The sequence below is a fragment of the Streptomyces sp. NPDC046557 genome (assembly GCF_040645975.1).
Taxonomy (GTDB): domain Bacteria; phylum Actinomycetota; class Actinomycetes; order Streptomycetales; family Streptomycetaceae; genus Streptomyces.
Map to the genome: position 1 here is coordinate 56,243 of NZ_JBEYZH010000019.1, position 50,222 is coordinate 106,464.

Consider the following 50,222-nt stretch of genomic DNA (forward strand, 5'->3'; position numbering starts at 1 on the left):
CCCCCCTGCGAGACCACGCCGACCCCGAGATCCGCGCCGCCGTCCTGCGCCAGCGCGCCCCCCTCGCCCTGTCCGGCGGCTGCTGGCTGGACACCGTCTCGCAGGCCGCCACCCAGCCCGCCGAAATCGTCGGCCGCCTCTTCCGCCACCACTGGCTGCTCCAGGGCGAGGGCACCGCCGAGGCCGGCCAACCCGCCCGCCGCCGCCGGGCACTGGCCGCGCAGGGCGTGTACCTCCCCGAGGTGGAGGCCGCCGGCTTCCTGGACGCCGCCGGGGCCCGCCCGCTCACCGCCCTGCACGCCGCCTTCCGCGTCGCCCTCTCCCGCCTGCCCGCCTCCTTCCTCCCCGAGGTGGTCGGCGTCCACTACGCCGCCCACGCCCTCGGCGTGGACGAACTCCTGCTCGGCGGTGAGCCGATGCTGGCCGAGAGCGACGTACGGCCCCTGTTGGCCGAGTACCTCGCCTTCACCGCGCAGTCCCCGACCGGGCCCGAGGACCGCCGCCGCGCCCTGGCGGCCGTACGCCTCCTCGTCCGCCTGGAGCGCGAACACACCGCCGCCCTCACCGAACTGGCCCACTGGCAGGAAGGGCTGTCCCTGGACGACAAGGTCGCCGCGATCGTCGCCCGGCACGCCCCGCACGCCGGCCGCCAGCACCGCGCCGTCCGCCTCGGCACCCGCAAGCTCACCGACTGGCTCGATGACGAACACCTCGACGCCGCCGCCTTCGTCGCGGAGTTCCGCACCGCCCGCCAAGTGCGCCCCGCCCGCGACGGCGGCCCCTGCCGCTTCCTGAAGTCCATCAAGTTCGGCGGCCCCATGTTCGGGATCTTCGACGAGCGCGAGGCGGCCGTCTTCTCCGCCTGGACCCGCTCCATCGCCGCCGGGGAGCCCGCCGGACCCCTGTCCGGCCCCGCCGCCGCCGGGGACGACGCCGCCCGGCACTGGAGCGCGCGCCTCACCGCCGGCCGCCCCGCGGGACTCGTGGTCCGCGAGGCCGACCCGGCCCCCGACGAACGCGCCTTCTTCCACCGGCTCGTCAACTTCGAGCGCCACCCGAACGTCCTGCCCCTCGCCCGGGCCCGCGCCGAAGTCGGCCTCGCCGACGCCGAGCTGCTCTTCACACACGGCGCCGGCGGCCTGCTGACCAACGCCGAGTTCTTCGACTACACGCCGGACGCCCTGCTGGAGCGCGTCGAGCGGATCTACCGGGACAAGCTCGTGGACCCGTACGAGCCGCTCACCGAGATCCCCGACCGCGACGAGGTCGTCTTCGAGCAGTCGACGTACGCGCTCGGCAGCCTCATCGACGGCACCTGGGCCCACCGCGTCGCCAACCTGGGCCGCCGCGGCCGGCGCGGCGACGACATGCTCTTCTCCATCTACGCCGACGAGATGGGCCGCGGCGACATGGCGAAGAACCACATCACGATCATCCACAAGGTCCTCGCGAGCATGGACATGGACCTGCCGCACATCCGCCAGGACGCCTTCCTCGACCAGGGCGACCTGCCCGACCACCTGTACGGCTTCTCCGTCCACCAGGTCTGTCTCTCGCTCTTCCCCGACACCCTCTACGACGAGATCCTCGGCTACAACCTCGGCATCGAGATGTTCGGCCTCGGCGCGATGCGACTGCACGAGATCCAGAAGCTGCGCTACCACGGCCTCGACATCTCCTACGAGGAAGCGCACCTGTCGATCGACAACTTCTCGGCGGGCCACGCCCGCCAGTCCGCCGAGATCGTCATCGCCCACCTCGACGAGGTCCGCCGGGCCTCCGGCGAGGAAGCCGTCCGGCGAGCCTGGCGCCGCGTCTGGCGCGGCTACGCCTCCTTCGCCTACTTCGTCGAACACGCCCTGGTCAAACGGATGCGTTCGGCGCAGGCCGGTCCCGTCACCGCCCCGGCCACCGCCGACGACCTGGTCATCTGAGGAGCCCCTCCGTGGAACCGACGACGAGTTTCGACCCCGAGGTCCTCGACCTCCCCTTCTACGACGACGGCCACCGCCGCCTCGCCGAGACCGCCGGCACCTGGTGCGACAGCAACCGCGTCCTGTGGGAGGAAGTCCGCGCCCAGGACCCCGACACCGCCGGACGCCGGCTGGTGCGCACCCTCGGCGACGCGGGCTGGCTGGCCGCGCTCGACCCCGCCACCGGCCCCGCCGAGGACCTGCGCGCCCTGTGCCTGCGCCGCGAGGCCCTCGCCTACGCCGAGGACCTGGCCGACTTCGCGTACTCCATCCAGGCGCTCGCCGCGACCCCCCTGCTGCGCTTCGGCAACGAGGCACAACAGCGCCGCCACCTGCCGGGCATGGCCGCCGGGACGACGATCGGCGCGTTCGCCGTCTCCGAGCGGGAGGCCGGTTCGGACGTGGCCTCCGTGGGCCTGGCGGCCGTACGGGACGTGGCGGACGGCTCGTACGTCCTGAACGGGCGCAAGGCGTGGATCGCCAACGGCACCATCGCCGACCTGTTCGTCGTCATCGCCCGCACCGGCCAGGGCCCCGGAGCCCTCGGACTCTCCGCCTTCCTCGTCCCCGCCGACACCCCCGGCCTGCGGGCCGAGCGGATCGACGCGATCGCCCCCCGCTCCTTCGCCCACCTGTCCTTCGAGGACTGCCGGCTGCCCGCCGACGCCCTCCTCGGCCGGCCCGGACGGGGCTTCGTGGTCGCCGTGGACCTGCTGGAGCGTTTCCGCACCACCGTCGGCGCGGCCGCCCTCGGCTTCGGACGCCGCGCCTTCGACACCGCCCTCGCGCACACCAGGGAGCGGGCGGCGTACGGCCAGACCCTGTTCGACCTCCAGCTCGTCAAGGCCGCCCTGGCCGACATGGAGGTGCAACTGGGCGCCTCCGCGCTGCTGGTGGCGCGCGCCGCATGGGAGACCGACCGGGGCAACCGCCGCTTCGCCCGGCACTCCAACATCGCCAAGGTGCACGCCACCGAAGCCGCCCAGGGCGTGGTGGACTCCGCCGTGCAACTGCTCGGCGCGGCGGGCGTCGTCCAAGGCGGCGTCACCGAGCGGCTGTACCGGCAGATCCGGTCGCTGCGCATCTACGAGGGCACCTCGGAGGTGTTGCGGATGGCGATCGCCGGCTCCCTCGACATGCGCCGCGCACAGCGAGCGGCAGCCTGACCCGTACGTGTTCACCCCGGCAAGGAGCAGGACGTGACCAGCACCGACACCACCACCACGCCGATCGAGGCGGTCCGCCTCCCGGACCCCTACCCCTTCTACGCGACCCTGGTGGCCGAGCGCCCCTTCGCCTACGACGAGGCGCTCGGGGCCTGGGTGGCGGCCGACGCGGCGGCCGTGCGCGCGGTGCTGGGCAGCGGCGCGCTGCGGGTGCGCCCGCCGGCCGAGCCGGTGCCGGCCGGGATCGCCGGGACCGCTGCGGGCGAGGTCTTCGGCGACCTGGTGCGCATGACCGACGGCACCACGCAGGGTCGGCTCAAGACGGTGGTGGCCGAGGCCCTGGCCCGCGCCGACACCGCCCACGCGGTCGAGCTGGCCCGGGAGTTCACCCGTCAGGCCCTCGCGGCGGGCGGTGACGTCCCCTACGAGGAGCTGATGTTCGCCGTCCCCGCCCGGGTCGTCGCCTCGCTCAGCGGACTGACGGACGGCGCCGACCGGGAGGCCGCCCGCGCCATCGGCGACTTCGTCCAGTGCATCCCCGCCACCGCCACGCCCGCGCAGCAGGAGGCCGCGGCCACGGCGGCGGCCCGGCTGCGCGAGCTGCTGGCACCCGGACTCACGGCGGAGGGCGGCGGGCTCCTCGCCGAGTTGGTCCGCGCCGCCGACCGGGCGTCGTGGCCGCACCGCGCGCCGCTGCTCTCCAACGCCGTCGGGTTCCTGTCCCAGACCTACGACGCCACCGCCGGCCTGATCGGCAACACCCTGGTCGCCCTCGCCCGGGGAGCGGCCCCGGTGCGCCCGGCGGATCCGACCGGGATCGAGGCGCTGGTCCGAGAGGTGGTCCGGTACGACGCGCCGATCCAGAACACCCGCCGCTTCGCCGCCGAACCCTTCGCCCACGCCGACTCCAGGGTGGCACCGGGGCAGCAGGTGCTGGTCGTCCTCGCCGCCGCCAACCGGGACCCCGCCGTCAACCCGGACCCGCACGCGCTGCACCCCGGCCGGGTGAATCCGGCGGTCTTCACCTTCGGCGCCTCGGCCCACCGCTGCCCGGGTGAGGCGCTCGCCGTGGCACTCGCCACCGCCGTCGTCACCGAACTCCTCGCGGCAGGCTTTTCCCCGTCCACCGTCCCGCAGGCCCCGGCCTACCGCCCCCTGGCGAACGCCCGCATCCCGCTGATCTGAGCCGCGCCCGCCCGCACCCGTCACCCCATACCCGCTCCACCCCGCACCCCCGTCACACCGAGATGGCCGGGGGCCTACCACCCCCATGCCTCCTGATAGGACAAACCATAAGATGTCGGACAGTATTCACCTCTGGATGCGGCACGAGGCGCGCCCCACCGAACGTCGCGCGCCCCTCACGCCCGCCGACGCCGCCCACCTCGTCGCCCAGGGCCTGCGCATCACCGTCGAAGCCGGCGACCAGCGCGTGTTCCCCCTCGCCGACTACACCGCCGCGGGCTGCGCGAGCGCCCCCACCGACTCCTGGCACGAACAGGCCCCCGACGACGCCTACGTCCTCGGCCTCAAGGAACTCCCCGACGCCCGCACCCCGCTGCGCCACCGGCACATCTACTTCGGCCACGCCTACAAGGGCCAGGCCGGCGCGGCCGACCTGCTTGCCCGCTTCACCGCCGGCGGCGGCGCCCTCCTCGACATGGAGTACCTCACCGACGACTCCGGCCGCCGCGTCGCCGCCTTCGGCTACTGGGCCGGCTACGTCGGCGCGGCCCTCGCCGTCCTGCACCGCCGCGGGCGACTGACCGCCCCGCTGCGCCCCACGGACCGCGCCGCCCTGGACGCCCTCCTCGCCGCCCCCGCGTCCCGGGACACCACGACCACCGCCCTCGTCATCGGCGCGCTCGGCCGCAGCGGCCGCGGCGCCTGCGACGCCCTGACCACGGCCGGTCTCACCCCCACCCGCTGGGACCTGCCCGAGACCCGCGCGCTCGACCGCGCGGCACTCCTCGACCACGACCTGATGGTCAACACCGTCCTCACCACCGACCCCGTACCGCCGTTCCTCACCAAGGCCGACCTCGACGACCCGGCCCGCCGCCTGTCCCTCGTCTCCGACGTCACCTGCGACGTCACCTCCGACTGCAACGTGCTGCCCGTCTACGACCGGACCACCACCTGGGACGAGCCCGTCCGCGCCCTGCGCACCGACGCCCCCCGCCTCGACCTCATCGCCATCGACAACCTGCCCTCCCTCCTGCCCGTCGAGGCCAGTACCGCCTTCTCCGCCGAACTCGCCCCGCACCTGGCCCGCCTGGCCGAGTGGGACGGCGTGTGGTCCCGCGCCCTGCACACCTTCGAGACGGCCGTCCAGGCCCAGGAGACCCGCCATGTCCGATGACGCGATAGCCGCCTCCGGCACCGTCCACTGGATAGGCACCGGCCTGTCCACCGGCCGCTCCGGCCTCTCCCTCGTCTGCGAAAGCGCCGCCCGCGTCGTCCTGTGGGACCGCACCGAGGAGCGCGCCGCCGCCCGACTGGCGGCGCTCGGCCTCACCGGCCGCGCCGAAGTCCGCGCCCTCACCCCCTCCGCCCCGGCCGCCCTCGCGGCCGAGGCGGGCCCCGGCGACGTCATCGTCTCCATGCTCCCGGCCGCCGAACACGCCCCGCTGCTGCGCCTGGCGATCGAACGCGGCGCCCACTTCGCCTGCACCAGCTACGTCTCCCCGGAGCTCGCCGAGCTCGCCGAACTCGCCGAACCGGCCGAACGTGCCGCCGAAGCGGTTGGAGCGGCCCGTACGGTCGTCCTCACCGAGGCCGGACTCGACCCCGGCATCGACCACCTGCTGGCCCACGACCTGGTCGCACGGGGCCGCCGGGCCCTCGGCGCGATACCCGCGACCGCCGCGTTCACGTCCTACTGCGGGGGTGTCCCGGCGGTCCCCAACGCCTTCCGCTACCGCTTCAGTTGGGCCCCGTACGGCGTGCTCGCCGCCCTCGGTTCCCCGGCCCGGTACATCGAGGCCGGCGCCGAGGTGACCGTCCCCCACCCCTGGGAGGCCACCCGTACCCGGACCCTCGCGGGAGAGGACTTCGAGGTCTACCCCAACCGCGACAGCGTCCCCTTCGTCGCCCAGTACGGCATCCCCGACCACTGGAAGCTCGACGCCTTCGTCCGCGGCACCCTGCGCAACGCGGGCTGGCGCACCGCCTGGAAGGACGTCTTCGAGACCGTCGCCGCCGAGGACCCCGGCGCCGTCCGCGCCCTGGCCGCAGAACTCGCCGCCCGCCACCCCACCACCGCCGACGACCGGGACCGCGTGGTCCTCTCCGTCGCCCTGGACCTGCGCACCGCCGACGGCGCCCACTGGCACGGCTCCCACCTCCTCGACGTCACCGGGACCGCGGCCGAATCCGCGATGGCCCGCTGCGTCTCCCTGCCCGTCGCCCACGGCGTGACCCGCATCCTGGCCGGCGCCCTGCCCGCAGGCCTGGGCCGCGCCGCCGAGACGCCCGCCGAGACCGACCACTGGCTCTCCTTCCTCGCCGCCCGGGGCCTCGGCGGCACGTACACCGAAACCCACGTCCCGGCCGCCGCGGCGACCTCCCCCACAACCCCGTCAGGAGCCACGGCATGAGCCCCGCCACCCCGCCCGAAGCCTTCGTCCTCACCGGAGCGTTCCGGGTCCTCTGCCGCAACCCCCGCTACCTGGAGGAACTCGCCGCGCGCGGCCTGAAGATCCTGCTCATCACCTCCGAGAGCCACCGCGACGCCGCCGAGACGGCCCGCAAGGACCCCGACCACCCGGCGTCCCTCATCGACGAGATCGCCTACGTCGACGGCTCCCTCGACCAGGAGGGCTCGTACACCCCCGGGTTCGTCGCCCGGGCGCGCGGCTGGCGCGGCCGCTACACCGTGCGCGGCGCCTACGCGGTCGGCGAGACCCTCGTCGAACAGACCGGGCTGCTGTGCGACGCGCTGGGCGTGCCGGGCCCCGGGCTGCGCGCCACCCGCGTCTGCCGCAGCAAGTACCTCCAGCGCTGGTACCTGGAGGAGTTCGGCCCGGCCTGCCTGGTGGTGCCGCCCGGCGGTCGCGAGGACGCCGACCTGGGCGCGCTGGACTACCCCGTCGTCGTCAAGCCGGCCACCCGGCACTCCAGTTCGGGAGTGGTGGCGGTCGACGACGCGCAGGCGCTGCGCGAGCTGCTGGTGTCGTACCCGGCCCACGAGACGGTGCTGATCGAGCGGAAGGTCACCGGCCAGGAGTTCTCGGTGGAGTCCCTGGTCCAGCACGGCCGGCCCGTCTTCACCTCGGTGACCCGCAAGGAGACCACCGAGTCCGGCGCGCAGACCTTCGTGGAACTCGCCCACTCCGTCCCCAACGCGCGTACGGAGGCCGACGCGGCCCTGCTGGACGCCAACCGCCGAATGCTCGACGCGCTGGGCTTCCGCGACGGCATCGCGCACGCCGAGTGGCGCACCGGCGACGACGGGCGCCCCTACCTGATGGAGGTCGCCGCCCGCACCCCCGGCGACGGCCTCGTCGCCCTCTACCACCTCGCCACCGGGCAGCCGCTGGAGCCCGAGATCATCCGGATCGCCCTCGGCGAACCGGCCTCCTACCCGGCCCCGACCCGCTTCGCCCGCCAGGTCTACCTGGAGCACGGCACGGGCGCCCTCGCCGACGTCACCCTCGACTGGCCGGGCGTACGGCCCCTGTGGGTCGGGGAGTCCGGCATGTGGCCCGAGCTCGCGCCCGGCGCGCCGGACGACCCGGCCACGCTGCGCGCCCTGTTCGTCCTCAAGGAGGCCGGCGCGCCGCTGGGCCCGCTCGCGAGCTCCGACGACCGGGCGGTGACGTTCCTGATCGACGCGCCGACCCCGCAGGGGCTGGACGAGCTGGAGCGGCGGGTGCGCGGCGCCGTCACCGTCACCACCGACCCGGAGGCCGGCGATGAGCACTGACATCAGAGCCGCCGGGACGGACGAGGAGGCGTTGGCGGCCGACGAGGCGACGGTGGCGGCCGAGGCGGCGGCGGCCCCGCGCACCCCGGCCGGCGCTGAACGGACCGCCGTGTGGGCCACGTTCAAGGAGGCCACCCCCGCCGTCAAAACCGTACTGGCCGGGGTGCTCGTCAACCGGCTCAGCGGCTTCCTCCAGCTCTTCCTCGTCCTCTTCCTCACTGATTCCGGCCACTCCCGGGGCCGCACAGTCATCGCGCTCGGCGTCTACGGGGCGGGCGCCGTCGTCGGCTCCCTCGTAGGCGGCACCCTCGCCGACCGGCTCGGCATCCGCCACGCCACCGTTTTGTCGATGAGCAGCACGGCCGTGTTGACCGCGGCCCTGCTCTACCTGCCCGACTTCACCCTGCTGCTCGGCGCGATCGCCCTGGTCAGCCTGGGCGCCCAACTGTTCCGGCCGGCCTCGGCCACCCTGCTGGCCGACCAGACCGACGGCGACCGGCAGATCATGATCTTCGCGATGTACCGCTTCGGCCTCAACGTCGGCGCGACCGCCGCCCCACTGCTCGGCTACGCGCTCTACAACGCGGGCGGACACTCTTACACCCTGCTCTTCTGGGGCGAGGCCGTCATCGCGCTCGCCTACGCCCTGGTCGCCCGGGCCACCCTCCCCGCCAAGGTCGCGCCGCGCCCCGCGGCGGCGAAGACCCCGGCCCCCGAATCCACCGGCCCGCACGGCGGCTACGCGGCCGTCCTGCGCGACCGCCGCTACCTCCTCTTCCTGACCGCCGCCTTCTGCCACGCCGCCGTCTACACCCAGTACCTCTCCACCCTCCCGCTGTACATGAAGGACGCCGGGATGGCGCTCTTCTGGTACACCTTCGCCGTCGCGCTCAACGGCCTCATCGTGATCGCCTTCGAACTGCTGGTCACCAAGGTCTCCCAGCACTGGCCGCTGAAGATCACCGTCGGTCTGGGCTTCGCCCTCGTCGGCGCCGGGGTCGCCTGCTACGGACTGCCCATCGGCCCGGCCGCCGTCGTCATCGGCACGCTCGTCTGGTCGCTCGGCGAGATCCTCGGCGGCCCCGCCGTCTTCGCCTACCCGGCGAGCGCCGGCCCCGAGCCGCTGCGCTCGCGCTACATCGGCAGTTTCCAGTTCATGTTCGGCCTGGGCTCCGCACTCGGGCCGATGGCCGGCGCCTGGCTCTTCCTCCGCTTCGGCTCCCTCGTGTGGCCGCTGGTCGGCGCCGTCTCCCTGCTCGCCACCCTGGCCGGCCTCGTCGCCGTACGCGACCGCCGCAGCCGTACCGCCTGAGCCGTACCACCGGGCCCGTACCGCCAGATCCGTACCGCCAAATCCTTTCCCCTCCCCACCCTTACCGATTTCGAATCGAACGAGAGGTTTCGACCATGGGGCACGAGAGCTTCCGGCCCGGTGCCGCGCACTTCCGCTGCGTAGGAGTGGGCGTGGGCCCGGCCAACCTCAGCCTGGCGTCACTGCTGCACCGCCGCACGGACCTCCCCAATCTCTTCCTCGACCGCAAGGAATCCTTCAGCTGGCACGACGGCCAGCAGATACCCGGCACCACCCTCCAGGTCTCCCAGTTCAAGGACCTGGTGAGCCTCGCCGACCCCGCCAGCCCCTTCTCCTTCCTGGCCTACCTCCACGAGAAGGGCCGCGTCTACCACTTCCTCAACGCCCGTTTCGACGACGTGCCCCGGCTGGAGTTCCGCAACTACCTGGCCTGGGCCAGCCGCCGCAACGAGAACATCGCCTTCGGCGAGGACGTCCGGGAAATCGACTTCGACGACCGGCGCGGCGCCTACACCGTCCGGACCGACCGCCGCACCGTCACCGCCGACAACATCGTGGTCGGTGTCGGCAGCCGCCCCTGGGTCCCGCCGCAGGGCGCCGGGCTGCTCGGCCCCACCCAGTTCCACGTCGCCGACTACCTGAACGCCGCCCACGACCTCGGCGGCAAGCGCGTCGTCGTCATCGGCGGCGGCCAGTCCGGCGCGGAGGCGTTCCTCGACCTGATCTCCCGGCCCGGCCGACAACTGCCCCGCCGGGTCTCCTGGATCTCCCGCCGGCAGAACTACTTCCCGATCGACGACTCGCCGTTCACCAACGACTACTACATGCCCAGCCACGCCGACTACTTCTACGGACTGTCCCGCGAGCGCCGCCAATCGCTGAACTCCCGCAACATCCTGACCAGCGACGGCATCTCGGAATCCACCCTGCGCGAGATCTACCAGCGCATCTACGTCCACCGCTTCGTGGAGGGCAACGAGGACCTCGTCGCCCTCCACCCGGGCCGCGAGGTGTTCGACGTGAGCCCCGCCCCCGTCGCCGGCTGGGAAGTCACCGCCCGCCACACCGGCGAATCCGAATCGGCCGAGAAGTTCGACGCCGACGTCGTCGTCTGGGCCACCGGCTACCGGCCCGCCGCCATGGACTTCCTCGCCCCCGTCGCCCACCGCCTGGAGCGCGAGGGCGACGAACTGCGCGTCGACGAGGACTACGCCGTCCGCTGGGACGGGCCCGAGGACCGCCGGATCTTCGTCCAGAACGGGGTGCGCGGCCAGCGGGGCCTCGCCGACCCCAACCTCAGCCTCAACGCCTGGCGCAGCCGGCGCATCGCCGACCGGCTGAGCGGCGTACGCGGCGACGAGCAACTGGCGTCCTTCATCGAGTGGTCCACCAAGTCCGCGCCGCAGGAACGGTGGAGCGCCTGATGAGCGCCTCCGCCCCCGCCTCCGCCCCCGCCTCCGCCCCCGCCTCCGCCTCCGCCCCCGCCGGGGCCACCGCTCCCGCCGGGGACCGCAGCGACGTCGCCGTCGTCGGCGCCGGGATACTCGGTGTCCTCATCGCCCGCGAGATCCTCGCCCGCGACCCGGCCGCCCGCGTCACCGTCCTCGAACGCGACATGATCGGCTCCGGCGCCACCCGCCGCTCCGCCGGTCTGCACTTCCCGCGCGGCGCCACCGAGACCGTGCGCACCCTGGCCGCCGAGAGCCAGGACTTCTACGCCGACCTCCGCACCGCCCGCCCCGACCTGCCCATCCACCCCCTCCCGATGACGGTCCTCGCCCCCGAGGCCGCCGAGGAGCGGCTGCGCGAGGTCTACCTCCCCGAGGCGAAAATGCGCCGGGCCGGGGAACTCCCGCCGGCTGTCACCCCGTTGCCCGAGCACGTCGGAGCCTGGGAGGGCGACGGCTGCCAGTACGCGGACGTCCACGCCCTCACCCAGTCGCTCGCCGCCGAACTGCGGCCCCGGGTCCTCTTCCGCGAGGCCGTCGCCGTCACCGCCCTCGACACCGGCCCGGACGGCGCCCACCTGACCCTGACCGGCGGCGCCACCCTGACCGCCGGGCGCGTGGTGCTCGCGCCCGGGCCGTGGCTCGCCGAACCCGCCTGGCGCGAGCTCGTCGCCCCGCTCGGCGCCCGCGTCAAGAAGATCGTCGCCCTGCACCTCGACATCGCCCCGGGGCCGGGGGACGGGGCGATCGTCTTCCAGGACGAGGACGCCTTCCTGCTGCCCTTCCACCACCGCGGCCACTGGCTGTTCAGCTACACCTGCCGCGAGTGGGACGTCGACCCCGCCGCCGTCGACCCGGCCCTCACCGCCGACCACCTCGCCGCGGCCCGGGCCCTGCTCACCCGCTACGCCCCCGAGTTCGCCGCCCACTGCCGGGCGGGCCGCGTCTTCTGCGACGCGTACGGGCCGGACGGCCGGCCGCTGGTCACCCCGCTCACCGAGGACGGCCGGATCGTCTTCGCGGGCGCCGCCGGCGGCTCCGGCTACCGCCTCGCCCCCGCCCTCGCGGCCCGCACCGCGGACCTCCTCTCCCTGCCCGCCTCACCCCGGAAGGCCACGACATGATCATCGCCAGCTATGACGCCGACGCGCTGGAAGAGGCGTTCGGCATCGACATGAGCGGCGTCGACGGCCTGGGCACCGGAGCCGGCTGGGGCCGCGTCGCGCCCGGCCGCTCCGCCGACCGCCACCAGCACGACGAGACCGAACTGTTCGTCATCGTCTCCGGGCGCGGCGACTTCGTCCTCGACGGCGGTGAGCACCACCCCGCCGAGCCGGGGACCGTCGTCCTCTTCGAACCGTTCGAGACGCACGTCCTGGCCAACACCGGCGACACGGACCTCGTCTTCTTCACCCAGTACTGGCGCGACGGCGACCGGGCCCTGGCCTCCGCCGCGAACCCCGCCCGCAAGAGCTTCGGCGAACGCCCCGTCTTCGTCTTCTCCACCCCGCCCACCCCCAACGGCGACCTGCACCTGGGCCACCTCTCCGGCCCCTACCTGGGCGCCGACGCCTTCACCCGCTTCCAGCGCATGACCGGCGCCGAGGCGTATCACCTCACGGGCAGCGACGACTACCAGAGCTACGTCGTCGGCGCCGCCCGCAAGGACGGCCGCACCCCCGCCGAGACCGCCGCGCACTACAGCGCCGAGATCGCCGAGACCCTGCGGCTGATGGACATCCCGCTCGACCAGTACACGGTCACCGACCAGGACCCCGACTACCGCGAGGGCCTGCGGGACTTCTTCAGCCGCGTCGTGGACTCCGGCCGGATCGCCGTCACCGCCCACGACGCCCTCTACGACGCCGAAAGCGGCCGGTACCTCTACGAAGTCGACGTCAAGGGCGGCTGCCCCGGCTGCGGCGCCACCACCTCCGGCAACATCTGCGAGGAGTGCGGCGAACCCAACACCGTCGCCGACCTCACCGACCCCGTCTCCGCCGACTCCGCCGCGTCGCCCCGCCGCGCCCCCGCCGCCCGCTGGACCCTCCCGCTGCACGCATTCGCCGACGAGGTGCGCGACCACCACCGGCTCGGCCGGGTCCCCGCCCGGCTGCGTGAACTCGCCGACCGGCTCTTCCGCCGCCCCGCCCTCGACATCCCCCTCACCCACCCCTCCACCTGGGGCGTCGAACCGCAGGAGAACATCACCGAGGGTCAGGTCATCTGGGTCTGGCCGGAGATGAGCTACGGCTTCCTGCACGGCATCCAGTCACTGGGCTCCCGCCTCGGCCGCGACTGGCGGGCCGCCGACCCCGGCCGGGACTGGAAGATCGTCCACTTCTTCGGCTACGACAACAGCTTCTACCACGCGGTCCTCTACCCCGTGCTGTACCGGCTGGCCTTCCCCGGCTGGAGCCCGGACATCGACTACCACGTCAACGAGTTCTACCTGCTGGAAGGCAGCAAGTTCTCCACCAGCCGCCGGCACGCCGTCTGGGGCAAGGAGATCCTCACCCCCGACACCGTCGACTCCGTCCGCTACTTCCTCGCCGCCACCCGCCCCGAAGGCCTGCGCACCGACTTCCGGCGCGCCGCCTACGAGGCCACCCTCGACGACACCCTCATCGGCACCTGGCAGCAGTGGCTCAACGACCTCGGCGCCCGCGTCAGCAAGCACCACGGCGGCCACGCCCCCGACGCGGGGAACTGGACCCCCGAACACTCCGCGTTCCTCGCCCGGCTCGGCACCCGCCTCACCGCCGTCACCGGGGCGCTGGGCAACGACGCCTTCTCCCTCCAGCAGGCCGCCGCCGAACTCGACGGCATCGTCCGCGACACCGTCCGCTTCGCCCGCGGCGAAGGCCTCCTCGCCGACACCGAGGCATGGGCGAACGAGAACCGCACCGCCATCGCCCTCGAACTGGCCGCCGCCCGCCTCCTCGCGCACGCCGCCGTCCCCGTCATGCCCCGCTTCGCCGACAAGCTGGCCGCCGCCCTCGGCCTCGAAGCCCCGCGCACGTGGCCCCGTACCGTCGAACTCCTCGCTCCCGGCGCCGCCGTCACCCTCGCCGACGCGGTGTTCTTCCGGCCCGCGACCACCGCCCCCGCCGACCGGGCGGAGAACGCCCTCACCCCGTGGTTGACCGGGATCGTCCGTACCGCCCTGCGCCTGGAGGGGGACGAACCGATCGCCGGACGCACCCTCACCCAGCTCGCCGCCGGCTCCCTCCAGGCCGTCACCGTCCAGTACCAGATCCTCGACGCCCTCGACGTGGACCTCTCCATGGACGAACTCCTGCACGGCGGCACCCTCGACGAACTGGCCGCCGTCATCGCCGAGCGCGCCGACGACGCGGCCGTCACCGCCCTCGTGGCCGCCGCCGACACCGAGGGAGGGACCCGATGAACCACCGCCGCATCCTGCGCGAGATGGCCGAACGCGGCCTGTCCGTCACCCTCGTCGACGGTGATCTGCGCCTCCAGGGCAACCGCGACCGGATGGACCCCGAGTTCATCGCCCGGGTCAAGGACGCCAAACCCGCGCTCGTCGCCCACCTGGCCGAGGAAGCCCGGCTCGGCCCCGGCTTCCCCCTCACCCCCCTCCAGCGCAGCTACTACATCGGCCGGAGCGGCGTCTTCGAGATCGGCGACGTGGCCAGCCACGTCTTCCACGAGATCGAGGGCGTCTGGGACCTCGACCGGCTGCAAACCGCCCTCGACACCGTCATCGGCGCCCACAGCGCACTGCGCTCCCGCTTCCTCGCCGACGACCGCCAGGTCACCGAGTACGGGCACCACCAACGGCTGCCCATCGGCCGCCTCGACCTGCGCGACCGCTCCCCGCGCCGGCAGCAGACCCTGCGCGCCGAACTGCGCGAGGCACGCTCCCACCAGGTGCTGCCCGCCGACCGGGCCCCGCTGCTCAGCGTCGACGTCATCGTCCTCGCCGACGACAAGATGGTGCTCCACGTCGGCCACGACGGTCTCGTCATGGACGGGATCAGCATGTTCCTGTTCTTCCGCGCCTGGTGGCGCGCCTACCAGAGCCCCGCACCCGAAGGCACGGACGCCCCCGAGGAGTTCGCCTACGACGACTACCTCGCCACGTTGGAAGCCGCCCGCGACAAGGCCCCCGCCCGGCGCTCCCGCGCGTACTGGGCGGACCGGCTGGACGACCTCGCCCCCCACCCCGACCTTCCGCTGCGCACCAGTCCCGCCGCCCTGACCCGCTCCCGCTTCACCCAGCGCCGGGTCCGCGTCGAGCGGGAGCGGTGGACGGCCGTCAAGGAGCGGGCCGCCGCCGCCGGACTGACGCCCTCCGCCCTGCTGCTCACCGCGTACGCGGAAGCCCTCGCCACCTGGGGCGCGGGGCAGCGTTTCACCCTCACCACCACCATCGCCCACCGGCCGCCCGTCCACCCCCGCGTCTTCGAGGCCATCGGCCAGTTCTCCGACACCCTCCTGGTCGAGGCGGAAGTCGACCGGTCCCTGCCCTTCGTCGAGCGGGCCCGCGCCCTACAGGCCCGGCTGCACGCCGACATCGACCACCGCCACTTCTCCGGCATCGAGGTCATGCAGGAACTTGCCCGCCGGCGCGGCGGGGTGGCCGGAGCCCGCATGCCGTTCACCTTCAACAGCGCCATCGGACACGTCAGCAGCGAGGTCGACGGCTCGACCCTGGAGCTGTTCGGACCCGAGGTGTACTCGGTCAGCCAGACCCCCCAGGTGTGGTTGAACGCCTTCGCCATGGAGCAGCACGGAGCCGCCGTCATCCAACTCGACGGCCTCGACGAACTCTTCCCCGAAGGGCTGCTCGACGACCTCGCGCACGGCTACGGGACGCTGCTGGACGCCCTCGCCGAAGAGGCGGCCTGGCAGCGCCACAGCTTCGACCTGCTGCCGCCCGCCCAGCGCGCCCGCCGCCGCGCCGCCAACGACACGGCCGTCGCCCTGCCCGACGAGATGCTCGGCGACGCCATCGCCGCGGTCGCCGCCCGCACCCCCGACGCCCCCGCGATCCTCACCACGGACCGCGAGATCGGCTACGGCGAACTGCTGCGCCGGGCCGCCGCCGCCGCGACCTGGCTGCGCGGACACGGCGTGGGCCGCGGCGAACTCGTCGCCCTCGTCATGCGGCGCGGCCCCGAACAGATCATCGGCATCCTCGCCACCGTGCTCGCCGGCGCCGCCTACCTGCCCGTCGACGCCACCCTGCCCACCGCCCGACAGCGGTACATGCTCCGCGACGGCCGGGTGCGGTGCGTCCTGACCGACGGCGGCCCCGTCGAGGCGTGCCCGCCCGGGGAGTTCGCCGTCCTCGACCTCGCCGCCCTGCCGGACGAGCCCGACCGGCCCGCCGAGGTCCCCGCCCGGCTGCCCGGCTCCCACCCCGACGACCTCGCGTACGTCCTCTACACCTCCGGCACCACCGGCGCCCCCAAGGGCGTCATGGTGACCCACCGCAACGTCGCCAACGTCGTCGCCGACTGCCACACCCGCTTCCGGATCGGCCCGCGGGACCGCTTCTTCGCCATCAGCGCCTTCAACTTCGACCTCTCCGTCTGGGACGTCTTCGGCGCCCTGTCGGCCGGCGCGGCCCTCGTCATGCCCGACCGGGACAAGGCCGTCGACCCCGCCCACTGGCTCGACCTGTGCCGGCGGCACCGGATCAGCGTGTGGAACTCCGTCCCCGCCATCGTCGGCCTCATGCACGACCAGGCCGCCGCCGACGGCGACGTACCGCCCGCCCTGCGCCTGGTCATGATGAGCGGCGACCGGCTCCCGCCCGCCCTGCCCGCCGCGCTGCGCACCCTCAAACCCGGCCTGGAGGTGGTCTCCCTCGGCGGCCCCACCGAAACCACCATCTGGAACATCCTGCACCCCGTCCGGGAGGACGAGGACGGCACCGAGTCCATCCCGTACGGCCGCCCCAACGCCAACAACCGCGCCTACGTCCTGGACCGCGACGGCCTGGACGCACCCGACTGGGTCACCGGCGAGATCGTGGCCGCCGGCACCGGCCTGGCCCGCGGCTACTGGGGCGACGACGAACGCACCGCCGAGCGGTTCTACGAGGACCCGGTGCGCGGCGAACGCCTCTACCGCACCGGCGACCTCGGCCGGTACCTGCCGGACGGGGACATCCAGATCCTCGGCCGCTCGGACTTCCAGATCAAGGTCAACGGCTACCGGATCGAGGCGGGCGAGGTCGAGACCCGCCTCGCCGCCCTGGAAGGCGTCGCCCAGGCCGTCGTCGCCACCCGCGGCGGTTCCCTCCTCGCCCACCTGGTCGCCGAGGGCCCGCACCGCCCCGAACTCGCCGAGGTCCGTCGGGCGTTGCGCGCCGACCTGCCCGACTACATGCTGCCGGCGGCCCTGGTCTGGCACGACAGCCTGCCCCTGACCAAGAACGCCAAGGTGGACCGTACGAAGCTCGCGGCGATCGGCGCAGAAGACCCCGGCCCGGCCACGACCGCGACACCGGAGGGCTCCGCGGCCGACTCCGCCCCGACCGGCGACACGGAGAAGCTGCTGGCCGACATCTGGGCCACCGTCCTGCGCCGCACCGACGTCGGCGCCCTGGACACCCTCGTCTCCCTCGGCGGCGACTCCATCGCCGCCGCCCGCATCCTCACCGCGGCCCGCAAGCGCTTCGGAGTCACCCTCACCCTCGACCAGTTCGCCGAGATCGACACCGTCCGCGCCATGGCCGCCGTACTCACCCCACAGGAGGCCCGATGACCGCGCGCACGGCGACCCCGCCCGCGCCGGCCGCCCCCGCCGCCGCGGACGCCGTCGCCGACCGGTCCGCCGCCGGCACCGCCGACGCACGCCCGGACCCCTCACCGCTCAACCGGCTCGTCCGATCCGCCCCGACAGCCGGCGGCCGGCTCCACGCGGCCCGCCTCGACGGAACCCGTTCCGTATCCCTGCCCGAGCTGTACGCGCGCTCCGGCCGCCTCGCCCACCACCTGCGCGGCCTCGGCATCGGGCCGGGCGACCGGATCGGCATCCTCGCCGCCAACAGCGTGGAATGGGTGTTGCTCGACCTGGCGGCGCTTCGCCTGAAGGCACAGACTGCCGGCCTGGAGCCCGGCAAGTTCACGCCGTCCCGGGATCTCATGGACCGCTACGGCATCACCCTCCTGTGCACGGACCGACCGACCGACCTCCCCGGCACCCTGCGGACGGACGACGTCTGGGCCCTGACCGAACCGGGCGCCGGGCCCGACGCACCGCTGCCGCCGGTCACCTGGGGACCGGCGGACGTCACCACCATGAAGTTCACCTCCGGCAGCACCGGCGCCCCCAAGGGCCTCGGCGCCACCGCCGGCAGCATCGAAAGCTCCCTGGACGCCGTCCAGGAGATCTTCGAACACACCCCGGACGACCACCTCTTCGTCTTCCTGCCGCTCTCCCTGCTCCAGCAGCGCTACTGGGTCTACTCGGCCCTGCTGCACGGCCACGACATCACCCTCACCACCTACGAGGCCGCCTTCGCCACCCTGCGCCGGACGCGCCCCACCGTGGTCATGGGCGTCCCCGCCTTCTACGAGACGGCCCGCCGGCGGATCGAGGCCAAGGGCAGGCGCCCAGGCGCGGGCACCACCCGGCAGGTGGCCGAAGCCCTGTTCGGCGACCGGATCCGGTACCTGTGGACCGGCTCCGCACCCGCCGCGCCCGCGACGGTCCGCTTCTTCACCGAGGAGGCCGGGCTGCCCCTCTTCGAGGGCTACGGCCTCAACGAGACCTGCATCGTCACCAAGAACCACCCCGGCGCCCACCGGGCGGGCAGCGTCGGCCGGGCGGTGCGCGGCAAGGAGGTGCTGATCGGCGAGGACGGGGTGATCGGCGTCCGCAGTACCCACCCCGTCAACGACCACTACGCGTACGCCGCCCCCGGTGATTCCGAGAAGGTGTTCCTGCCCGACGGCACCGTACGCACCGGCGACATCGGCCACCTCGACGAGGACGGCTTCCTGTTCGTCCACGGCCGCGCCGACGACGTCATCGTCCTCGACAACGGCAAGAAGATCGTGGTGCGGCCCGTCGAGGAGCGGATGAAGGCCGACCCGGCGATAGCCGAATGCGTGCTGTTCAGCCCCACCCAGACCGACCTCGTCGCCGTCGTCTCCCCGGCCGCCGTGCCCGTGGACCCCGAGACCGTCACCGCCCGGCTCGCCGCCGCGAACGCCGCCGGCACCCCCGACGAACGGATCAGCCGGGTCATCGTCGCCGAGGAGCCGTTCAGCATCGCCAACGGCCTGCTGACCTCCCAGTACAAACCAAAACGCCCCGCCATCCAGCGCGCGTACGCGCACCAGTTGCTCAGCCAGGAGGCCGGAATCCATGCCTGACACCTTCACCCCCATCGAGTCGGCGGCCCGCGAACAGCTCTCCCTCGTCCTGATCCCGGAGGTCCCCGCCGAGTCCCTCGACCCCGACGCCGACCTGGCCGCCGCCTACGGCCTGACCTCCCTCAACAAGGTGCTCTTCCTCACCGAGCTGTGCGAGGACACCGGCGTCGACCTCTGCCACTTCACCGAACACGACCTCGCCGCCATGCGGACCCTGCGCGACGTGACCAGCGCCCTCGCCCGCCACCACGACGCACCGACCGGAGCCTGAACCATGACGACCACCACCGACTGGGCCGACCGCGCCGCCGCCACCCTGGAGAACGACCGGGTCCGACTGACCCCGGTCTGCGAGGCGGACCGCGAAGGCGTCCGCGCCGTCGCCATGGACCCCGACATCTGGCGCTACTTCGTCTCCGCCGTCGAGACCGACGCCGACTTCGAGACGTTCTTCGGCGCCATGCTCGCCGACCACGCCGCCGGCCGCCGCGCCGTCCACGTCATCACCGACAAGGCGACCGGCCGGATCGCGGGCAGCATGAGCTTCGGCAACATGGCCGAAGCCGACCGGCGCCTGGAGATCGGCTGGTCCTGGCTCGGCCGCGACTTCCGCGGCAAGGGCATCAACCACTGGGCGAAGGCCCTGCTCCTGGAACAGGCCTTCGACGTCCTGGAGGCCGAACGCGTCGAGTTCAAGACCGACGTCCTCAACCTCCAGGCCCGGCGCGGGCTGCGCAACATCGGCGCCACCGAGGAAGGCACCCTGCGCAGCTTCAACTACATGCCCGGAGGCCGGCGCCGCGACGCCGTCTTCTACAGCGTCCTGCGCGCCGAGTGGCCCGAGGTGCGCGCCGCCCTCGCCCGGGGCCCGAAGACGGCCGTCCCCGCATGAGCGTCACCTTCGTCGACGCCCCGGGCACCCCGCGCGAGACGGGCCGTACGCACGGTGCGGCCCTCGCCGCGCCGCTGCGGGCCTTCCTCGACGACGGCGTGGCCCGCCTCGGCCACCTCACCGACGCCCCCCTCTCGCTCGACGGGCTCCGGCCGTCGATCGCCGCCTACCGGTCGGCGGTCGCGGCCGCCCTGCCCGACCTCGCCGAGGAGGTCGCCGGGCTCGCGGAAGGGGCCCGCCTCACCGAGGACGAAGCCTGGCTGCTGCAACTGCGCCGCGAACTCATGGGCTACTCCAAGGTCCGCACCGGCGGGGACTGCACCACCTACGCCCGCACCGGGCCCGTCCCCGTCCTGGCCCAGACCGTGGACCTGAACGGCGACCTCGACACCCACATCACCGTCCTGCGCACCCCGCGCTCCCTGGTCCTCAGCTTCGCCGGACTGCTCGGCTACCTCGGCATCAACCGCGCCGGCCTCGCCGTCGGGCTGAACCTGGTGCTCGGCGGCGCGTGGGGCCCGGGGGTGCCGCCGTACCTGGCGATCCGTCACCTCCTCGACCACGCCGGGAGCGTCGGGGAAGCCCTCAAGCTCCTCGCCGACCTGCCGCTGGCCAGCTCGCGCTCCCTGATGCTGTGCGACCGCGAGCGCGCGGTGTACGTGGAACACCTGGGCGGTGAGCTACGGGTGGGGGAGGGGCCCGAGGCGGTGCACACCAACCACTTCCTGCACCCCGACTTCGCGCCGGCGGACGAGCTGAACGTCTTCGCCCGCAACTCCTCCGTACGCCGGCTGCGCGCGGCGACCGAGGGCTTGGCCGGGCTGGGGGAGAGGGCCTCGGCGGAGGACCACTTCGCGGTGTTGGCACGCCCGCCGATCCGGGTCCCCGGCCGGGGGGACATCCGCGCCGAACGTACCGTCGCGGCGGTGGTGCTCTTCCCGGACTCCGGTGAGCTGCACCTGCGCCCGGGCGACCCCGCGCTCGGCACGAGCCGGCTCTTCACCCTCTCGACCCCGTGAACCGAGGGAAGGACCAGGAGGATGGACGCATGGCTGGTCGACCTCGACCGAGTCGTCCCCACCGACATCAGCGACCCGGCCGGACCCGCGGACGCGTTGGCCGGCCTCACCGAGGACGAACTGCGGCGCGGAGCCGAGTTCGTCCACGCCCGGGCCGCCCACCGCTTCTTCCGCGCCCGGCTCACCGTCCGCAGGCTGCTGGCCGACCGGCTCGGCCTCGACCCGCACGACCTGCGCATCCACTACGACCCGGCGGGCAAGCCGTACCTGCCCGACCGGCCCGGTACGCACATCAGCTGGTCCCGCTCGGACGGCCTGCTGCTCCTGGGCGCGACGGAGACCGGGCCGGTCGGGGTGGACGTGGAACTGGTCCGCCCGGACGCCACCAACATGGACGTGCTGTCCTTCGTCTACCCGGCGGTCCCCGCCACGGCCACGCCCCGCACCTTCTTCCACGCCTGGACGCTGCTCGAAGCCGCGGTCAAGGCCACCGGGCGGGGTCTGGCGCGGGGGGCGAAGGAGGTCGACCTCGACTTCGGCCCAGGCGGCACGGTCGCCCTGCGCGGCATCACCGGCCACGGCCCCCACCGCTGGCACGGCCACACCTCCCTCCACCCGGTCCGCCCGAGCGCCCCCTCGGCGATGACCGCCTTCGTCTCCCACGACCTCCCCCCCTTCCACGTCCGCCCCTGGCCCCCGCGACGCTGACCTCACCGGCGGTCGGTGGCGCGCGGGTGCCCGGTGCCGGCGCAGACCGCTTCCGCTACGTCCGGGTGGCCGTCATCATCGCCGCCTTCACCCTCTTCACCGTCGCCCTCGTCCAGGTGTGAGCGGACCGGAACGACGACCTGCCCAGGCCGGAGGGTCGTCGGTAAGGCACCGTACGTGCAGGCGGGTCGAAGCCGGCCGGAAAGACCAGCGCCCGACCGGGGGCCGGGCTTGCACTTTGTGCAAGGGGTGGCCGCGCGCCTAGGGTGACGGCATGGCGCGCGAGGCACTGACCAAGGAACAGATCATCCGCACCGCGATCGAACTGCTCGACGAAGAGGGCCTGGAAGGCCTGAACATGCGCAGCCTCGGCAAGCGGCTCGGCACCGTGGCGACGGCCGTCTATTGGCACGTCAAGAACAAGGACGACCTCGTCCTGCTGGTCGGTGACCGGGTGTGGGGCGAGATCGAGCTGCCCGACCTCGACGCGGTCGACTGGCGTACGGCCGCCACCACGATGGCCACCAGCCTGCACGCGGTGCTCGGCCGACACCTCTGGCTGGTCCAGGCGTTCGGCTCGTACCTCTTCTACGGTCCCGCGAAGGCCCGTCACGACGACCACTGCCTCGCCGTCTACGAGGCGGCCGGTTTCACGGGCGCCGCCGCCGACCGGGCGGCGGCCGGCGTCTTCACGTACGTCCTCGGCAGTGTCCTCGGCGCCTCCGCGACCGCCACCTTGACGCGCAGGATCAGCCGCGACGGCGGCGACCCCGAGGAGGCGTTCGCGCGGGCGATGGCCAAGGCGACCGAGTCCGTCATGGAGTACCCGCGGCTGCGTGCGCGCCTGGGGACGCCGTCCGCCTCGCACGACGCCGCCGCGCACGACAGTTTCGACTTCGGTCTCCAAGCCCTGCTGAGCGGCTTGGAGGACCGGCTCCGCTGACCGATCCCCTGGCCGCCCGCTCCCTGGCCCCGGTCTCTTGAACTAAGTTCATTCACCCCTTGTGCTCCGCCGACGGCGCCGCCTACGCTTCACTTGTACTTAGTTCAAGAGATCGCAGGGGGAAGCATGTCGCAGGAGCAGCAGGAGCAGCAGGAGCAGCAAGCGAAGCAGGAGCAGTTGTCCGCGTTCGTCGCGGCGACGGCCGAGAAGTTCGGCGTACCCGGCGTATCCGTCGGCATCCTGACGGGCGGTCGGGAGATCTACGCCTCCCACGGCGTGACCCACGTCGACAACCCGCTGCCGGTCGACGAGGAAACCCTCTTCCACGTGGGATCGGTGACCAAGACCTTCACCTCGACCGCGCTGATGCGCCTGGTCGCCGAAGGCAAGGTGGAACTGGACGCCCCGGTGCGCCGTTACGTCCCCGAACTCGAACTCGCCGACGAGCGGAGCGCGGAGGCGGTCACCGTGCTGAACCTGCTCAACCACACCGCCGGTCTCGACTGGAACCTGATCGACACGGACGAGGGCAACGGCTCCCTGGCCGAGTTCGTGGCCAAGATGTCCGAACTGCCGGTGATCGCGCCGCCCGGCGCCCGCGCCTCGTACAGCCAGGCCGGCTACAACCTGGCCGGACGCGTCATCGAGAAGGTGACCGGCCTGCCCTTCGAGAAGGCAGTGGCCGCACTCGTCCTCGAACCGGTCGGGCTGACGCACACCTTCTTCGACATCGACGAGATCATGATCCGGCGGTTCGCCGTCGGCCACAACCGGGACGAGGACGGGACCTTGCGCCCCGCCCGGCCGTGGCGCGCCAACCCCAGCGGCGCCCTCGGCAACAACCCCGGCGGCGGCATCGCCACTTCCGTCGGCGACCTGTTGCGCTGGGCCCGGTTCCACCTCGGCACGGGGGACGGCGTCCTGCCCGCCCGGGCGCTGCACCGCATGCAGGAGCCGACGGTGACGCTGCGCGCGAGCACGCTCGGGGACGCCTTCGGCATCTGCTGGTTCCTGCGCGCCGTGGACGGCGTCGACACGGTCGGACACGGTGGATCGGGCAACGGCCAGTTCGCCGACCTGCTCATCGTCCCCGAGCACGACTTCGCGGTCGTCTCCCTGGCCAACGCCGGCCCCGAGGGCTACCCGTTCAACCAGTCCGTCGTCCGGTGGGCCCTGGAGCACTACCTCGGCGTGGTCGACAAGGACCCGGAACCGGTCCCGTTCGAGGAGGCGCGGGCGCGGGAGGTCGCGGGCCGGTACGAGATCGACGCCATGAACCTCGACATCGCCGTCGACGGCACCCGGCTCACCCTCGCGGCGGAGATCAAGCCGGAGATCCGCGAGGCCTCGGACGCCGACATGCCCCCGGACTACGCTCCGGCCGGGATGGGTTTCCTCCCCGGCGACGGTGACGAGTACGTCGTCACCGAGGGCGGCCTCAAGGGGCAGCGCGGCTACTTCACCCGGGACGCGCACGGCGCGATCATCGGCGTCGACCTCGCCGGCCGCCTCTTCAACCGGACCACCCCCGCGATGCCCGTCCCCTCCGGGAGCTGATCCCGCCTCACCCGTTGCCGTCGCACCCGCCTCACTCCACGGCCGCGAGCCCGTCCCCGAGCGGGCTGCGCCGGTACAGCACCTGCCGTCCCTGCCGGGCCCGGGTGACCAACCCGGCGGCGTGCAGCCCCCGCAGGTGCTGCGACACCGCGCTCGGGGCGACCCGTAGCCGGCGGGCCAGTTCCACCGTGGCCGGCGGTTCCCCCAGCAGCCGCAGCAGCCGCGCCATCGGGGCACCGAGCAGCGGTACGACCTTCTGGCGTCGGCCGCGCCCTCACCGGCCATCTCACCGCGCTGACGCGGCCCCGCAGACCCGGCCCCGGAGCCGGTGCGCCGGCTCCCAGGCGTAAGCAGGAGGCGGCCCGGAAGGTGTCGGGTGTCGCCGATGACGGCTCGTCCAGTCCCCTTCGGCCGCTTCGGATTCGCCTCGCGCACGGCAGCCGTGCCCGGTCGTCGGCCGGTCCGAACGCCATGCGACGATCGGACCCCACTTGGCGGTCGCGGTGTCCCCGCCTGGCTGTCGGTCGGATCCACCCTTTCGAGCAAGGAGCTCCACTCGCATGTCCATACCACCGCAGCCCCCGTCGTATCCGCAGCCGTACCCACCGGCAGGACCGGCAGGACCGGCAGGGCCGTACGGACAGCCGGTGCAGCCCGGACCGTACGGCGGCCCGCAGGGCGGGTGGTACGCACCACCGCCGCCGCAGAAGACCAACACGGCGGCCATCGTGGCGTTCGTCATGTCGATCGTCTGCGCGCTGCCGCTGGTTCCCCTGATCCTGGGCATCGTCGCCCTTTCCCAGATCCGCAGCCGGGGCGAGAAGGGCAAGGGCTTCGCCATCGCGGCCATCGCCATCCACGGCGCGACCATCGCGATCTACGGGATCGTCCTGGCCCTCGGACTCTCAGGGGCACTGGACGACAGCCCGGCCCCGAAGCGCGACACGGGTGGTCAGGTCACCGGCTCCGGCTCCAGCAAGGTCAACGACCTCCGCAAGGGCGACTGCTTCAACACCGACGGCGATCTGGCGCAGTACGAGGACAAGGCCGACAGCCAAGCCGCCTTCTCGGTGCGCGTCGTGCCCTGCGACCAGCCCCACGAGGGTGAGGCGTACGCCGTCTTCGACCTGGAGGACGGCCCCTACCCCGGCAAGGACAAGGTCGCCTCGACGGCCGAGGAGAAGTGCGGCGGCACCGAACTCTCGGACTACGTGGGCAAGGACGCCAAGGTCTCGGAGAAGCTGGAGGTGTACTACTACTTCCCGCAGTCCACCACCTGGATCCTCGGCGACCGCAAGGTCACCTGCTTCATGGGCGAGGCAGGCGGCAAGAGCACCGGCTCCCTCCGCGCCACCGGTTCCTGAACCGCCCGCCGCCACCGGGTGCCGGGTGCCGTGCGGCGGACCAGCGCCCGGGGCGCGAGCCACGTCGTCTCGTAGCCCGCCTCGCCCTTGCCGCCGGACTGTACGGCCGGCCCGTCGGCAGCGCTCCGCGGCGACCCCCCCTAGCGGCTCCCGAGCGCGTCGAAGGCCGTACGGAGCCGGTCCAGCAAGGCGGCGGCCGCAGGGCCGCCCGGTCCGTCCGCCCGCCAGGCGAGGGCGACCCGGGCCCGTAGCCCGGGCCGCGTCACCTCCAGCGTGCGCAGCCCCAACGCGGACGCCTCGTCGGGGGGAAGGGCCGGAACCACCGCCACGCCGAGACCGCGGGCGGCGAGCCGCGCCAGGAACCCGGGGGCGGCCGCCTCGAAGGCGATGCGGGGCCGGAACCCGGCCTGCGCGCAGGCCCGTTCGAGCACGCCACGGATGCCCGTACCGCGCGGCAGGCTGATCAACGGGCGATCGCGGAGTTCCGACAGGGCGACGACCGTGCGCCCCTCGTGCGTGAGGACGGGGTCGCCCGGGGCGACGGCGACGACCAGCGGTTCGTCGATCACGACCTGGAGGGAGATGCCCGGCGGGGGCTCCTCCTGCGCGAGCCCGATCAGCGCGATGTCGAGTTCCCCGCGCCCCAACGCGGCGAGCATGCGCTCCGACGTGTCCTCGGTCAGCGAGATCTCCACCCGGGGGTGGTCCTCGTGGAATCCGGCCAGGAGGGAGGGCAAGTCGACTTCGTGGGCGCCGGCACCCGGCACGAGCCCGATGTCGACACGGCCACGGAGCAACCCGGTGAACTCGTCCACGGTCTGCCGTACCGAGGTGACCGCGGCGAGCGCGGCCCGCGCGTACGGTAGTACGGCCTCGCCCACCTCCGTCAGGGTGACCGATCCGCCGGAGCGGTCCAACAGCGGCTGTCCGAGCTCCCGTTCCAACTGCCGTACCTGTGCGCTCACCCCCGGCTGCGCCAGATGCAAGCGGGCGGCCGCACGGGTGAAGTTGGCTTCCTCCACCACGGTGACGAAGTACCGCAGCTGCCGAATGTCCATAACCGCTCCTTCTCGTCGCGAGAAGAACAGGGTCTTGGACTTATGGCGAGGCTGTCGACACCCTTGATGACATGGGGAACACGACGCACCGGATACCGACGTCCGACATCAGATCCGCCATCGCCGCCGAACGCAGAGAACTGGCCGCCCTGTGGGACGGTCTGTCGGCCGGGGAATGGGACGCGCCGAGCCTGTGCGCGGGCTGGCGGGTACGGGAAGTCGTCGCCCACATGACGCTGGGGTTCCGGTACTCGCTCCCCGCGACGGCGTGGGAACTCGTCAAGGCCCGAGGCAGCCTCCACCGGATGACCGACCGCTGCGCCCGCAAGGACGCGGCCGCCCACTCGACCGGGGAACTCGCCTCGTTCCTGCGGGACAACGCCGACCACCCGTGGCGGCCGCCGGTCGGCGGGTTCAAGGGCGCCCTCGGCCACGACGTCGTCCACGGTCTCGACATCACGGTGGCACTGGGCCTCGACCGCCGCGTCCCCGAAGACCGCCTGCGCATCCTCCTGGAAAGCGTCGACGCCCGGACCCTCACGTTCTTCGGAGCCGACCTGGCCGACGTCGAACTCCGCGCCACCGACCTCGACTGGTCCTTCGGCAGCGGAGCGCCCCTCTCCGGCACCGCGCAGGATCTGCTCCTGCTCGCCTACGGCCGACGGCTCCCGCCGGAACGCCTCCACGGCGCACCACGCGACCGCTTCGTCGCCACGCGGGCATGACGGCGACGGGGCGTCGCCCGAACCTCCGGACCCTCCGACTCCTCAAGGGAGTCGCCCTGCTCGCCACCGGCCTCCTCGCCGGCGCGTTCGGCTACGGCGCGGCCAACCTCGTCCCGACGTTCAACGCGGTACCGCTGGGGATGCGACTGTCCTTCCACGCCGAGTTGATGAAGGCGAACGGCATCACCATGCAGGCGGCGATGGCCGTCTCCGCGCCGGCCTCCCTCGCTCTCGCCGCCCTGACCGGCGGCCGCGACCGGCTGCTCGCGGGCGCGGCGGGTCTGCTGACCCTCGGGTCCTTCCTGATCACCCGGTTCGGCAACGTGCCGATCAACGGTCGGATCAAGGAGTGGGCGCTCACTTCGGCCCCGGCCGATCACGCGGAGATCCTGCGGCGTTGGGAACTCTTCAACGACCTGCGCACGCTCACGGCTCTTGCCGCGTTCGCCCTGCTGATCGTCCTCGCGCTGCGGCAATCGCCGGCCGCCGAGGTGGCCGAGGCAGCCGGCGCGACGTGAGCGGTTCCGGGGACGGGGACGGGGCCGGTCGGGGCCGGGGCGGGAGCCGGCCGCAACGGACACCCCCGTGCCCCATTGCGACCGCCTCGGCCCGATGGCGTTCTCCAGTCAAGTAGATGTCCGCGCTTGAGGACTCGTCTCCAGTTGACTAGATGACCTCGCAGAAACATACGCGGCGGCCGACCGCACCTGTCAAGTCGGTTAGATTGTTGACGGGCCGGCCCCAGCCGGCGTCCAGTCGAGTAGACATGACACACGACACCGCGACAGTGACCGCTGAATCGGTGAGTGCCGAGGAGTGCCGCGATGGGTGAGAACAACAGCGCGGGCGAGCAGGGCCGGGGCCCCATCGCCCACCGGCTCGATCACCTGATCCGCACCCTGCATCCCAAGGACCGCGGCCCCTACACGTACCAGGAGATCGCCGACTCCATCCGCGAGCAGGCGGGGCCCGACGACCCGACCGTCTCCCACGGCACCATCCACAGCCTGCACAAGGGCAAGGTCACCAACCCGAGCGTCGACACCCTGCGCGCCCTCGGCAAGTTCTTCGGCGTGGGAGCCAAATACTTCCTCGACGACGAGGTCGCCGCCCGCACCGACGCCCGCATCAGGGAGCTCCGGGAAGGCGCCGACCGGGCCGAAGCCGGCCGCGAACTCGCCGACGCCCTGGAGGACAAGCAGGTCAAGGCCGTCGCCTTCCGGCTGAGAGGGCTGTCGGCGGCCGCGCTGCGCGGCATCACGTCCATCGTGGACGGCGCCCGCCAGGCCGAGGGCCTGCCCCGCGTCGACCGGTCACCGGACAGGTCACCGGACCGGACACCGGACCGCGTACCCGTCGTGGGCCACGACCGGCCCTCCCGCCCCTAGCCGGCCGCCGCACGTGGGCAACGCGGAGTTCGACCATGTATACGACCGTTGTGACCGGATGTCGCTCAAGTGGCGGACGGCGCACGAAGTCGGCCCGGACGACACCCGGGCCGGAATGGAACGCGATATGAGATGGCGCAGGCGACCGGCCGATCCCTGTGTCGCGATAGCGGACCGGCTGCACATACCGCACCCGTTCGACCTGTCGGCCTTCTGCGCGCACATCGCCGAACAGCGTGGACGCCCCCTGCTCCTCCTGCCCCTCGACGGTCCGCCCCAGCCGGACCTCCCCTGCGGCATCTGGCTCGGACTCGACACCGCCGACCTGGTCTTCTACGACCAGAGCGCCTCCGACCTGCTGCGCGTGCAGATCATCCTGCACGAGATATCCCACATGCTCCTCGGTCACGTCGCCCCGCAGTTCGACGTCCCCCAAGACGCCACCGCCGACGAACTCGCCTCGGCCGCCGCCCACTTCGAACGGCTGCTGGACATGACCGCCCCCGCCGTCGAGGGCCTCGACGAACACAGCATGGTGGCCAACCTCATGCGCACCGAGGCCGAACGCCTCCGGGCCACCGCGGCCGCGCCCCGGCCCGGCGACGACGAACTCGAACTGTCCGGCAGCCGCATCCTGAGCCTCCTCGGCCGCACCAAGTTCGACTCCGACCAGGAGAAGGACGCCGAGACCCTCGCCACCCTCGTCCTCGAACGCATCAGCCGCGACGAGGACCGCTCCACCTCCGACGGCGCCGCCGACGTCATCCACCGCCTGCACGACGCCTTCGCCCACCCCGCCCGCACCCACCGGAACCGATGAGCATCCTCAAGATCACCATCATGGTCATGCTGTGGGCGGTGGCGCTGTGGCGCCTGCCCTCCGCGATCCGCGTCCCCCGCCAGCGCTCCCTGTGGCTGGCCTTCACAGGCCTGGCCCTGGCGACCACCCTCGCCATGCCGCCCATCAGCGGCTTCCTGGACACCTCCACCGGCGTCAACAACATCTCGGTACCGGCCAAACACGCGGTCGGCATCGTCGCCTGCGGCGCCATCCTCGACTTCGTCTTCTCGATGGCCCGCCCCCAACTCGTCCACCGCACCCGCCTGCCGCACCTGACCCTCGCGCTGGCCGTCATGCTCCTCATGGGCGTCCTCTTCGCCCAGGTCGACCAGCCCACCCGCGTCGAGAACTTCTACGAGGCGTACGCCGGCAACCCCGCCGCCACCGCCTACCTGCTCACCTTCACCGCCTACCTGGGCCTGGCCATGGGCCTGTCCACCTGGCTCTTCCTCGCCTACGCCCGCCACGCCGGCGCCCGCTCCCTGCGCAACGGGCTGCGCATCCTCGGCATCGGCACCGCCGTCGGCGTCGTCTACGCCGGCATCCGCATCGCCGCCCTGCTCGCCCGGCTGGTCAGCGACGGGCCGCTCGCCGACGAGGAAACGATCCAGCGCACCGCCGACCTCGTCGAATACCTCGCCATCGGCCTGATCATCATCGGCAACTCCCTTCCCGCCGCGGGCGTTCTCGCCCGCACCGCCGGCGACTGGCGGGCCGGCCGGCGACTGCGGCCCCTGTGGACCTCGCTGACCGAAGCCGTCCCCGACATCACCCTCCCCACCCCCCACCGCCACGGCATCCGCGTGCACCTGCACCGCACGGTCATCGAGATACGCGACGCCAGCCTCAGCCTCATGCCCTACGTCTCCGCCGGCGTCCGCGACCGGGCCGACCGCGCCGCCGAGGAGGCCGGACTGCACGGCGAGGAACGCGAGGCCATGGCCGAAGCGCTGTGGCTGCACGCCGCCCGCGCCGCGAAACTGGCCGGCGCGGCTCCCGTCGCCGACCCCGCCCGCGGCCACGGCTCCGCCCTGGAGGACGTCGACTTCCCCGCAGAGGTCCACCGCCTCCTCCTGATCAGCGCCGCCTACCACTCGCCCACCGCAGCCACCTTCCGCACCGCGCCCGCCCCGGAGTCCCGATGACCCACACCGCACCCGTCGCCCCGCCGCAGGAGGCGGCCGCCGAATCCCGCGCCGCCCGGCTGATCACCGACGGCCTCGAACCGAAGAACTGGATCATCGCCGTCACCCTGCTGACGGGTTGGCACGCCGATCGCCTCGCCGGCGTCGGCTGGGGCCTGCTCGCCGCCCTGTTCTGCGGCGTCGTACCGATCCTGTTCATCAAGTGGGGCGAGCGCCGCGGCCACTGGGGCGATCGCCACGTCCGCCGCCGCCAGGACCGCCTGCTGGTCATCCCCGGCATCATGGCGTCCGTCGCCGCCTGCATCACCCTCATGACCACGCTCGACGCACCCCGCGAGATGATCGCCCTCATCGCCGCGATGCTGGTGACGCTGGTCGCCATCCTGGCCATCACCACGGTCTGGAAGGTCTCGGTCCACACCGCGGTCTCCTCCGGCGCCCTGGCCATGCTCGCCCTCGCCTACGGCCCCTGGGCGCTCGCCGGCTACCCCCTGGTGGCCCTGGTCGGCTGGTCGCGCGTGGAACTCCGCGACCACACCCTCGCCCAGGTCCTCGTCGGCACCGCCCTCGGCGCGGCCACCGCGGCGCCGGTCTTCGCCCTCATCCGCTGAAACCCTCGCGTCCCCTGTCACATCCCGGCACGCCGGTCCGTCAATGTGACGAACCGCCGAACAGGCCGATGCAAGGGAGCGCAGCCATGACGGACACCTCGACCACCGACACCACCGCCACGACCTCGCACACCGGGAACACCCCGCACGCCCCGATCTCGCGGATGCCGAATCCGGGGGAGTTCGTGCCCGAGCTGAGCGACGTCAGCGCGGCGCTGTTCCGGGCCACCGGCAACCGCTCGGTGCCGCGCAAAACGATGAGCCTCGTACACCTGCGGGCCGGGCAGATCGTCGGCAACACCTACCTGACGATCCTGAACACCGCCTTCCTGCGCAAGGCCGGCGAGTCGGAGGAGCGCATCACGGCCGTCTCCTCCTGGCAGGACGCCCCGTACTTCACCGACGCCGAACGCGCCGCGCTCGCCCTGGTGGAGGCCACCCTCCAGCCCGCCCCGCACGGTCGGGAACGCGTCACTGACGAGCTCTACGCCGAGGTGGCGAGGCACTACGACGAGAAGGCGCTGGCCACCCTCACCATCGCGATCGGACAGATCAACTTCTTCATCGCCCTGGCCGTCATCGGCAAGCCCCAGCCGGTCACTTCCCTCGCCGACCAGCAGTGGGACTGACCCGACCGACTGGGCGACGGGCGGCAACGGCCGGCCCCGCCCGTCGGGCGTCCGTTCCGGGACGGAACACCTAGCCCCTGAAGAAGACGACCGAACGCAGCTTCAGGCGGTCCGTGGCGGGCCGACCGTGCGGGCGCAGGGTGAAGGAGTCACCCGTGCAGTCGGGTTCGGTGAACACCGTCGCCCGCTCGCCGGTGTCGTTGTGCGGGGCGAAGGCGGGAGAGGACGAGGACGGGTCGGCCGCCTCCGGGATGGTGACGCAGACATCGCTCGCCGGGTCGTGGAGGGTGGCCGACTGCGGTGCGCCGTTCAGGCCGGTGAACTCATATCCCCCGGCCGCCGGGCGGCCACCTGAGGACACCGGAACGAAAGGTTTTTCCCCCACCCGTTAGGACTACCGACGGGCCGCGACGCCGATGCGCCGGCTCGCGCGCCATGCGCCCCGTGTTGTCGCCGCGCGTCCCGTCATGTGGGGACGACATTCCGCGTCACGTCCACCACCGGGCCGACGAGTGCGTCTACGTCATGGACGGCGTCCTCGCCATCGAATCCGACGACCGGACCCACTCGGCGCCGCGCGGGACCTTCGCCCTCCTGCCCCGAGGCGTCCCGCACGCCCTGCGCCGCGCCTCCGACCCGCCCCAGCGCGTCCTGCAAGATCTCCTCCCCGGGCGGCTGGGAGTGCTACGTCGAGGACCTGGTCGAGGCGGGCTCCGCAGTCCTGACCGGTGGCGAACCGGACCCCGCCAAGATGAACCCCCATCGCGGCCCGACACCACATCCACTACGAGGAGCGGCGTCCCTGAGGACCCGTTGTCGATGTCGGACCCATTGTCAGTGCCCGGCGTATAGCGTGCCCGGCACCGGTGGGTACGACGGGACGGGGATCTTCAACCCGGCGTACTTGTGGGAAGCCCTCGACTCCTTCGACGCTCCCCGGGTGCGCTTCGAGAGCACCGACACCTCCTCATGTCGCTACGACAACCGAGCTGACGGAGGGCTCACCAGGCGGGACGGATCGGCCCCGCCGGCGTGATCCGGCCCAGGTCGGAGACGAGCTCACCGAAGCGGGCCTCGCCCAGCGCCTCCCGCCACGGCGCGACGGCGGCCTTTGCCGCCTGATCGGCGGCGCGCGTGGCGGCCCACCCGGCCTCGGTCAGCCCCAGGAGCCGGGCGCGCGCGTCGTGCGGGTGTGGCAACCGCACGACGTACCCCTTGCGGACCAACTCCTCGACCAGTTGGGCGGCGGCCTGCTTGCTCACCCCCAAGTGCTCGGCCAAGTCGGCCGTCGTGGCGCCGCCCAGGGAGATACGGGCGAAGGCGTAGCCGTGCGCGGGCCGTAGGTCCTCGAATCCCTGCTCGGTCACACGGGTGTGGATCTCCTGCACCAACCGTCCGGAGAGTGCCAGCACGAGAGCGGAGAAGGCCAGGGCGTCGTCCATGGGCTTGACTATAACTCGTCAAGCTGCTTGTCTTTATGGACAATCAACTTGTCTATGTGAAAGTCGGGAGTCGACATGCCCTTTATCCGCGGTGACGAGGCCGTCGCGTACGAGATCCACGGCGGCCGTTTCGTCTCCTACGTCCGCCCGGGCACGGGCAGTCGGGACCTCGCCGCCTGGCGTGCGGAGATCCCGGCCGGGATGGTGGGCCCGGCCCACGTCATCAGTCACGAGGAAACGTTTTACGTCCTGTCCGGCCGCCTCCGCCTCACCATCGGCGCCGAGACGGCCGAACTCGGCGTGGGCGACGCGGCGGTGGCCCCGGCGGGCTCCGAGATCGGGGTCGCCAATGCCACCGACGAGACCGCGCACATGTGGGTCACCACCCGCGCCGGCCTCACCGCCGAACTGCCCGACGGGAGCACCATCACGCCGCCCTGGACCCACTAGGGCCGGTGTGGGAAGTGGATCTCGCCTCCGCCCCGGTCCATTTCGACCGGCCTTCCCGTGCCTGTCCGGACGAGACCGGCGGTGCGTTCGGCCCCGTCGAGTCGCCCTCGGTGGCCCGCGTCGGCACCTTCAGCTCGACAGCGGTCACCCCCGACGTCGACCCGGTGGTGCTGCACCGCTCCGCCCTCACCGTCGTCTGGTTCCCCCGTGTGCGCCGCCTCGCCGAGGGCCGGCCGCGGCGCTGAAACGTTTCGGAAAGCCCGTTCGCGGGGGCCGTCCTTGGCCGCTTGGCGGCCTTCGGTGGGCGGCTGGGCGTTCGCGCGCCCGCGGCTGGTGGTGGGGGGACCACCCCTCGCCCGGCACACCGTCAGACGACCGCAGGAGGCTTCCCGCACCACATCTGACCTGCGGTTTTCACTTCGTCGAGAGTAGACTTTCCCTCTACCGAGAGGGGATCTGATGGACCGGGACATACGCACGGTCGAAGACGCGCTGAGGCTCCTGGACGGCCTGTTCGCACCGGAGGCCGACCGCTGGACGGCGGCCGGTGGGTCGTCCTGGTGGGACGGGTTCTACGCGGACCGCTCCCGGCCCGTGCCGTTCTTCGCGGGGAAGCCGGACGAGAACCTCGTCTCGTACGTCGACCGCGGCCTCGTCACCGTGGGCCGCGCCCTCGACCTGGGCTGCGGGCCGGGACGCAACGCGCTCCACCTCGCCTCCCTGGGCTTCGAGGTGGACGCCGTCGACCTCTCCCCGACGGCCATCGCCTGGGCCGAGGACCGGGCGCGCGAGTCGGGGGCCGACGTCCGCTTCCACCGCGGTGACGCGTTCGACCTCGTCGGAACGGAACTGAACGGCCCGTACGACCTGATCTACGACTCCGGCTGCTTCCACCACCTGCCGCCGCACCGCCGCATCAGCTACCTCGACGTCCTCGACCGGACGTTGGCGCCCGGCGGTCACTTCGCCCTCGCCTGCTTCGCGGCCGGCGCGATGGGATCCGAACTCTCCGACCGCGACTTCTACCGGCAGTCCCGCCTCCACGGCGGTCTCGCCTACACCCCCGAGGCACTGCGCTGGATCTTCTCCGACCTCGAAGAGGTCGAGTCGCGCGGTATGCGGGACGAGCCGCCCGAGTCCCCCCGCTTCGGCGAAACCTTCCTCTGGACGGCTCTCTTCCGCCGCGACCACCCGGGGGCCAAAACCGACCGCGCTCCCTCAGACCGGCGGGCCCGTCCGGAGTCGTCGCACGTCGCGCACGACTGAGACCACGGTGCTGAGGAAGATCGCAAAGCCTGCCCAGGCCCACAGGACCGACGCGGTACTCGCTTCACGCCTCTGACGAGCAGCAACGCGCCGGGGAGGACGGCCGGACCGCCGCCGATTCGCCCCCACAGCCCCCACCACCGCACTTGCCACCCTCACCTCCGCGCCCGGCGCGTCGACGTGCTCGCCGACGGGCCGCCCGCCCCCGACCCGAACGGAGGCCATGAGCCGGCTGCGCCGGCATGCTCCGGCAGCGGCCGACGCCCGCCGCACCACCGTCGTCGCCGTCGAAGCAGCCGCCCGACAGGCCGAGCGGGAACCCGACGCCGTCGCACTCGCGGCGGCGTCCCGACCCCTCCTCCCGCACCAGGACGCGTCCGTACCGGGGCGCACGTGCGGGCCGGGTGCCGGGAGAGTCGGCCGGACCACCGTCCGGCTCGACGGCTCAGTTCGTGCCCGCGCCGGGGGCGCGCAGCGGGAACATGTCCGGAGGCCGGTCCGCGGCTCGGCTTCTCGGGCGCCGTCTGACGCACGCCACCGACAGCTCGCCACGCGCCGTCTCCACCCGCAGTCCGGCGGTTCCCCTGCCGCGCCGGAGACGATCCGGCGTGCACCACTCGCACCCCGGGCAGCCGAAAAGGCAACATGAACTCCTCAGCCTTGTCGAAGATCTCCTCGACGTTCGAATCCCTGACCATCCGGAACTTCCGCCTGTTCACCATCGGCCAGGTGGTCTCCGCCGCCGGGACGTGGATGATGGTCGTCGCCCAGGACTGGCTGGTGCTCTCCATGACCGCCGACTCGGCCGCGGCGCTGAGCACCGTCACGGCCCTCCAGTTCGCCCCGCTGCTGCTTACCCTCTACGGCGGACTGCTCGCCGACCGCTACGACAAACGGCGCCTGCTGCTCCTGGTCAACCTCGCCGCCGCGGTCCTCGCTCTGCTGGCGGCCGTCCTCGTCCTGACCGGGGCGGTGGCCCTGTGGCACATCTACCTCGTGGCTCTGGCGCTCGGCTGTGTCAACGCGGTGGAGATCCCGACCCGGATGTCCTTCGTCAGCGAGATGGTCGGCCCGGAACTGCTCCCCAACGCCTCCGCGCTCAGCGGTGCGTACTTCAACCTCGCGCGGATCGTCGGGCCGGCGGGCGCGGGCCTGCTGATCAGCCTGTTCGGCATCGGCCCGGTGATGCTACTGAACGCCGTCACCTTCCTCGGCACTATCGTCGCCCTGGGCAAGATGCGCCCTGGCGAGCTCCGCAGACCGCCGCCCGCGCCCGCCGGTGGGGCGCCACGGCCTGCTCGTGCCTCCGGGATCCGGGACGGCGTCCGACACGCGGTCGGCCGTGGCGACCTGCTTCCGGTCTTCGTCCTCGTCGCCGCGCTCAGCGTCTTCGGCTTCAACTTCCACCTGACCCTGCCACTCATCGCGAAAACCGTCTTCCACACCGACGCCGCCACCTTCGGCCTGTTCGCCTCGGCCATGGCGGTCGGCTCCCTCGCCGCCGCCTTCGCCACAGCGGGACGCCGTACCCGTCCCTCGGAACGTACGGTGATCGCGGCAGCCCTCGTCTTCGGTGTCGTGGAGACCGCCGTCGGCCTGGCGCCGAACGTGGCCTGGTCCATGGCCCTGCTGGCCCTCACCGGGTTCACCACGCTCTACTTCGCCCAAGCTGCCAACCACCGCATCCAGTTGGGCACCGATCCGTACTTCCGGGGCCGGGTGATGGCCCTCTACACACTGATCCTGCAGGGCTCCACGCCCCTGGGGGCAGTGCTCGTCGGTGCGCTGACCGCCCGGCTCGGGCCCCGTTCCGGCCTGTGGGCCGGTGGCCTCGCCTCCTTCGCCGCGGCGCTGGTGACCCTGCTCTGGGTGCGGATCAGGCTCACGCCGCCCCGACCGGACCGTCAGGAGACGCGGAAAACCATCCCGGAGTGTGTCCCACCCGCCACCGAGGGAGGCCGTGGGCACTGACTGGGTGAGCGCCTCGTACGCGGTTCGCCCCCATGTGGCACCGGTCCTGGCTGCCATCGAAGTCCAGCCGCTCCACATGGATGCCCGCGGGCACTCACTGAAGCGCCGTCACGTTCCTCGCTCCCGCTGGGTGCAGAGTTCGTCCGAGTCTGTTGGACGGCTCCTTGAGAACGCCTGGAGCCGGGGTGCCCACCCCGGGCTCCGGCCGGGGCGGGACGGCGGGAAAGCGACGGGTACGGGTGCCTGAATGTCGCGGTATGCGGTGTATGTCTCTCGATGTGAACTCAATTACAACTGGAGACTGGCAGGTTTTCGCCGGGGGCCCCTGAGTTCCTGCTTGCGACGCCTTACGCGGCCCACCTAATGTCAGATCAGGAGCAGGGCGGGTATCGGACAATTCCATCCCGGGATGTGAACCGCAGGGGGGTGCGGTCTCTGAATATCATGTCCCGCCGTTGCACTCACACGGCTCCGCGCCCACACCGCTCCGGATTTACCTGTAAACGAACCGAGATCGCTTCCTCCGTCTCTCCGACCGTCGTCCCGTGCCAGGCACGACCGACGTCCGGGCATCTCAGGTGTGCGCAGCGTCGCGTACGGCACTGCGGAGTTCAGGAATAGGGAGGACCACCAACGTGCTTATCGTGAATTCACCGAAAGTCTGTACGTGGCGTGCCGGAAAGTGCATCGAGGACCTGATTCCGTCCGTAGAAACGAAGCGGCGGTCCGGATCCTTGCTCGGCGCCGATCTCCCGCGGTACCGCCCGGCCGTCGAGGGTCAGCATGCGGCCGCATGCTGACCGCTCCGCGCCGCCGCGTCCCGTGCGGCGGTTGACCCAAGCGACCCAGGAATCGAGGGACACGATGCTGCAGCCTCCCGCACTCCCCTCCAAGCACACCGGCAGGGAGTGCGCCACGCTGTGCGGCCGGATCTGCGGCATGTGCCGGGACCGGCTGCGCGGGGAGCTGCGCACCCTCCTCGCCCTGTACCAGGAGAGCGACCACGCGCTCACCCCACCGCCGTCACGGATGCGCGAGCGGGTCAGCGGCAGCCGCACGGTGGGGATCGTGCTCGACGAGCGGACGATGGCGGTCCGGTTGGAGATGGCCGATGTACTCGCCTCCTGGGCGCGCCTCGTGGTGGAGGGCCGGCGCACAGCCGGCCCTCCGGAGCGCGAGGTGGGGAGCATGGTGGCGTTCCTGCGCCGCCAGGTCGAGTGGATCGCCGACCACCCGGCCGCGGTGGACTTCGACGAGGAGATCGCGACACTCCTGGGCTCCTTCGGGTCGCTGTTCGGGCCTGGGCCGGTCCAGCGCTTCCCGCTGGGGCAATGCGTACAGTCCGGCTGCAACGGGACGTTGCACGGGGTGATGCGTGAGGTCGGCGGCGCGACCCCCAGCCACGTAGCCTGCGACGCCGGCCACGCGCTGCCGCCCCGGCAGTGGCTTCAGGTCGCCGGGCGGATGCGGGCGGGTGCGAGATGAGGGACACGGCGTCGGTACGGCGGCGGACCGTGCCGACCGAGCTGGCCGCGCTGGCGATGGGGGTCACGGAGGCGACCATCCGCAAGTGGGCCAGCCGGGGGAAGATCACCCGATACGGAGGGCCGCAGCGGGCCGAGTACGACCTGGACGAGCTGTTCGCGCTGACCGGACCGGCGATGCAGGACCCATTGGCCGGGGACGGCTGATGGCCGGCCGTCGACACCACAACCATCCGAATGGGGATCCGTGCGGGGATCCCGCAGAAGAGGCTCCTGCCTGCCCGTCTTCCCGCGGGTCGGCAGGAGCCTCTTTTCCTACTGCGGCGAATCATCAACTCGGTTGTACGTCCGGGTGGTTGACCACCCGGCAAAAGAGTGTCACACTTTTCGCGGCTCCCCCATGCCCTGACAGCCGCCCTGTCGCGCATTGCGGGTCCGCCACTCCCCCTCTTTGGTTCCCCTGAAATCCGTATCCGGACATCTGTTCCGGATACGGATTTTTTTACGCCCTGACTCAAGGAAGTGTGGTCGATGTCTGTTTCTGCCTATGCCACCGTCGTCGGTGAATGGAAGGGTACGGTCACTCACGATAGTGAGGTGGACGAGTACACGGTCGTCTTCGCCGCGGACGGTTCGCTCTCGGTCGTGACGCAGAAGAGCACCGGGTCCGGCTCCTGGACCTCGGCCGGCGACGGGAACTTCGCGTTCACCATCCGCGAGGACTTCAACGTCGACGTCACCCAGATCAGCCCCAACGGCCACCACGCCGCCTACATACAGATCGACATCACCGCGCGGCGCGACGGCGACACCTTCACCGGCACCGGCAAGGCGGTCGTGCACGGCCCCGACGACGCCGTGATCTACGGGACCGACGCCGAGACCACCGCCAGCCGGGTGTCATGACGACGCTCGCCCGGGACACCGACCTGGCGGCGCTGGCCGCCGAGGTCACCCGGCTTTCCGACCTGGCCGCGCTGAGCAAGCTCAGCGAGCGCTACCTCGCCACGCTCGACGAGGGCACCTTCGACGCCGTGTGGGCCGAGTCCTTGTTCACCGAGGACGTCGAGCTCACCTTCCCCGTCGGCAGCCACCGGGGCGTCGCGGGGGTGCCGAAGTTCACCTCCCAGATCATGGAGCGGTGGGGTCGCACCCACCACCACGGCTCGGACGTCTCGGTCGAACTCGACGCGGACCGGGCCGCGATCAGCTGGAGCCTGATCGCCTCGCACGTCCACTTCGGCTCACCGCTGCCGCCGGACGCCTCCCGCTACTTCCAGTTGGGCGGCCGTTTCACGGCCTCGGCCCGACGCACCCCCGACGGCTGGCGCATCGACCGCCTGCGGCTGCGGATCGTGTGGACCACCGGCGCGGTGCCGCAGGGCGTTACCGAGGTCGACACAAAGACGCTCGACACCCGAGGAAACGACACACAAGAGGAGAACAAGGCATGAGCACCGAGCTGACCCCGGAGCAGCAGCGCGAGCTGATCGAGAAGGTCTTCCACGAGGGCCTGGACCTGGGCGACCTGTCCGCCGCCGACCGCTACCTGACCGCTGACTTCCGCAACCACGGCAGCCACGACGACTCGATGCGCGGCCCCGAGGCTTTCAAGCACACCATCCGCATCCAGCAGGCTGCCTTCTCCGAGATCAAGTACGAGATCCTCGACTTCATCTCGCAGGGCGACAAGGCCGCGATCCGCTGGGTCATGCACGGCAAGCACACCGGCCCCTTCATCGGCATCGCGCCGACCAACCTCCAGGTGCAGCACCAGGCCATCATCTGGTTCCGCTTCGAGGGCGACAAGATCGCCGAGCGCTGGGGGATCGTCGACAACTTCACGCTGTCGAAGTTCCTGCAATCCGGCGGCAAGCCGGTCGGCCCCCTCACCCCCGGTGGCCCGGGCGGGGGCAAGCCGCAGGCCGCCTGAGTCGGCCCACGCCCCGGACGGGCGCCGGCTTCTCGCCCGGCGCCCGTCCGGCCACCACGCACCCCTGGCAGATGCAGAACGGGAGGGAAACAGTGCCCATCAACAGACGTGTGGCCCGCTTCAACAAGACGGTCGCGAACCACTTCGTGGGTCCTGTGCTGAGCCGGATGCCCGGCTTCGGCAAGGTCCACCACCGCGGCCGCAAGTCGGGACGCGAGTTCGTCACCCCGGTCAAGCTCTTCCGGCGGGGCGAGGACATCGTCATCACGCTGCCGTACGGTCCCGGTTCGGACTGGGTCAAGAACGTACTGGCCGCGGGTGGTTGCGAGATCACCACGCGCGGCCGCCGCATCGAGCTCGTCAACCCGACCGTCTTCACCGACGACGGCCGGACCCGGATGCCCATGATGACCCGGCGCATCCTCGCGCGCGTCGACGCCACCCAGTTCCTCTCGCTGACCCCCGCGTCCGCCGCGGTCACAGTGAAGCGCTGAGGCGGCGTCATGTTCTCTCAGTACCAGCCCGTCCCGCAGCTCCAGCCGGTCCCCGACCTGCTCCGGGTGACGGTGATCGTCGGGTCCGTGCGGACCGGGCGGCTCGCCCCCGACGTGGCCGGATGGTTCGCGGAGCAGACCGCACGCCGCGACGACCTGGTCACCGATGTCGTGGACCTGGCGGCCATCGCGCTGCCGGACGACCTCGACCCTGACGACCCCGAGGTCGCCCGGCTGCGCCCACGGATCGCCGAGGCCGACGCGTACGTCGTGATCGTCCCGGAGTACAACCGCAGCATCCCCGGCCCGCTCAAGACGCTCATCGACACCTACCAGCCCGAGTGGCTGGCCAAGCCGGTCGGGTTCGTCGGCTACGGCCTCGGCATGGCCGGTGGTGTCCGGGCCGTGGAGCACCTGCGGCAGATCTTCGCCGAGTTCCACTCGGTGGGGATGAAGGACACCGTCACCTTCCCCAGGATCCTCGAGCACTACGACGAGGCGGGTCGGTTTCCCGTGGAGCCGGCCGGGGCCGAGGCAGCCGCCAAGCTCATGCTCGACCAGCTCACCTGGTGGGCCCGCGCGCTGCGCGATGCGAAGGCGCGGCGGCCGTACGGTTCCTGACCCGCACCCTTCCTTCCCTCACAGGAGATCCCATGGCAACGGACGCACTGCGCGATCCCTTTCCGGACCTGCTCATAGCGATCCCGGTGGTGATGCTGGCGTGCAAGGCGGGCGCACAACTGTTGCGCCGGGTCGGCCAGCCGCCGGTCGTCGGCGAGATCGTCGTCGGCATCCTGCTCGGCCCCTCCCTGCTCGGCTGGCTCTGGCCGGACGCGCAGGCATGGCTCTTTCCGACATCGGTGCTGCCGTACATAGGTGTGCTGGGCAATCTCGGTCTGGCCGCCTTCATGTTCCTGGTCGGCCTCGAACTCGACCTCGGCTCGCTGCGCGGCCACAGCAAGACCGCCGTGATGGTGAGCCAGGCGAGCATCGCACTCCCACTGGGTCTCGGCAGCCTGCTGGCGCTCGGCATGTACCGGAAGTTCGCGCCCGAGGGTGTCGACCGGCTGCCCTTCGTCCTGTTCATCGCGGTGTCGATGAGCATCACCGCCTTCCCGGTGCTGGCCCGCATCCTCACCGACCGGGGTCTGTACCGCACCCGAGTGGGTGCGCTTGCGATGGCGTGCGCCGCCGTCGACGACGTGACCGCCTGGTGTCTGCTGGCCGCAGTGGTCGCCGTCTCCACCAGCGGCTCGCCGACCGAGGCGCTGACCACAGCGCTGCTCGCCGCAGGCTTCCTGCTGCTGATGCTGGTCGTGGTCAGGCCGCTGCTGGCGCGCTGGGCCGCGCGCGCGGAGCGCAAGTACAGCAACAGCGTCGTGTTGGTCGTGCTGTTCAGCGGGCTCTGCCTCGCGTCGCTGGCCACCGACGAGATCGGGGTGCACGCGCTGTTCGGCGCGTTCGTCTTCGGTGTGATCACCCCGCGCGGTCCGGAGGTGATCCGTCAGTCGGCGGACAGTTTGCGTGCGTTCACGGTTCCGGTGCTGCTGCCTCTGTTCTTCGTCACCACAGGCCTGAAGACGGACGTCTCGGTGCTGGCCGGTGACCCGACGCAGTGGCTGTGGGCGATGGCGGTGCTGGCGGTGGCGGTGCTGGCGAAGTGGGGCGGTGGTGCGGGCGCGGCTCGGCTGGCCGGCCAGTCGTGGCGCGACGCGCTGTCGATCGGCGCACTCATGAACTGCCGTGGGCTGACCGAGCTGGTGGTGCTGAACATTGGCCTGAGTCTGGGGGTCATCGGTCAAAACCTGTTCACGATCCTCGTGCTGATGGCGCTGATCACCACGGCCGTGACCTCGCCGGCACTGAGCGCGATCCGCAAGTCGCACCCGCTGGACGAGGACCACGACCTCGCCACGAACGGGTCGGCCGACGTACCGGCGCGGCAGGACCGGGTCAAGGAGCCCGCCGCAGCGGTGGCGGCCCGTTGAGCCCAACTGGCATGTCGTACACCCGCGTTCGGCGGAACGGCGGCTCGAATCAACTCGATCACATCAGGAACTGATAGTTGGTAAGTTGCTGGTTGGGCGGGTTGATAGTTAAGCGAGTTGACGATAGTCTCTGCATCACGGAGACGGTGGAGTGAGGGAGAGAGAAATGCGCGAGAACGACTTCAAGAACCTCGACATGACGATGATGTTCGCCATCCACGACGCCCTGCGGCGCGAGCTGGAGCGCATTGCCCGGATCACCGCGAAGGTGGACGAGGACCCGCGCCACGTGCTGAGCACCGCGGTCGGCTGGGAGCTGTTCAAGAAGTTCCTGACGGCCCACCACACGTCCGAGGACGTCACCGTGTGGCCCGTGATGCAGAAGGCCCTGGCCGGTCGCCCCGACGAACTCGCCCTGCTCGACGCCATGGAGGCCGAGCACGGGATCATCGACCCCCTGCTCGACGGCATCGACGCGGCGCTCGCCGACCGCGAGGGCGGCATCGAGCGCCTGGGCGGCCTGGTCGACTCGCTCTACACCGGGTTGAGCGACCACCTCAGGCACGAGGAGGCCGAAGCCCTCCAGCTCATGGACATCACGCTCTCTCAGGAGGACTGGGCGACGTTCAGCGCGGAGCAGCGCGGCAGGATCGGCAACGACTCCGCGCGCTACCTCCCGTGGCTGCTCGACGACGCCGACGCGGAGCGCGCCGCCGTCATCCTCGGCAAGATGCCCGACCCGCTGCGCAACGCGTACGAGACCGAATGGCGGGCCGCCTACGAGTCGCTCGACATCTGGGGCACCCGCAACCGGACCGTTGTCGGATGACCGGCTCCCCCCACCCCCCGTTACCCCGTATCAACACATCGGAGAAGCCCATGTCGCTGCAAGACCGAACCGAAGCCGTACGGAAGGGGTCCGCCCCTCCGGCCCCCGGTGGCAAGCTTGGCCTCGCGCTGCTGGTCATCGCAGCGGCGCAGCTCATGCTCGTGCTCGACAACACCATCGTGGCCGTCGCCCTGCCGAGCATGCAGCACTCGCTGGGTATGTCCGACGCCAACCTCGGCTGGGTCATCACCGCCTACGCCCTGGCCTTCGGCGGTCTGCTGCTGGCCGGCGGCCGCGCCGGTGACCTGTTCGGCCGCCGCAAGGTATTCCGTATCGGCCTGATCCTCTTCACCGTGGCCTCGCTGCTCGGCGGCCTCGCCGGCAGCGGCGAACTGCTGATCACGGCCCGAGTGCTCCAGGGCCTCGGCGCGGCGATCGCCGCGCCGACCGCGCTCTCCCTGCTCGCCACCACCTTCCCGGCCGGTCCCGCCCGCAACAAGGCGCTCGGCGTGTACGGCGCGATGGGCGGCCTCGGCTCGGTCGTCGGCCTGCTCCTGGGCGGCGCCCTCACCGAGTACCTGAGCTGGCGCTGGGTCATGTACGTCAACATCCCGATCGCCCTCGCCGTCCTGTTCGGCACCAGCGTGCTCGTCGAGGGCGAGCGCGACCGCGGCAAGGTCGACGTCCCCGGCGCCCTCACCGCCACCCTCGGCTTCGGTGCGCTCGTCTACGCGATCAACCGGGCCGGCTCCGAAGGGCTCGGCGACACCATCACGCTCGTGAGCCTGGCCGCCGCCGCCGTCCTGATCATCGCCTTCCTCATCATCCAGCGCACCAGCCGCGCGCCGATGGTCCCCAGCACCATCCTGGCCGACAAGAGCCGCCTCGGCGCCAACCTGATCATGTTCCTGGTCGGTGCGGGCATGCTCGCCACCTTCTACTTCCTGACCCTCTACATGCAGGTCGTCAAGGGCTACGCCCCGATGGTCACCGGTCTCGCCTACCTGCCCTTCGCCATCGGCATCGGCCTGGCCGCGGGAGGCATCGGCCCGCAGCTGCTCGCCAAGACCTCCGAGCGCTCGGTCGTCGTGGTCGGACTGCTCATCGGCGTCCTCGGCATGGTCTGGTTCAGCTTCCTGTCGCCGGGTCAGAACCCCTTCGTCACCCTGATCCCGGCCCAGCTGGTCTCCGGCCTCGGCCTCGGCTTGGTCTTCGTCACCGTCACCATCGTCAGCGTCCGCGGCGTCGCGCCGGAGGCCACCGGCATCGCCTCCGGCCTGGTCAACACCAGCCAGCAGATCGGTGGCGCCATCGGCCTCGCGGTCCTGGCGGCAGTCGCCTCGGTGGTCACCGAGAACGCCACGGGCAGCGCGCACGAGACGCTGACCAGCGGCTACTCCTACGGCTTCCTGGTCGGCGGCGCGCTCTACCTGCTCGCCCTGCTGCTCGGCCTCGGCACGCTGCCCGCCTCGGCGCCGCAGCAGCAGAACGAAGCGGAGCACGCTCCCGCCGCGCTCTGACCCCATACCCGGCCCCGTCTCCCGGTCATCCCCCGTACCGGAGGCGGGGCCGGTTCCGTACCGCACCACCCGACCAGTAAGAGGACCGGACGCAGGGAAGCAGAGGGGCAGGACATGCCGGAGCACCAGGGAAGCCGTTCGTTCGACCTGTGGGACCTGGCCGACCTGGTGACCCCCATGGCGGTACGGGTGGCCGCGACCTACCGGGTCGCCGACCACATCACCGCCGGACGCTCCACCGCCCGGGCCATAGCCGGCGCCGAGCGGCTGCACCCGGGAGCACTCGACCGGATGCTGCGCCACCTGGTCACCGTGGGCCTGCTCACCCGCAGGGGACAGTCGTACGCGCTGACCGCCCGCGGTCAGGCGTTGCGCTCCGACCATCCGGACGGGCAGCGCGCGCTGATCGACCTGAACGGGGCGATCGGCCGCGGCGACCTCGGTTTCGTGGAGCTGGCGCACGTCGTCCGCACCGGTGAAGCGGCCTATCCGATCCGCTACGGCATCCCGTACTGGGACGACCTGGCCACCGACCGCGAGCTGGCCGAGTCCTTCGACGAGGCCATGGCCGACAACGTCGCACGGGACGCGCGGGAGATCGCGTACGCCCTCGATTGGTCGGTGCTCGGCCACGTGGTGGACGTCGGCGGTGGCAACGGCGCCCTCCTGTCCCACCTGCTGACGGCCCATCCCGGGCTCGTCGGCACCGTCTTCGACCTGCCCGGCACGGTCGAGCGGGCCCGTCGGACCCTCGCGGCGGCCGGACTCGCCGCACGGTCCGACGTCGTCGCCGGCAGTTTCTTCGACGAGCTGCCCGCGGGTGCGGGCGGCTACCTGCTCTCCTCCATCCTGCACGACTGGGACGACGGCCGGGCCGTCGCGATCCTCGCGCGCTGCGCCGAGGCGGCCGGGGAGCACGGCCGGATCTTCGTCATCGAGGAGACCGGAAAGGAAGGCGAGCCCGTCAACACCGGCATGGACGTGCGGCTGCTCGCCTACGTCGGGGGGCGCGAGCGCGACCTCGCGCAGAACATCGAGTTGGCCGCCGCCGCCGGCCTGTCGGTGGCCCGGGTACGCCAGGTCTCCGGCCAGTCGGCCGCACGGTCGGTCATCGAACTCGTACCTGCCGGACCGGACCCGGACCGGCAGCGGTAGCTTCCCGGGGTCGGTGTGTGCCCGGCAGTCCGCCTCCGCGCGCCGACCTATACTCAGGACGGAGGTGCGGCTTTGCGGCCCGAACGCGAAAAGATTCAGGTTCCCGTGACGAAGACGGAAGAAGCGGCGGAAGTCCCCGGCGTTCTCCCGGGCACGCTCACGAGCTTTATCGGATACCTCCTCCGCCGTGTCTTCGCGCAGTTCTCCGCGACCGGCGACGCCGCGGACGCGGATTCCAAGGACTTTCTCGTCCTGGACGCACTGGCCGACCGGAACTGGCTTTCCCAACTCGATCTGGCCGAGCGGTTGGGCATCAACCGCACCATCATGGTGTCGGTCATCGACCGTCTGGAAGGGCGCGGCGAGGTGCTGCGCACCCGTAACCCGGACAACCGCCGCTCGTACGTCCTGTCCCTCACCGACCGGGGCCGCAGCGCCCTCGAAGCGCAGCGCCGGGCGGTCGGCGAGCGGGACACGCTCCTGACGGCCGCACTCGCCCCCGACGAGGTCGCGCGCCTGGACGAACTGCTGGCCAGGCTGCTGCCCGAGCCGGCCCGGCACCTGGTGCGGGGCACCGAGTACCTCGTGGCGCAGGCTCACTACCGCCTGCGCAGACTGGGCGACGACCGGCTGGCCGGGACGGGCCTGCGGGTGCGCCACTACGGTCCGCTGTCCGCGCTCGACGGCTTCGGTCCCTGCTCCCAGCAGCAGCTCGCCGCATTCCTGGCGATCACCGGCCCCGCTGTCTCGCAGCTGGTGGACGAGCTGGTCAAGGCCGGCCTGGTACGCCGCGGCCGGGATCCGTACGACCGGCGCAGATACGCGCTGGAACTCACCGGATCCGGACGGGAACAGCTGGCCGTGGTGGCGGGCGCGGTCGAGGAGCTGGCCGCCGAGGTGGCCGGGATGCTCGGCCCCGACGGGGACGCCGAGCTGCGGGCCCTGCTGCTGAAGCTGCTGGAGCCGGTGCCCGCGGACGCGGCGGCACTGAGTTCCTGACCGTGCCCGATCCGGCCAACCCGAGGGCAGGACAAGGGGGTTGACGCCTTCAGGAAATCCTGTCACGCTTTACCCAGCGGTTGAAACGCGCCCTTTTGCAGGCTCCTTCCCACCTTTCGCGGTGGGAAGGAGCCATTTTTTATGCAGCTTTTCTGCAGTGGACCGCAAACGACGAAGGAGATGGCTCATGGTCGCGAAGCTGACCGAATCCGCGGCGGAAGTCAAAGTGCCCAAGGAAATGACGTACGACGTCATCATTCTGGGATCGGGGCTGGCCGGCTCCGTGACCGGCACGGTCCTGGCCAAGAACGGCGCCAAGGTCCTTCTCGTCGACGCGGCCAGCCATCCACGCTACGCGATCGGCGAGTCCATGACCCCGCAGCTCGTCGAGTGGATACACATCCTCTCCGAGCGCCACGGCATACCCGAGCTGAAGAGCCTCGCCAGCGTCCAGCAGAGCACGCGGGACATCGGCCCGACCTTCGGCACGAAGGCGCACTTCGGTTTCATGAAGCACGAGGTCGGCAAGGAGCCGAACCCGCGCGAGGCCACCCAGCTGGCGCTGCCGAAGATCTTCATGCAGAACAGCCACATGTTCCGCCAGGACAGCGACGCCTTCATGTTCCACGTCGCCATCAAGTACGGCTGCACGCCGCGGCAGAACTGGCGCGCCGGCGACGTCTCCTTCGACGACGAGGGCGTGACCGTCACCGGCAAGAGCGCCGCTCCCAACGCCGTCCCCGAGGTCTACCGGGCGAAGTACCTGGTCGACGCCTCCGGTGTCCGCTCCCCCCTCGCGGACAAGTTCCAGCTGCGCGAACAGCCCGCCCGCTTCAAGCACCACTCGCGGTCGATGTTCACCCACTACGTCGGGGTGAAGCGCTTCGACGACATCAGCGGACACCCCAAGGACCTGCGGCCTCCGGCCGACTGGCACAGCGGCACGATGCACCACCTGATCGAGCGCGGCTGGTTCTGGATCATCCCCTTCGACAACCACAAGGGCTCCCGCAACCCGCTGTGCAGCGTCGGTCTCACGATCGACGAGCGGACCTACCCCAAGCCGACGGACATTTCCGCGGAGCAGGAGTTCCAGCAGTTTCTCGACAAGTATCCTGCGGTCAAGCGGCAGTTCGACGGTGCGACCCGGGTCCGCGACTGGGTCTCAACGGACCGTCTGCAGTACTCGTCGAAGAAGACGATCGGCGACCGCTGGTGCCTGATGTCGCACGCGGCCGGCTTCCTGGACCCGCTGTTCTCCCGCGGTCTGTCCAACACCTTCGAGGTGGTCGACGCGCTGACCTCGCGCCTGATCGACGCCCTGAAGGACGACGACTTCACGGCCGAGCGCTTCGAGTACGTCGAGCGCCTGGAGCAGGGCCTGCTCCAATACAACGACGAGATCGTCAACAGCTCCTTCATCGCCTTCTCCCACTTCCGCCTCTGGAACGCGGTGTTCCGGGTCTGGGGCTCCTTCATCACCCCCGGCACCATGCGGCTGACCCGTGCGCGCCTCAGGCACGTGCGCGACGGCAACCCGGTCCACTTCAAGGAGCTGGAGAAAAACGACTACCCGGGCCTGTGGTGGCCGCAGAGCGAGAAGTTCAAGATCCTTCTGGAGAGCACGGCGGAGACCTGCGAGAAGTACGAAGCGGGTGTGCTGACCGGCGACGAGGCCGCGGACATCGTCTTCAAGCTGCTCGACGAGTCACCCATCGTCAACCCGGTCTTCGGCTGGAAGGACGAGAACAAGCGGTTCATCTACCCGTCGACGGCGACCATGGCCCGCTTCCTGTACTGGGCGTCGGTCGAGGCCCCGCCGGAGATGAACAGTGTCGGCCGCGAGTTCCTGCTGGGGATTGTGAAGGCCGGTTCCAAGATCCGCAAGCTCCTCTAGGCGCACCACCGTCCAAAGCCCGACCCAGCCACGAAAGGGATGAACATGTCCGCCGCAGCGCGCTCGCTGGTCCACATGCACGAGAAACAGCCGATTGATCCGCGAAGCCTGCGCCAGGTGTGCGGCCTCTTCGCGACCGGGGTCGCGGTCATCACGACAGGAGTGGACGGTCGGCCGGAAGGGACGACCGTCAACTCCTTCACCTCGGTCTCCCTGGAACCGCCGCTCGTCCTGTTCTGCCTGCACAAGCACTCGCGGCTGCACGAGGTGCTGAAAGAGAGCGGCGGTTTCACGGTCAACTTCCTCTCCGGTCGACAGGAGAAGCTGGCGCGCTCCTTCGCCGGACGCCGGCCCGAGGGGTTCCAGAACGTGCCGCATCACTACGGGTCGACCGGCCTGCCGGTGCTGAGCGAGGGCCTCGCGTACCTGACCTGCACCACGGTCGACGTCCACGCGGGCGGCGACCACGACATCGTCGTCGGCGAGGTCGTCGAGCTCGGCGTGCCCGAGCACGGCAAGGAGCCGCTGATCTTCTTCGACGGCTCGCTGGGCGCGCTGGAGGCCGAGGCGGGCCGGTTCAGCCGGGCAGGCCGGGAGACGCGGACGCCTGTCCCGGCAGCGCGGGCGTCCTGACGTGCGCAAGGTGCTCATCGCCAACCGTGGCGAAATCGCTGTCCGCGTTGCCCGTGCCTGCCGGGATGCCGGGATCGCGAGCGTAGCCGTCTACG

The 50,222-nt window shown here is 71.7% G+C and carries 48 protein-coding genes and 2 pseudogenes (1 of these 50 cut by a window edge); 46 read left to right on the forward strand and 4 right to left on the reverse strand.

Features of this window, described 5'->3' with window-relative positions:
• The 18 genes from ABZ934_RS25630 to ABZ934_RS25715 all read left to right on the forward strand — a co-directional run.
• On the forward strand, nt 1-1,934 hold the 3' portion of the coding sequence (locus tag ABZ934_RS25630) for an iron-containing redox enzyme family protein (protein ID WP_361317448.1). Its footprint begins 352 nt before the window's first position; 1,934 of the gene's 2,286 nt are visible here — the last part of the coding sequence; its start codon lies off the left edge, out of view; its stop codon occupies nt 1,932-1,934.
• A gap of 11 nt (nt 1,935-1,945) precedes the next feature.
• A complete protein-coding gene (locus ABZ934_RS25635) occupies nt 1,946-3,139 on the forward strand; it encodes an acyl-CoA dehydrogenase family protein (protein ID WP_361317450.1) in 1,194 nt (397 codons plus the stop codon).
• Between the two features lie 33 nt (nt 3,140-3,172).
• Nucleotides 3,173-4,324 (forward strand): cytochrome P450, encoded by a 1,152-nt coding sequence (locus ABZ934_RS25640; RefSeq protein ID WP_361317453.1) that lies wholly within the window; start codon nt 3,173-3,175, stop codon nt 4,322-4,324.
• A 112-nt stretch (nt 4,325-4,436) separates the two neighbouring features.
• Nucleotides 4,437-5,501 (forward strand): saccharopine dehydrogenase, encoded by a 1,065-nt coding sequence (locus ABZ934_RS25645; protein WP_361317455.1) that lies wholly within the window; start codon nt 4,437-4,439, stop codon nt 5,499-5,501.
• Nucleotides 5,491-6,738: a saccharopine dehydrogenase C-terminal domain-containing protein gene (locus ABZ934_RS25650; protein ID WP_361317458.1), complete on the forward strand. Its 1,248-nt coding sequence runs from the start codon at nt 5,491-5,493 to the stop codon at nt 6,736-6,738. Before ABZ934_RS25645 ends, ABZ934_RS25650 begins: the two co-directional genes overlap by 11 nt.
• Nucleotides 6,735-8,066, forward strand: coding sequence for an ATP-grasp domain-containing protein (locus ABZ934_RS25655; protein ID WP_361317460.1), 1,332 nt, complete (start codon nt 6,735-6,737; stop codon nt 8,064-8,066). The genes ABZ934_RS25650 and ABZ934_RS25655 overlap by 4 nt, the downstream gene beginning before the upstream one ends.
• Nucleotides 8,056-9,378, forward strand: coding sequence for an MFS transporter (locus ABZ934_RS25660; protein WP_361317463.1), 1,323 nt, complete (start codon nt 8,056-8,058; stop codon nt 9,376-9,378). The genes ABZ934_RS25655 and ABZ934_RS25660 overlap by 11 nt, the downstream gene beginning before the upstream one ends.
• 95 nt (nt 9,379-9,473) lie before the next feature.
• Nucleotides 9,474-10,802, forward strand: coding sequence for a SidA/IucD/PvdA family monooxygenase (locus tag ABZ934_RS25665; protein WP_361317466.1), 1,329 nt, complete (start codon nt 9,474-9,476; stop codon nt 10,800-10,802).
• Complete coding sequence (locus tag ABZ934_RS25670; protein WP_361317469.1) at nt 10,802-11,950, forward strand: FAD-dependent oxidoreductase; 1,149 nt, start codon at nt 10,802-10,804, stop codon at nt 11,948-11,950. Before ABZ934_RS25665 ends, ABZ934_RS25670 begins: the two co-directional genes overlap by 1 nt.
• Nucleotides 11,947-14,235, forward strand: coding sequence for a class I tRNA ligase family protein (locus ABZ934_RS25675; RefSeq protein WP_361317471.1), 2,289 nt, complete (start codon nt 11,947-11,949; stop codon nt 14,233-14,235). The genes ABZ934_RS25670 and ABZ934_RS25675 overlap by 4 nt, the downstream gene beginning before the upstream one ends.
• Entirely contained in the window at nt 14,232-17,570 is a 3,339-nt protein-coding gene (locus tag ABZ934_RS25680) for an amino acid adenylation domain-containing protein (RefSeq protein ID WP_361317474.1), read from the forward strand. The genes ABZ934_RS25675 and ABZ934_RS25680 overlap by 4 nt, the downstream gene beginning before the upstream one ends.
• A complete protein-coding gene (locus ABZ934_RS25685) occupies nt 17,567-19,186 on the forward strand; it encodes an AMP-binding protein (RefSeq protein ID WP_361317476.1) in 1,620 nt (539 codons plus the stop codon). Before ABZ934_RS25680 ends, ABZ934_RS25685 begins: the two co-directional genes overlap by 4 nt.
• Nucleotides 19,179-19,457 (forward strand): acyl carrier protein, encoded by a 279-nt coding sequence (locus ABZ934_RS25690; RefSeq protein WP_361317479.1) that lies wholly within the window; start codon nt 19,179-19,181, stop codon nt 19,455-19,457. The genes ABZ934_RS25685 and ABZ934_RS25690 overlap by 8 nt, the downstream gene beginning before the upstream one ends.
• 3 nt (nt 19,458-19,460) lie before the next feature.
• Nucleotides 19,461-20,078, forward strand: a complete 618-nt coding sequence (locus ABZ934_RS25695; RefSeq protein WP_361317482.1) for a GNAT family N-acetyltransferase — start codon at nt 19,461-19,463, stop codon at nt 20,076-20,078.
• On the forward strand, nt 20,075-21,097 hold the full coding sequence (locus ABZ934_RS25700; protein ID WP_361317485.1) for a C45 family peptidase: 1,023 nt from the start codon (nt 20,075-20,077) through the stop codon (nt 21,095-21,097). The genes ABZ934_RS25695 and ABZ934_RS25700 overlap by 4 nt, the downstream gene beginning before the upstream one ends.
• A 21-nt stretch (nt 21,098-21,118) precedes the next feature.
• On the forward strand, nt 21,119-21,805 hold the full coding sequence (locus tag ABZ934_RS25705) for a 4'-phosphopantetheinyl transferase superfamily protein (protein ID WP_361317488.1): 687 nt from the start codon (nt 21,119-21,121) through the stop codon (nt 21,803-21,805).
• 274 nt (nt 21,806-22,079) lie between these two features.
• Nucleotides 22,080-22,748 (forward strand): TetR/AcrR family transcriptional regulator C-terminal domain-containing protein, encoded by a 669-nt coding sequence (locus ABZ934_RS25710; protein WP_361317490.1) that lies wholly within the window; start codon nt 22,080-22,082, stop codon nt 22,746-22,748.
• A 126-nt stretch (nt 22,749-22,874) separates the two neighbouring features.
• Nucleotides 22,875-24,305, forward strand: a complete 1,431-nt coding sequence (locus ABZ934_RS25715) for a serine hydrolase domain-containing protein (protein WP_361317493.1) — start codon at nt 22,875-22,877, stop codon at nt 24,303-24,305.
• Nucleotides 24,306-24,336: 31 nt separating this feature from the next.
• Here the strand turns inward: ABZ934_RS25715 and ABZ934_RS25720 are convergent.
• A pseudogene (locus ABZ934_RS25720) lies at nt 24,337-24,558 on the reverse strand (helix-turn-helix domain-containing protein); the annotation flags it as partial.
• Between the two features lie 394 nt (nt 24,559-24,952).
• Here ABZ934_RS25720 and ABZ934_RS25725 point away from each other — a divergent pair.
• On the forward strand, nt 24,953-25,669 hold the full coding sequence (locus ABZ934_RS25725; RefSeq protein WP_361317496.1) for a septum formation family protein: 717 nt from the start codon (nt 24,953-24,955) through the stop codon (nt 25,667-25,669).
• Between the two features lie 140 nt (nt 25,670-25,809).
• Here ABZ934_RS25725 and ABZ934_RS25730 read toward each other — a convergent pair whose 3' ends face one another.
• A complete protein-coding gene (locus ABZ934_RS25730; RefSeq protein ID WP_361317499.1) occupies nt 25,810-26,727 on the reverse strand; it encodes a LysR substrate-binding domain-containing protein in 918 nt (305 codons plus the stop codon).
• A gap of 71 nt (nt 26,728-26,798) precedes the next feature.
• Between ABZ934_RS25730 and ABZ934_RS25735 the strand changes: the two genes are divergently transcribed.
• The 7 genes from ABZ934_RS25735 to ABZ934_RS25765 all read left to right on the forward strand — a co-directional run bounded on the left by ABZ934_RS25735 (nt 26,799) and on the right by ABZ934_RS25765 (nt 32,066).
• A complete protein-coding gene (locus tag ABZ934_RS25735) occupies nt 26,799-27,452 on the forward strand; it encodes a maleylpyruvate isomerase family mycothiol-dependent enzyme (protein ID WP_361317501.1) in 654 nt (217 codons plus the stop codon).
• Nucleotides 27,449-27,970, forward strand: a complete 522-nt coding sequence (locus ABZ934_RS25740; RefSeq protein ID WP_361317504.1) for a DUF1772 domain-containing protein — start codon at nt 27,449-27,451, stop codon at nt 27,968-27,970. Before ABZ934_RS25735 ends, ABZ934_RS25740 begins: the two co-directional genes overlap by 4 nt.
• Before the next feature lie 306 nt (nt 27,971-28,276).
• Nucleotides 28,277-28,840, forward strand: a complete 564-nt coding sequence (locus ABZ934_RS25745; RefSeq protein ID WP_361317507.1) for a helix-turn-helix domain-containing protein — start codon at nt 28,277-28,279, stop codon at nt 28,838-28,840.
• Between the two features lie 127 nt (nt 28,841-28,967).
• The gene (locus ABZ934_RS25750) at nt 28,968-29,660 is read left to right on the forward strand and encodes a hypothetical protein (protein WP_361317509.1); all 693 of its coding nucleotides are present in this window, start codon (nt 28,968-28,970) and stop codon (nt 29,658-29,660) included.
• Complete coding sequence (locus ABZ934_RS25755; RefSeq protein ID WP_361317511.1) at nt 29,657-30,826, forward strand: MAB_1171c family putative transporter; 1,170 nt, start codon at nt 29,657-29,659, stop codon at nt 30,824-30,826. Before ABZ934_RS25750 ends, ABZ934_RS25755 begins: the two co-directional genes overlap by 4 nt.
• Nucleotides 30,823-31,437, forward strand: coding sequence for a hypothetical protein (locus tag ABZ934_RS25760; protein ID WP_361317513.1), 615 nt, complete (start codon nt 30,823-30,825; stop codon nt 31,435-31,437). The genes ABZ934_RS25755 and ABZ934_RS25760 overlap by 4 nt, the downstream gene beginning before the upstream one ends.
• A gap of 164 nt (nt 31,438-31,601) precedes the next feature.
• Entirely contained in the window at nt 31,602-32,066 is a 465-nt protein-coding gene (locus ABZ934_RS25765; RefSeq protein ID WP_361317567.1) for a carboxymuconolactone decarboxylase family protein, read from the forward strand.
• Nucleotides 32,067-32,136: 70 nt separating this feature from the next.
• Here ABZ934_RS25765 and ABZ934_RS25770 read toward each other — a convergent pair whose 3' ends face one another.
• Nucleotides 32,137-32,427 carry a hypothetical protein gene (locus tag ABZ934_RS25770; RefSeq protein ID WP_361317516.1) on the reverse strand — a complete coding sequence of 97 codons (291 nt, stop codon included), beginning with the start codon at nt 32,425-32,427 and terminating at the stop codon, nt 32,137-32,139.
• A 164-nt stretch (nt 32,428-32,591) separates the two neighbouring features.
• Between ABZ934_RS25770 and ABZ934_RS25775 the strand changes: the two genes are divergently transcribed.
• Nucleotides 32,592-32,918: a hypothetical protein gene (locus ABZ934_RS25775; protein WP_361317569.1), complete on the forward strand. Its 327-nt coding sequence runs from the start codon at nt 32,592-32,594 to the stop codon at nt 32,916-32,918.
• Between the two features lie 149 nt (nt 32,919-33,067).
• Here ABZ934_RS25775 and ABZ934_RS25780 read toward each other — a convergent pair whose 3' ends face one another.
• Nucleotides 33,068-33,508: a MarR family transcriptional regulator gene (locus tag ABZ934_RS25780; protein ID WP_361317519.1), complete on the reverse strand. Its 441-nt coding sequence runs from the start codon at nt 33,506-33,508 to the stop codon at nt 33,068-33,070.
• A 75-nt stretch (nt 33,509-33,583) separates the two neighbouring features.
• On the opposite strand from ABZ934_RS25780, the gene ABZ934_RS25785 reads away from it, so the two are divergent.
• From ABZ934_RS25785 to ABZ934_RS25875, 19 genes and pseudogenes are all read left to right on the forward strand, one after another.
• Nucleotides 33,584-33,958 (forward strand): cupin domain-containing protein, encoded by a 375-nt coding sequence (locus tag ABZ934_RS25785; protein ID WP_361317521.1) that lies wholly within the window; start codon nt 33,584-33,586, stop codon nt 33,956-33,958.
• 50 nt (nt 33,959-34,008) lie between these two features.
• Nucleotides 34,009-34,203, forward strand: a pseudogene (locus tag ABZ934_RS25790) (hypothetical protein); the annotation flags it as partial.
• Between the two features lie 214 nt (nt 34,204-34,417).
• Nucleotides 34,418-35,224, forward strand: coding sequence for a class I SAM-dependent methyltransferase (locus tag ABZ934_RS25795; protein ID WP_361317523.1), 807 nt, complete (start codon nt 34,418-34,420; stop codon nt 35,222-35,224).
• A 645-nt stretch (nt 35,225-35,869) separates the two neighbouring features.
• Nucleotides 35,870-37,195, forward strand: a complete 1,326-nt coding sequence (locus ABZ934_RS25800) for an MFS transporter (RefSeq protein WP_361317526.1) — start codon at nt 35,870-35,872, stop codon at nt 37,193-37,195.
• An 864-nt stretch (nt 37,196-38,059) separates the two neighbouring features.
• Entirely contained in the window at nt 38,060-38,680 is a 621-nt protein-coding gene (locus ABZ934_RS25805; RefSeq protein ID WP_361317528.1) for an OvmZ protein, read from the forward strand.
• A complete protein-coding gene (locus ABZ934_RS25810) occupies nt 38,677-38,886 on the forward strand; it encodes a hypothetical protein (RefSeq protein WP_361317530.1) in 210 nt (69 codons plus the stop codon). Before ABZ934_RS25805 ends, ABZ934_RS25810 begins: the two co-directional genes overlap by 4 nt.
• 390 nt (nt 38,887-39,276) lie before the next feature.
• A complete protein-coding gene (locus ABZ934_RS25815; RefSeq protein ID WP_361317533.1) occupies nt 39,277-39,585 on the forward strand; it encodes a dehydrogenase in 309 nt (102 codons plus the stop codon).
• A complete protein-coding gene (locus ABZ934_RS25820) occupies nt 39,582-40,133 on the forward strand; it encodes a nuclear transport factor 2 family protein (RefSeq protein ID WP_361317535.1) in 552 nt (183 codons plus the stop codon). The genes ABZ934_RS25815 and ABZ934_RS25820 overlap by 4 nt, the downstream gene beginning before the upstream one ends.
• Entirely contained in the window at nt 40,130-40,612 is a 483-nt protein-coding gene (locus ABZ934_RS25825) for an ester cyclase (protein WP_361317538.1), read from the forward strand. Before ABZ934_RS25820 ends, ABZ934_RS25825 begins: the two co-directional genes overlap by 4 nt.
• A gap of 92 nt (nt 40,613-40,704) precedes the next feature.
• Nucleotides 40,705-41,106 carry a nitroreductase family deazaflavin-dependent oxidoreductase gene (locus ABZ934_RS25830; protein ID WP_361317540.1) on the forward strand — a complete coding sequence of 134 codons (402 nt, stop codon included), beginning with the start codon at nt 40,705-40,707 and terminating at the stop codon, nt 41,104-41,106.
• Nucleotides 41,107-41,115: 9 nt separating this feature from the next.
• On the forward strand, nt 41,116-41,727 hold the full coding sequence (locus ABZ934_RS25835; RefSeq protein WP_361317542.1) for an NAD(P)H-dependent oxidoreductase: 612 nt from the start codon (nt 41,116-41,118) through the stop codon (nt 41,725-41,727).
• Nucleotides 41,728-41,759: 32 nt separating this feature from the next.
• Nucleotides 41,760-43,094, forward strand: a complete 1,335-nt coding sequence (locus ABZ934_RS25840; RefSeq protein ID WP_361317545.1) for a cation:proton antiporter — start codon at nt 41,760-41,762, stop codon at nt 43,092-43,094.
• A 166-nt stretch (nt 43,095-43,260) separates the two neighbouring features.
• Complete coding sequence (locus ABZ934_RS25845; protein ID WP_361317547.1) at nt 43,261-43,923, forward strand: hemerythrin domain-containing protein; 663 nt, start codon at nt 43,261-43,263, stop codon at nt 43,921-43,923.
• Between the two features lie 50 nt (nt 43,924-43,973).
• Nucleotides 43,974-45,443 (forward strand): MFS transporter, encoded by a 1,470-nt coding sequence (locus tag ABZ934_RS25850; RefSeq protein ID WP_361317549.1) that lies wholly within the window; start codon nt 43,974-43,976, stop codon nt 45,441-45,443.
• A 114-nt stretch (nt 45,444-45,557) separates the two neighbouring features.
• On the forward strand, nt 45,558-46,598 hold the full coding sequence (locus ABZ934_RS25855; RefSeq protein WP_361317552.1) for a methyltransferase: 1,041 nt from the start codon (nt 45,558-45,560) through the stop codon (nt 46,596-46,598).
• 105 nt (nt 46,599-46,703) lie between these two features.
• Nucleotides 46,704-47,597, forward strand: a complete 894-nt coding sequence (locus ABZ934_RS25860) for a MarR family transcriptional regulator (RefSeq protein WP_361317555.1) — start codon at nt 46,704-46,706, stop codon at nt 47,595-47,597.
• Nucleotides 47,598-47,784: 187 nt separating this feature from the next.
• Nucleotides 47,785-49,494 (forward strand): tryptophan 7-halogenase, encoded by a 1,710-nt coding sequence (locus tag ABZ934_RS25865; RefSeq protein WP_361317557.1) that lies wholly within the window; start codon nt 47,785-47,787, stop codon nt 49,492-49,494.
• Nucleotides 49,495-49,539: 45 nt separating this feature from the next.
• Nucleotides 49,540-50,127 (forward strand): flavin reductase family protein, encoded by a 588-nt coding sequence (locus ABZ934_RS25870; RefSeq protein ID WP_361317559.1) that lies wholly within the window; start codon nt 49,540-49,542, stop codon nt 50,125-50,127.
• Nucleotide 50,128: 1 nt separating this feature from the next.
• The coding region (locus ABZ934_RS25875; RefSeq protein WP_280842533.1) for a biotin carboxylase N-terminal domain-containing protein at nt 50,129-50,222 on the forward strand (94 nt) is incomplete at its 3' end.

Bases quoted from the DNA above. Each gene is read 5' to 3' on its own strand.
- ABZ934_RS25735 (WP_361317501.1), top strand. From the start codon at position 26,799: ATGGGGAACACGACGCACCGGATACCGACGTCCGACATCAGATCCGCC.
- ABZ934_RS25865 (WP_361317557.1), top strand. From the start codon at position 47,785: ATGGTCGCGAAGCTGACCGAATCCGCGGCGGAAGTCAAAGTGCCCAAG.
- ABZ934_RS25670 (WP_361317469.1), top strand. From the start codon at position 10,802: ATGAGCGCCTCCGCCCCCGCCTCCGCCCCCGCCTCCGCCCCCGCCTCC.
- ABZ934_RS25685 (WP_361317476.1), top strand. From the start codon at position 17,567: ATGACCGCGCGCACGGCGACCCCGCCCGCGCCGGCCGCCCCCGCCGCC.
- ABZ934_RS25855 (WP_361317552.1), top strand. From the start codon at position 45,558: ATGCCGGAGCACCAGGGAAGCCGTTCGTTCGACCTGTGGGACCTGGCC.
- ABZ934_RS25655 (WP_361317460.1), top strand. From the start codon at position 6,735: ATGAGCCCCGCCACCCCGCCCGAAGCCTTCGTCCTCACCGGAGCGTTC.
- ABZ934_RS25800 (WP_361317526.1), top strand. From the start codon at position 35,870: ATGAACTCCTCAGCCTTGTCGAAGATCTCCTCGACGTTCGAATCCCTG.
- ABZ934_RS25780 (WP_361317519.1), bottom strand. From the start codon at position 33,508: ATGGACGACGCCCTGGCCTTCTCCGCTCTCGTGCTGGCACTCTCCGGA.
- ABZ934_RS25775 (WP_361317569.1), top strand. From the start codon at position 32,592: ATGGACGGCGTCCTCGCCATCGAATCCGACGACCGGACCCACTCGGCG.
- ABZ934_RS25870 (WP_361317559.1), top strand. From the start codon at position 49,540: ATGTCCGCCGCAGCGCGCTCGCTGGTCCACATGCACGAGAAACAGCCG.
- ABZ934_RS25740 (WP_361317504.1), top strand. From the start codon at position 27,449: ATGACGGCGACGGGGCGTCGCCCGAACCTCCGGACCCTCCGACTCCTC.
- ABZ934_RS25810 (WP_361317530.1), top strand. From the start codon at position 38,677: ATGAGGGACACGGCGTCGGTACGGCGGCGGACCGTGCCGACCGAGCTG.
- ABZ934_RS25660 (WP_361317463.1), top strand. From the start codon at position 8,056: ATGAGCACTGACATCAGAGCCGCCGGGACGGACGAGGAGGCGTTGGCG.
- ABZ934_RS25840 (WP_361317545.1), top strand. From the start codon at position 41,760: ATGGCAACGGACGCACTGCGCGATCCCTTTCCGGACCTGCTCATAGCG.
- ABZ934_RS25845 (WP_361317547.1), top strand. From the start codon at position 43,261: ATGCGCGAGAACGACTTCAAGAACCTCGACATGACGATGATGTTCGCC.
- ABZ934_RS25705 (WP_361317488.1), top strand. From the start codon at position 21,119: ATGGACGCATGGCTGGTCGACCTCGACCGAGTCGTCCCCACCGACATC.
- ABZ934_RS25715 (WP_361317493.1), top strand. From the start codon at position 22,875: ATGTCGCAGGAGCAGCAGGAGCAGCAGGAGCAGCAAGCGAAGCAGGAG.
- ABZ934_RS25650 (WP_361317458.1), top strand. From the start codon at position 5,491: ATGTCCGATGACGCGATAGCCGCCTCCGGCACCGTCCACTGGATAGGC.
- ABZ934_RS25820 (WP_361317535.1), top strand. From the start codon at position 39,582: ATGACGACGCTCGCCCGGGACACCGACCTGGCGGCGCTGGCCGCCGAG.
- ABZ934_RS25850 (WP_361317549.1), top strand. From the start codon at position 43,974: ATGTCGCTGCAAGACCGAACCGAAGCCGTACGGAAGGGGTCCGCCCCT.
- ABZ934_RS25755 (WP_361317511.1), top strand. From the start codon at position 29,657: ATGAGCATCCTCAAGATCACCATCATGGTCATGCTGTGGGCGGTGGCG.
- ABZ934_RS25700 (WP_361317485.1), top strand. From the start codon at position 20,075: ATGAGCGTCACCTTCGTCGACGCCCCGGGCACCCCGCGCGAGACGGGC.
- ABZ934_RS25765 (WP_361317567.1), top strand. From the start codon at position 31,602: ATGCCGAATCCGGGGGAGTTCGTGCCCGAGCTGAGCGACGTCAGCGCG.
- ABZ934_RS25680 (WP_361317474.1), top strand. From the start codon at position 14,232: ATGAACCACCGCCGCATCCTGCGCGAGATGGCCGAACGCGGCCTGTCC.
- ABZ934_RS25710 (WP_361317490.1), top strand. From the start codon at position 22,080: ATGGCGCGCGAGGCACTGACCAAGGAACAGATCATCCGCACCGCGATC.
- ABZ934_RS25665 (WP_361317466.1), top strand. From the start codon at position 9,474: ATGGGGCACGAGAGCTTCCGGCCCGGTGCCGCGCACTTCCGCTGCGTA.
- ABZ934_RS25690 (WP_361317479.1), top strand. From the start codon at position 19,179: ATGCCTGACACCTTCACCCCCATCGAGTCGGCGGCCCGCGAACAGCTC.
- ABZ934_RS25795 (WP_361317523.1), top strand. From the start codon at position 34,418: ATGGACCGGGACATACGCACGGTCGAAGACGCGCTGAGGCTCCTGGAC.
- ABZ934_RS25645 (WP_361317455.1), top strand. From the start codon at position 4,437: ATGTCGGACAGTATTCACCTCTGGATGCGGCACGAGGCGCGCCCCACC.
- ABZ934_RS25835 (WP_361317542.1), top strand. From the start codon at position 41,116: ATGTTCTCTCAGTACCAGCCCGTCCCGCAGCTCCAGCCGGTCCCCGAC.
- ABZ934_RS25750 (WP_361317509.1), top strand. From the start codon at position 28,968: ATGAGATGGCGCAGGCGACCGGCCGATCCCTGTGTCGCGATAGCGGAC.
- ABZ934_RS25760 (WP_361317513.1), top strand. From the start codon at position 30,823: ATGACCCACACCGCACCCGTCGCCCCGCCGCAGGAGGCGGCCGCCGAA.
- ABZ934_RS25675 (WP_361317471.1), top strand. From the start codon at position 11,947: ATGATCATCGCCAGCTATGACGCCGACGCGCTGGAAGAGGCGTTCGGC.
- ABZ934_RS25695 (WP_361317482.1), top strand. From the start codon at position 19,461: ATGACGACCACCACCGACTGGGCCGACCGCGCCGCCGCCACCCTGGAG.
- ABZ934_RS25730 (WP_361317499.1), bottom strand. From the start codon at position 26,727: ATGGACATTCGGCAGCTGCGGTACTTCGTCACCGTGGTGGAGGAAGCC.
- ABZ934_RS25805 (WP_361317528.1), top strand. From the start codon at position 38,060: ATGCTGCAGCCTCCCGCACTCCCCTCCAAGCACACCGGCAGGGAGTGC.
- ABZ934_RS25785 (WP_361317521.1), top strand. From the start codon at position 33,584: ATGCCCTTTATCCGCGGTGACGAGGCCGTCGCGTACGAGATCCACGGC.
- ABZ934_RS25745 (WP_361317507.1), top strand. From the start codon at position 28,277: ATGGGTGAGAACAACAGCGCGGGCGAGCAGGGCCGGGGCCCCATCGCC.
- ABZ934_RS25825 (WP_361317538.1), top strand. From the start codon at position 40,130: ATGAGCACCGAGCTGACCCCGGAGCAGCAGCGCGAGCTGATCGAGAAG.